At 34.6% G+C, this 57,671-nt stretch carries 51 protein-coding genes and 7 tRNA genes (1 of these 58 running past the window's edge); 19 read left to right on the top strand and 39 right to left on the bottom strand.

Features of this window, described 5'->3' with window-relative positions:
* Nucleotides 1–248, bottom strand: partial view of an ATP-dependent Clp protease ATP-binding subunit ClpA gene (gene clpA / locus IE155_RS04275; protein WP_189376872.1) — the start only. 2,008 nt of this gene lie to the left of the window's left edge; the window shows 248 of its 2,256 coding nt (coding positions 1–248); it begins with the start codon at nucleotides 246–248; its stop codon lies beyond the left edge, outside the window.
* 29 nt (nucleotides 249–277) lie between these two features.
* On the bottom strand, nucleotides 278–598 hold the full coding sequence (gene clpS / locus IE155_RS04270) for an ATP-dependent Clp protease adapter ClpS (RefSeq protein WP_189376871.1): 321 nt from the start codon (nucleotides 596–598) through the stop codon (nucleotides 278–280).
* A gap of 225 nt (nucleotides 599–823) precedes the next feature.
* On the opposite strand from clpS, the gene cspD reads away from it, so the two are divergent.
* Nucleotides 824–1,039, top strand: a complete 216-nt coding sequence (gene cspD / locus IE155_RS04265; RefSeq protein WP_189376870.1) for a cold shock domain-containing protein CspD — start codon at nucleotides 824–826, stop codon at nucleotides 1,037–1,039.
* Between the two features lie 112 nt (nucleotides 1,040–1,151).
* Here the strand turns inward: cspD and icd are convergent, their stop codons facing one another.
* The 8 genes from icd to IE155_RS04225 all read right to left on the bottom strand — a co-directional run bounded on the left by icd (nucleotide 1,152) and on the right by IE155_RS04225 (nucleotide 8,973).
* On the bottom strand, nucleotides 1,152–2,402 hold the full coding sequence (icd, locus tag IE155_RS04260) for an NADP-dependent isocitrate dehydrogenase (RefSeq protein WP_229817025.1): 1,251 nt from the start codon (nucleotides 2,400–2,402) through the stop codon (nucleotides 1,152–1,154).
* Between the two features lie 253 nt (nucleotides 2,403–2,655).
* Entirely contained in the window at nucleotides 2,656–3,093 is a 438-nt protein-coding gene (locus IE155_RS04255; protein WP_189376869.1) for a universal stress protein, read from the bottom strand.
* A 156-nt stretch (nucleotides 3,094–3,249) separates the two neighbouring features.
* Entirely contained in the window at nucleotides 3,250–3,480 is a 231-nt protein-coding gene (locus tag IE155_RS04250) for a hypothetical protein (protein ID WP_189376868.1), read from the bottom strand.
* Nucleotides 3,481–3,589: 109 nt separating this feature from the next.
* The gene (locus IE155_RS04245) at nucleotides 3,590–4,804 is read right to left on the bottom strand and encodes an EAL and HDOD domain-containing protein (RefSeq protein ID WP_189376867.1); all 1,215 of its coding nucleotides are present in this window, start codon (nucleotides 4,802–4,804) and stop codon (nucleotides 3,590–3,592) included.
* 102 nt (nucleotides 4,805–4,906) lie between these two features.
* Entirely contained in the window at nucleotides 4,907–6,124 is a 1,218-nt protein-coding gene (locus tag IE155_RS04240) for an alkaline phosphatase family protein (RefSeq protein ID WP_189376866.1), read from the bottom strand.
* Between the two features lie 86 nt (nucleotides 6,125–6,210).
* Entirely contained in the window at nucleotides 6,211–6,768 is a 558-nt protein-coding gene (locus IE155_RS04235) for a phosphoribosyltransferase (RefSeq protein WP_189376865.1), read from the bottom strand.
* A 74-nt stretch (nucleotides 6,769–6,842) separates the two neighbouring features.
* Complete coding sequence (locus IE155_RS04230; protein ID WP_189376864.1) at nucleotides 6,843–7,790, bottom strand: M28 family peptidase; 948 nt, start codon at nucleotides 7,788–7,790, stop codon at nucleotides 6,843–6,845.
* Nucleotides 7,783–8,973, bottom strand: a complete 1,191-nt coding sequence (locus IE155_RS04225; protein ID WP_189376863.1) for a tetratricopeptide repeat protein — start codon at nucleotides 8,971–8,973, stop codon at nucleotides 7,783–7,785. Before IE155_RS04225 ends, IE155_RS04230 begins: the two co-directional genes overlap by 8 nt.
* Nucleotides 8,974–9,443: 470 nt before the next feature.
* Here IE155_RS04225 and IE155_RS04220 point away from each other — a divergent pair, with 470 nt between their 5' ends.
* Nucleotides 9,444–10,388, top strand: a complete 945-nt coding sequence (locus IE155_RS04220) for a LysR substrate-binding domain-containing protein (RefSeq protein ID WP_189376862.1) — start codon at nucleotides 9,444–9,446, stop codon at nucleotides 10,386–10,388.
* A 63-nt stretch (nucleotides 10,389–10,451) separates the two neighbouring features.
* Here IE155_RS04220 and IE155_RS04215 read toward each other — a convergent pair whose 3' ends face one another.
* The 6 genes from IE155_RS04215 to IE155_RS04190 all read right to left on the bottom strand — a co-directional run bounded on the left by IE155_RS04215 (nucleotide 10,452) and on the right by IE155_RS04190 (nucleotide 18,317).
* On the bottom strand, nucleotides 10,452–11,915 hold the full coding sequence (locus IE155_RS04215) for an NAD-dependent succinate-semialdehyde dehydrogenase (RefSeq protein WP_189376861.1): 1,464 nt from the start codon (nucleotides 11,913–11,915) through the stop codon (nucleotides 10,452–10,454).
* Between the two features lie 83 nt (nucleotides 11,916–11,998).
* The gene (locus IE155_RS04210) at nucleotides 11,999–13,333 is read right to left on the bottom strand and encodes a spinster family MFS transporter (RefSeq protein ID WP_189376860.1); all 1,335 of its coding nucleotides are present in this window, start codon (nucleotides 13,331–13,333) and stop codon (nucleotides 11,999–12,001) included.
* A 28-nt stretch (nucleotides 13,334–13,361) separates the two neighbouring features.
* Nucleotides 13,362–14,519, bottom strand: coding sequence for an iron-containing alcohol dehydrogenase (locus IE155_RS04205; protein ID WP_189376859.1), 1,158 nt, complete (start codon nucleotides 14,517–14,519; stop codon nucleotides 13,362–13,364).
* Nucleotides 14,520–14,581: 62 nt separating this feature from the next.
* Complete coding sequence (locus IE155_RS04200; protein WP_189376858.1) at nucleotides 14,582–16,156, bottom strand: TonB-dependent receptor; 1,575 nt, start codon at nucleotides 16,154–16,156, stop codon at nucleotides 14,582–14,584.
* The gene (locus IE155_RS04195; protein WP_189376857.1) at nucleotides 16,116–17,216 is read right to left on the bottom strand and encodes a TonB-dependent receptor plug domain-containing protein; all 1,101 of its coding nucleotides are present in this window, start codon (nucleotides 17,214–17,216) and stop codon (nucleotides 16,116–16,118) included. The genes IE155_RS04200 and IE155_RS04195 overlap by 41 nt, the downstream gene beginning before the upstream one ends.
* Before the next feature lie 57 nt (nucleotides 17,217–17,273).
* Nucleotides 17,274–18,317 (bottom strand): alpha/beta hydrolase, encoded by a 1,044-nt coding sequence (locus IE155_RS04190; RefSeq protein ID WP_189376856.1) that lies wholly within the window; start codon nucleotides 18,315–18,317, stop codon nucleotides 17,274–17,276.
* Between the two features lie 333 nt (nucleotides 18,318–18,650).
* Between IE155_RS04190 and IE155_RS04185 the strand changes: the two genes are divergently transcribed.
* Entirely contained in the window at nucleotides 18,651–19,631 is a 981-nt protein-coding gene (locus IE155_RS04185) for an extracellular catalytic domain type 1 short-chain-length polyhydroxyalkanoate depolymerase (RefSeq protein WP_189376855.1), read from the top strand.
* A 113-nt stretch (nucleotides 19,632–19,744) separates the two neighbouring features.
* Here the strand turns inward: IE155_RS04185 and aroG are convergent, their stop codons facing one another.
* A complete protein-coding gene (aroG, locus tag IE155_RS04180; RefSeq protein ID WP_189376854.1) occupies nucleotides 19,745–20,797 on the bottom strand; it encodes a 3-deoxy-7-phosphoheptulonate synthase AroG in 1,053 nt (350 codons plus the stop codon).
* A 187-nt stretch (nucleotides 20,798–20,984) separates the two neighbouring features.
* Here aroG and add point away from each other — a divergent pair, with 187 nt between their 5' ends.
* Both add and deoD read left to right on the top strand, forming a co-directional pair.
* Complete coding sequence (add, locus tag IE155_RS04175; protein ID WP_189376853.1) at nucleotides 20,985–21,983, top strand: adenosine deaminase; 999 nt, start codon at nucleotides 20,985–20,987, stop codon at nucleotides 21,981–21,983.
* 210 nt (nucleotides 21,984–22,193) lie between these two features.
* Nucleotides 22,194–22,898 carry a purine-nucleoside phosphorylase gene (gene deoD, locus IE155_RS04170; protein ID WP_189376852.1) on the top strand — a complete coding sequence of 235 codons (705 nt, stop codon included), beginning with the start codon at nucleotides 22,194–22,196 and terminating at the stop codon, nucleotides 22,896–22,898.
* 112 nt (nucleotides 22,899–23,010) lie between these two features.
* Here the strand turns inward: deoD and IE155_RS04165 are convergent, their stop codons facing one another.
* Together IE155_RS04165 and IE155_RS04160 are read right to left on the bottom strand one after the other, a co-directional pair.
* The gene (locus IE155_RS04165) at nucleotides 23,011–25,236 is read right to left on the bottom strand and encodes a TonB-dependent receptor (RefSeq protein ID WP_189376851.1); all 2,226 of its coding nucleotides are present in this window, start codon (nucleotides 25,234–25,236) and stop codon (nucleotides 23,011–23,013) included.
* A gap of 133 nt (nucleotides 25,237–25,369) precedes the next feature.
* The gene (locus IE155_RS04160) at nucleotides 25,370–26,593 is read right to left on the bottom strand and encodes a phosphopentomutase (protein WP_189376850.1); all 1,224 of its coding nucleotides are present in this window, start codon (nucleotides 26,591–26,593) and stop codon (nucleotides 25,370–25,372) included.
* A 240-nt stretch (nucleotides 26,594–26,833) separates the two neighbouring features.
* On the opposite strand from IE155_RS04160, the gene udk reads away from it, so the two are divergent.
* The 5 genes from udk to upp are packed head-to-tail and all read left to right on the top strand — an operon-like array spanning nucleotide 26,834 to nucleotide 30,839.
* Nucleotides 26,834–27,478: a uridine kinase gene (gene udk / locus IE155_RS04155; protein ID WP_189376849.1), complete on the top strand. Its 645-nt coding sequence runs from the start codon at nucleotides 26,834–26,836 to the stop codon at nucleotides 27,476–27,478.
* A 52-nt stretch (nucleotides 27,479–27,530) separates the two neighbouring features.
* Entirely contained in the window at nucleotides 27,531–28,772 is a 1,242-nt protein-coding gene (locus IE155_RS04150) for a NupC/NupG family nucleoside CNT transporter (RefSeq protein ID WP_189376848.1), read from the top strand.
* An 18-nt stretch (nucleotides 28,773–28,790) separates the two neighbouring features.
* Nucleotides 28,791–29,591 (top strand): deoxyribose-phosphate aldolase, encoded by an 801-nt coding sequence (gene deoC, locus IE155_RS04145; RefSeq protein ID WP_189376847.1) that lies wholly within the window; start codon nucleotides 28,791–28,793, stop codon nucleotides 29,589–29,591.
* Between the two features lie 7 nt (nucleotides 29,592–29,598).
* Complete coding sequence (locus IE155_RS04140; RefSeq protein WP_189376846.1) at nucleotides 29,599–30,177, top strand: thymidine kinase; 579 nt, start codon at nucleotides 29,599–29,601, stop codon at nucleotides 30,175–30,177.
* 35 nt (nucleotides 30,178–30,212) lie between these two features.
* Nucleotides 30,213–30,839 carry a uracil phosphoribosyltransferase gene (gene upp / locus IE155_RS04135; RefSeq protein ID WP_189376845.1) on the top strand — a complete coding sequence of 209 codons (627 nt, stop codon included), beginning with the start codon at nucleotides 30,213–30,215 and terminating at the stop codon, nucleotides 30,837–30,839.
* Between the two features lie 25 nt (nucleotides 30,840–30,864).
* On the opposite strand, the gene deoA is transcribed toward upp, so the two are convergent.
* From deoA to IE155_RS04120, 3 genes are all read right to left on the bottom strand, one after another.
* Entirely contained in the window at nucleotides 30,865–32,178 is a 1,314-nt protein-coding gene (gene deoA / locus IE155_RS04130; protein ID WP_189376844.1) for a thymidine phosphorylase, read from the bottom strand.
* Between the two features lie 9 nt (nucleotides 32,179–32,187).
* A complete protein-coding gene (locus tag IE155_RS04125; protein ID WP_189376843.1) occupies nucleotides 32,188–32,595 on the bottom strand; it encodes a cytidine deaminase in 408 nt (135 codons plus the stop codon).
* Nucleotides 32,596–32,740: 145 nt separating this feature from the next.
* The gene (locus IE155_RS04120) at nucleotides 32,741–35,908 is read right to left on the bottom strand and encodes a TonB-dependent receptor (RefSeq protein ID WP_189376842.1); all 3,168 of its coding nucleotides are present in this window, start codon (nucleotides 35,906–35,908) and stop codon (nucleotides 32,741–32,743) included.
* A gap of 702 nt (nucleotides 35,909–36,610) precedes the next feature.
* On the opposite strand from IE155_RS04120, the gene IE155_RS04115 reads away from it, so the two are divergent.
* The 3 genes from IE155_RS04115 to IE155_RS04105 all read left to right on the top strand — a co-directional run bounded on the left by IE155_RS04115 (nucleotide 36,611) and on the right by IE155_RS04105 (nucleotide 39,812).
* Nucleotides 36,611–37,252, top strand: coding sequence for a TetR/AcrR family transcriptional regulator (locus tag IE155_RS04115; protein ID WP_229817023.1), 642 nt, complete (start codon nucleotides 36,611–36,613; stop codon nucleotides 37,250–37,252).
* A gap of 88 nt (nucleotides 37,253–37,340) precedes the next feature.
* Nucleotides 37,341–38,459, top strand: a complete 1,119-nt coding sequence (locus IE155_RS04110) for an endonuclease/exonuclease/phosphatase family protein (protein ID WP_189376841.1) — start codon at nucleotides 37,341–37,343, stop codon at nucleotides 38,457–38,459.
* A 21-nt stretch (nucleotides 38,460–38,480) separates the two neighbouring features.
* A complete protein-coding gene (locus IE155_RS04105; protein WP_189376840.1) occupies nucleotides 38,481–39,812 on the top strand; it encodes an alkaline phosphatase in 1,332 nt (443 codons plus the stop codon).
* A gap of 67 nt (nucleotides 39,813–39,879) precedes the next feature.
* Here IE155_RS04105 and IE155_RS04100 read toward each other — a convergent pair whose 3' ends face one another.
* Together IE155_RS04100 and IE155_RS04095 are read right to left on the bottom strand one after the other, a co-directional pair.
* Nucleotides 39,880–40,383 carry an MgtC/SapB family protein gene (locus tag IE155_RS04100; protein WP_189377123.1) on the bottom strand — a complete coding sequence of 168 codons (504 nt, stop codon included), beginning with the start codon at nucleotides 40,381–40,383 and terminating at the stop codon, nucleotides 39,880–39,882.
* Between the two features lie 44 nt (nucleotides 40,384–40,427).
* Nucleotides 40,428–40,616 carry a hypothetical protein gene (locus tag IE155_RS04095; RefSeq protein WP_189376839.1) on the bottom strand — a complete coding sequence of 63 codons (189 nt, stop codon included), beginning with the start codon at nucleotides 40,614–40,616 and terminating at the stop codon, nucleotides 40,428–40,430.
* 206 nt (nucleotides 40,617–40,822) lie between these two features.
* On the opposite strand from IE155_RS04095, the gene IE155_RS04090 reads away from it, so the two are divergent.
* The 4 genes from IE155_RS04090 (at nucleotide 40,823) to IE155_RS04075 (ending at nucleotide 44,949) form a co-directional block, all read left to right on the top strand.
* Nucleotides 40,823–41,617 (top strand): RMD1 family protein, encoded by a 795-nt coding sequence (locus IE155_RS04090; protein WP_444545870.1) that lies wholly within the window; start codon nucleotides 40,823–40,825, stop codon nucleotides 41,615–41,617.
* 191 nt (nucleotides 41,618–41,808) lie between these two features.
* Entirely contained in the window at nucleotides 41,809–44,406 is a 2,598-nt protein-coding gene (locus IE155_RS04085; protein ID WP_189376837.1) for an intermembrane phospholipid transport YdbH family protein, read from the top strand.
* A 9-nt stretch (nucleotides 44,407–44,415) separates the two neighbouring features.
* Nucleotides 44,416–44,598, top strand: a complete 183-nt coding sequence (locus IE155_RS04080) for a YnbE family lipoprotein (protein WP_189376836.1) — start codon at nucleotides 44,416–44,418, stop codon at nucleotides 44,596–44,598.
* A gap of 9 nt (nucleotides 44,599–44,607) precedes the next feature.
* On the top strand, nucleotides 44,608–44,949 hold the full coding sequence (locus IE155_RS04075; RefSeq protein WP_189376835.1) for a YdbL family probable chaperone protein: 342 nt from the start codon (nucleotides 44,608–44,610) through the stop codon (nucleotides 44,947–44,949).
* 95 nt (nucleotides 44,950–45,044) lie between these two features.
* Here the strand turns inward: IE155_RS04075 and IE155_RS04070 are convergent, their stop codons facing one another.
* From IE155_RS04070 to IE155_RS04020, 11 genes are all read right to left on the bottom strand, one after another.
* A complete protein-coding gene (locus IE155_RS04070; RefSeq protein ID WP_189376834.1) occupies nucleotides 45,045–45,623 on the bottom strand; it encodes a hypothetical protein in 579 nt (192 codons plus the stop codon).
* 190 nt (nucleotides 45,624–45,813) lie between these two features.
* Nucleotides 45,814–45,900: transfer RNA gene (locus tag IE155_RS04065), tRNA-Leu, on the bottom strand.
* Nucleotides 45,901–45,963: 63 nt separating this feature from the next.
* A tRNA-Gly gene (locus tag IE155_RS04060) sits at nucleotides 45,964–46,039 on the bottom strand.
* 62 nt (nucleotides 46,040–46,101) lie between these two features.
* Nucleotides 46,102–46,177 (bottom strand) — tRNA-Gly (locus tag IE155_RS04055).
* An 82-nt stretch (nucleotides 46,178–46,259) separates the two neighbouring features.
* Nucleotides 46,260–46,346, bottom strand: a tRNA-Leu gene (locus tag IE155_RS04050).
* A gap of 4 nt (nucleotides 46,347–46,350) precedes the next feature.
* Nucleotides 46,351–46,424, bottom strand: a tRNA-Cys gene (locus IE155_RS04045).
* A 55-nt stretch (nucleotides 46,425–46,479) separates the two neighbouring features.
* Nucleotides 46,480–46,555: transfer RNA gene (locus IE155_RS04040), tRNA-Gly, on the bottom strand.
* Nucleotides 46,556–46,724: 169 nt separating this feature from the next.
* Complete coding sequence (pgsA, locus tag IE155_RS04035; protein WP_189376833.1) at nucleotides 46,725–47,303, bottom strand: CDP-diacylglycerol--glycerol-3-phosphate 3-phosphatidyltransferase; 579 nt, start codon at nucleotides 47,301–47,303, stop codon at nucleotides 46,725–46,727.
* 122 nt (nucleotides 47,304–47,425) lie between these two features.
* Nucleotides 47,426–49,255, bottom strand: coding sequence for an excinuclease ABC subunit UvrC (gene uvrC, locus IE155_RS04030; protein ID WP_373295354.1), 1,830 nt, complete (start codon nucleotides 49,253–49,255; stop codon nucleotides 47,426–47,428).
* 8 nt (nucleotides 49,256–49,263) lie between these two features.
* Nucleotides 49,264–49,908: a UvrY/SirA/GacA family response regulator transcription factor gene (uvrY, locus tag IE155_RS04025; RefSeq protein WP_189376831.1), complete on the bottom strand. Its 645-nt coding sequence runs from the start codon at nucleotides 49,906–49,908 to the stop codon at nucleotides 49,264–49,266.
* Nucleotides 49,909–50,042: 134 nt separating this feature from the next.
* Nucleotides 50,043–50,315, bottom strand: coding sequence for a RepB family protein (locus IE155_RS04020; protein WP_189376830.1), 273 nt, complete (start codon nucleotides 50,313–50,315; stop codon nucleotides 50,043–50,045).
* 169 nt (nucleotides 50,316–50,484) lie between these two features.
* Between IE155_RS04020 and fabA the strand changes: the two genes are divergently transcribed.
* Nucleotides 50,485–51,000: a bifunctional 3-hydroxydecanoyl-ACP dehydratase/trans-2-decenoyl-ACP isomerase gene (gene fabA / locus IE155_RS04015; RefSeq protein WP_189376829.1), complete on the top strand. Its 516-nt coding sequence runs from the start codon at nucleotides 50,485–50,487 to the stop codon at nucleotides 50,998–51,000.
* A gap of 115 nt (nucleotides 51,001–51,115) precedes the next feature.
* Here fabA and IE155_RS04010 read toward each other — a convergent pair whose 3' ends face one another.
* The 4 genes from IE155_RS04010 to rlmKL are packed head-to-tail and all read right to left on the bottom strand — an operon-like array spanning nucleotide 51,116 to nucleotide 57,171.
* Nucleotides 51,116–52,873, bottom strand: coding sequence for a DUF3466 family protein (locus IE155_RS04010; RefSeq protein WP_189376828.1), 1,758 nt, complete (start codon nucleotides 52,871–52,873; stop codon nucleotides 51,116–51,118).
* 26 nt (nucleotides 52,874–52,899) lie between these two features.
* The gene (uup, locus tag IE155_RS04005) at nucleotides 52,900–54,804 is read right to left on the bottom strand and encodes an ATP-binding cassette ATPase Uup (RefSeq protein WP_189376827.1); all 1,905 of its coding nucleotides are present in this window, start codon (nucleotides 54,802–54,804) and stop codon (nucleotides 52,900–52,902) included.
* Nucleotides 54,804–55,037 (bottom strand): glutaredoxin family protein, encoded by a 234-nt coding sequence (locus IE155_RS04000; RefSeq protein WP_189376826.1) that lies wholly within the window; start codon nucleotides 55,035–55,037, stop codon nucleotides 54,804–54,806. The genes uup and IE155_RS04000 overlap by 1 nt, the downstream gene beginning before the upstream one ends.
* A gap of 1 nt (nucleotide 55,038) precedes the next feature.
* On the bottom strand, nucleotides 55,039–57,171 hold the full coding sequence (rlmKL, locus tag IE155_RS03995) for a bifunctional 23S rRNA (guanine(2069)-N(7))-methyltransferase RlmK/23S rRNA (guanine(2445)-N(2))-methyltransferase RlmL (protein WP_229817021.1): 2,133 nt from the start codon (nucleotides 57,169–57,171) through the stop codon (nucleotides 55,039–55,041).
* Between the two features lie 319 nt (nucleotides 57,172–57,490).
* On the opposite strand from rlmKL, the gene IE155_RS03990 reads away from it, so the two are divergent.
* A tRNA-Met gene (locus IE155_RS03990) sits at nucleotides 57,491–57,567 on the top strand.
* Nucleotides 57,568–57,671: the final 104 nt, after the last annotated feature.

The raw sequence follows: 57,671 nt of genomic DNA, 5'->3' as shown, positions 1-57,671 counted from the left end.
CCTAATGTCGGTTGTGTTTCTCTTTCTGCTTCACCTTCAGGTATAACAGGCGTTGTTTCACTTATAAAACCAAGTAATTCTTTTCTAATTTTAGCCATATCAGCGCCACATGCTTTCAGCGCATCAATAGATGATGGGTTATCGAGTAAAGCAAGTAATAAGTGCTCTACAGTCATAAACTCATGACGTGACTCTTTAGCCTGACGAAATGCCATATTAAGTGAAACTTCTAAATCTTTGTTCAACATAGGCTACTCCAACTATAAACCTTTTGAAATTACGCTTTTTCCATCATACACTTTAACGGGTGCTGATTCTCTAGGGCGAAATTACTAACTTGACTAACTTTTGTTTCTGCAACTTCTGCAGTATATGTGCCACAACGAGCTTTACCTTTATAATGAATGTCTAGCATAACATCTGTTGCTTGTTCTTCACTCATACCAAAAAATTTACGTAAAACCTCAATGACAAAATCCATTGGTGTATAATCATCATTAAGTAACATAACAATATACATTGGGGGCTTTTGATATTTTTCAATCGTCTCTTCATCAAGAGTTACTTGATTATCGACCAGTTCTTTCCATTTACTCATAATTATATATTAGTATTTACCTGATAATTTTGCTTCATTAAATTTTAAATATATTTTTATTAATTTATTAAAAATATGGTGATTATACTTGACTATTTCAAATATTTATCTACGATTTAGATTGGTGACTAAATTTTAAACACTAAATTTAACTACCAAAAAATAGTTTAATGCTTTTTGGGGAAGCATACCTAAATACCGAGAAATAGAGAAGGAAGTTGAAGTATGGCTCACGGTACAGTGAAGTGGTTTAATAATGCAAAAGGTTTTGGTTTTATTTGTCCTGAAGATGGTGGTGAAGATATCTTTGCTCATTATTCTACCATTCAAATGGATGGCTATCGCACATTAAAAGCCGGACAAGATGTTAATTACGAATTAAACGCAGGTCCTAAAGGACACCATGCGGCAAGTATAACACCTTCTGATATAGATGATTAAGAATAGTTTATTTGCAAATAATAATTCGTTTAAAAATAAATATTCATAAACAAATAACCATGAAAAAAACACAGCAATTGCTGTGTTTTTTATTTCTTATTCTTTAAAAATCTTACATATGTTCAATAATACAATCACCAAACTCAGAACAAGTGACTAAAGTAGCACCTTCCATCAAGCGTTCAAAGTCATAAGTAACTGTTTTTGCTTTAATTGCCCCAGACATACCTTTTAATAATAAATCCGCTGCTTCATACCACCCCATATGACGTAGCATCATTTCAGCTGATAATATTACAGAGCCGGGATTAACTTTATTTAAGCCAGCATATTTTGGTGCAGTTCCATGAGTTGCTTCAAAAATTGCAATTTCTTCGCTAATGTTTGCCCCTGGTGCAATTCCTATTCCCCCGACTTGCGCTGCTAATGCATCCGATAAATAATCACCATTAAGGTTCAATGTTGCAATAACACTATACTCCGCAGGACGAAGCAATACCTGTTGTAACATAGCGTCAGCAATAACATCTTTGATAATAATATCTTTACCCGTTTTAGGATTTGTTATTTTACACCAAGGACCACTGTCCAGAGTAACAGCACCAAATTCTTCTTTGGCAATCTCATACCCCCACTCTTTAAAAGCCCCTTCGGTAAATTTCATGATGTTGCCTTTATGAACCAAAGTCACTGAACTTCTATCATTATCAATTGCATATTGAATAGCTTTTTTAACTAAACGCTGTGTACCTTCCTTTGAAACAGGCTTGATACCTATACCACAATTTTCTTTAAATCGAATATTATTAACCCCCATTTCAGTGATCAAAAACTCTATCAATTTATCCGCTTGTTCAGATCCTGCTTTGTACTCAATACCAGCGTATATATCTTCAGAGTTTTCTCTAAATATCACCATATCAACTTCTTGTGGTTTTTTAACAGGGCTCGGTACGCCAGTAAACCATTGTACTGGACGCTGGCAAACAAATAGATCAAGTACTTGTCGTAAAGCAACATTTAAAGAGCGCATTCCTCCTCCAACAGGAGTCGTTAATGGCCCTTTAATGCCTACTTTGTATTCTTTAAATGCTGTTAAAGTTTCATCCGGAAGCCAAGTCTCACTGTCATAAATTTGTGTAGCTTTTTCTCCTGCAAAAACCTCCATCCATTTAATATTACGCTCTTGTTTATATGCTTTTTCAACGGCAGCATTTACTACAGTTATCATCGTCGGAGTAACGTCAATACCTATTCCGTCACCTTCTATATAGGGAATTATAGGGTTGTTAGGAACAATTAATTTTCCGTTATCTAATTGAATAGCTTTACCATTTGAAGGTATTTTTATGTGCTTATACATAATAGCGGCCTCTTTTATTACGACAATACATAGAACTGGGAGCTCTTATAATGGCGTGTTGAAAAATAGTTTATTTAAGACTAAAGCTAATAGATTAAGTCTAGTAAGACTAATACAGTATTAGTGATAGTCGGCATAAATTCCATGAATAATTAAAACATGCGTTTTAATTGAAATACTAAATCTCTTTTTAAAAAAGACAAAAGGTGACACGAATGATTCACCTACTTTGCTATTTTATTCATTTACCTTTTTAAGGAACTAAGACAATAGGTACACTACTGTAGTGCGCAAGTTTATTAGCAACACTTCCTAAAATTAAATCGACAACGCGAGAGCGACCACGTCGTCCAACAAAAATCATAGTCGCTTTTTGCGCTTTAACATACTGATGAAGCTTTTCAACAGGCTCCCCCCATAAGACCACGCTATGTGTGTTAACGCTTGGTAATGAAGTGCTTTTAATAATTGGCTCAAGTATATTTTTAATAATGTTTTTTTCTTCTTTTTGGTGATTTATACCATCTTGAAATACGCCTCTAGTTGCTAAAGGATTACTATTAAAATCTTCAGAAATATAGACTAGACTGACATCTGCCCCCGTTTTCTCTGCTAATTTTATGGCCCGCTCAACGGCCCTTTTACTCCATTCACTTCCATCTACACCAACAACATATAATTGCTTTGCCATGTACATCTCCAAACTACTATATCTTAATGTGATAAATAGGAAGACTCATCACACTATTCATCTTACCTATAACTTATTTTATTAAATTATTGATAATCTCCTGTTGTGCTAAATCAATAAATAAACTAAAACCGCTATGTATTACTAGCGATATCATCATTTAGTTTTAAATCGTTTCTTACGGCATTGAGTGTCTTTTTTATAGAGCTTTCGTAGTTTTTCTCGGTAGGATTCGCCTTGTTTTACACTATATTTATTGCGCATTTTTTTATTAATGCTTTCAATTTTAGAGGTTATTTTTGCGCAGCTTTTCTTAGTGACTTTAGTTTGTGCGATTGTATTGAAAGAGCAAATACTGAACAGTATGGCTAAAAGTAAATATTTCATATTCATCCTTGAATAATATAAGTATAAATCTTACGTCTTAATTGTTGATTAAAAAGACGTAAGCATAAAGGTTATAACATTATAGTAAAAATATAATATGTAGCTAATTTTAAAAAATGCCTAAATCCTGACACCAGCGACTAGCTGCGACAAACTCACTATGAATAAAGTTAGCATCTATCCCATAGATTTCTGTTAATTTAGTCAGGCTATCACCTTCACCAACAATATAATTAGAAGTTAATACGAGTAACTCCCCTAGTAACCCTTCATGGCTAACTAGCGCTTTAACAATAGGATCAGCAAGCGGCATTGTCTTAACAATATCAGCGATTGGCATACACAAAATAACTTCTATAGCACTCAAAAGCCCAGTAATAAAGGCATAATCACTAACATCACTAAATGCCCCTTGCTTAGCGATCATTGACATTAAACGTGCAGTGATTAGTGCTTGTTTTGAAAGTTCATCTGTTTTTTCAGAAGTTAATTTTGATAACGCTAAAATAGTTACAAACTGTTTTAACTTTTCTTCCCCTAAATATGCAGCAGCTTGTTTTAAAGATGTAATTTCTACACGAGTACTGGTAGCAACATTATTAACCATTTTCAATAAACCAACAGTTAAATTAACATCATGACTTACAATATCAGCAATTGCTGTATAGTTTAACGGCACATTAAATGTTTCACTGATCAAATTCAGCATTTGTGTTTTCATTGGGGCAAGAGTCTGACCTTCGACCATTTCAGGTTCATGGTAAAAATAACCTTGATAATAGTTAAATCCTACTTCTGCCAATGCCTGTAATTGAAAATTGGTTTCAACTTTTTCAGCGGCAAGTTTAATATTGAAAGGCTTTATGCGGCTTACAACAGACAAAACTCTTTTAGGGTTTATTTCTTCAATATTTACTTTAATAATAGATAAATAAGGGAAAAGAACGTCCCATACAGGATCAAGATTGTATTCACTTAATGCTATTTTATAGCCTTGTTCGTAATAAAAACTAATAATTTTTATTAACTTATCTGTCGGTTTTGAATGACCAACTAGCTCGATAACAATTGATTTTTTATCAAACATTAATGGGTACTTATTTACCAAACATTTTTCAGTAAAATTAATAAATGCTAATTTACCCAGACATACTGATTGAATATCACCTTGAAGATGATTTTGAATAATTAATTTTGAGCTTGCGACATCTGGGTCTATTTCTGGGAATTGATTTTTAGGACTATCTCTAAATAATAATTCGTAACCGATTGTATTAGAGTTCCTATCTAAAATAGCTTGCCTTGCAATATAAGTATTATACATCTTATCTAAATTTTTTATTTAAGTCAGAGATAGGTAAAACATAACCATTTATTCAGCAAAAAGATAGACTTTAGCTTAATAACAACGAAATAAATGAGGTTATTATTTTATTTTAAGTATTTTTTGATGAGCTTCAATTCGACTTTTCTCATTATCAGGAAGATTTAATGAAAATATTTTAGCTAATATTGGAAATACTTCCATATTACTCATAGGTTCTAATTGGATTTTCTTATTAAAATCAGGACCTGTAGCGATAAATATACCGTTTAGATCCGTACTATATTTAGTTTCAAAACCATGTGTTTCTACATGTACTTGATTAAAGTCACTAGTAAAAGTAGTTGGAGGAATTGCTGAAATTATGATATCTGGTACAAAACTACTATCTAATGTCACTTTCCAATTAGCTGGATATGTATTTGAATTAAACACTTCATATCTTTTAATTTTATTTTTTTCATTTGCTGATAATAATGATTGATAAGCTTGGTTTATTAATTGTTTATCATTATTTGTATTGTACATAAAAATTTGAGTGCCATTTTGAATAACTACAAACTCATTATTGACCCACTTAGGAATAATAGTTGACTCTAATAGCGCATTTTCTTTACCCGTTTTTACCATACCATGGTCTGAAACAATAATAATATTTACAGGTTCTATAATCGATGTTTGTATATCATCAACAAACGCCCCAATTTGCTGATCTAGTAGATGTATCGCTTTCTCTAATTTTGGGGATTGTCGACCATAATGATGCCCTACACTATCAATAGTAGAGAAATAACTCACAATCAATTTAGGTTTGTTTTCATCACGTATTTTTAACCAAGCAAGCATTTGTTCAAAGCGCTCTTCATTTGGCACTTTGCCATCATAATTTTTATAATACGTTGGAAGTATATTTTGATAACTTTTTTCAGATTCAGGCCAAAAGTAAATAGCTGTAGGTACACTATTTTGCTCGAGTAACGTCCAAATAGGTGGATATTTTAACCATTGATTTTTACTCTTACCTCTTCCATAAGAGTAAAAATCATCCGCTCCTTTATCATAAAACTTATTAAGTACAATACCGTGTTCAAATGGTGCTTTACCAGTAACTAACGTTAGATGATTAGGGAATGTTTTAGTTGGATACGAAGGAATTAAACCCTTTGTTGTTATTCCTTGGTTCGCTAAAGCAAGTAAATTCTTAGGTTTATATTGTTTCAAGTAATGCGCAGCAAAGCCGTCAATTGAAATTAAAATAGTGGTCGTTTGTGATTTACATTGAAAAGCGAATAAACAAAATATAAACACAAAATATTTCATTAATACTTCCTAAAACATAGTGTTGCTGAATTTAATTTCTCATTACCATCAATATTTACTTAACACTGATGGTAATGAGTTACAATTTACTTAAATAACTCAAGAATGTTGACAAGGTCGCCTTTTCCTTGTGCTATTTCTTCATGAGATAAGCCTGATATTTCATGAGGAAACACTAACCATTCATCAGATTCATGAATAAAATAATCAGGAACAATCTCTACCTTATTATTTTGAGGTTTGAACCAAGGACAAGCTATTCTGACATCATTTGGCATATTATTTCGTGACAGTTTTTTTAATCTTTTAATTAAAGCATCTATACTTCTACCCGAATCAAACACATCATCAACAATCAACAAGCTATCGCCAGCATTAGCATTCTCAATAATATAATGAAGACCATGAACTTTAATTTCTTTACTTTGCTTATTAATACCGTAATAAGAAGAGGTACGTACCGCTATATGATCAGTTTCTACTTTTTTAAAATCAAAGTATTCCTGTACAGCAATACCAATTGGTGCACCGCCACGCCAAATGCCTATAATGTAATCAGGGCGAAAGCCACTTTCATATACTTTAGCAGCAAGACGAAAAGAATCTTCTAATAATTCTTGTGCGGTTATAAATTTTTTTTGCATAGTAAGTCTGTATCCGAATTCAAAAGATTAAACAATTATACCCTGATTTTTTTAATTAGACATTAAACCTAATCTTACTTATATGAAAATCTATCTATATAAACAAGTTGCTTGTATATATTTTGAACATTTTTAACAAATAATGTGACATTAGCATTTTCAAAGTCATCATCAACGGTATGATAATTTTTATGCGTCCCCACGCCAAAATAAATATAAGGAATGGCATATTCATTAAACGCAGCATGATCACTGGCTTTTGACCATTTAACTCTATTATTAATGTGGCTTCCCTTTCCTCGTCTAAAGTTTGATACTACTCTTGGTTGTAGGGATCGTTGTAATAATGTTAAACCATCATTATTTATCGGGTTTAATAGTTTATCCAAGTTTCTATGAATAAAAAATAACTGCCGTTCGCTAGTACTACCAGCCAACATATCTAAATTGATATTTATAATAATGCGTTCTTTTAACAAACCAATATCGTTTAAAAAAGCTTTAGTGCCTAATAAGTTAAGTTCTTCTGCATCAGAAAACAAAAAAACAACATCATGCTTTAAAGGGTTTTTAACAATATGTTTAGCAATAGTTAATACGGCAGCGGTACCAGAAGCATTATCATCAGCACCATTAAAAATGCTATGGCCACTTTTCCCTAAATGATCATAATGAGCAGATACAACTATAATTTTTCCGGTATCTTCATAACCTTTTTTTATCGCTACTATATTAGTGCCAGTTATTGACTCTTTGGGAATTGAAAATTGATGTTGATAATGGGCTCTAAATGGAAGTATTTGGTGTTGTTGTAATTGTTCGATTAAGTATTGTTGAGCAAGCTGACTCCCCAAGGTTCCTGACTTTCTACCTTGGAATTTATCTGATGATAATACCTTAAAATCAGTCAATAAATATTGAGTATCAATTGTTTCTATAATGAAAGGTGTTGACTGTAATGATTTTTTATATGTACAGCTAGCAATAAAAAAACACATTAATATCAATAATGGTTTACTCATTTAGTTCTGTCGATCTAATCAAATTAAGTTTAGCAACATATTGCATATCAGTTGTGCTTGATTTGTTGAGCTTTATGGCTTTTTTCAAAGTGTCCTCTGCTAAAATATATTCATCCAACTGATAATATACTTTAGCTAAACCATAATAAAACTCGTGAATATTATTATTGATTTTAATCGCATTTTTAAAGTGAATTTTAGCCTGTTTTATTTGACCGTTATATAGAGCCTCGTCGCCTAGAAGCGCATGGTAATATGGATTTTTCAATCGTTTTTCATGTATTTGTTTTTCTAACATCCTAGCTTTATCAATTGCCCCTTGTTTTTCCAATAACATAGCTAAATTACTAACTGTTGTTAAATTATCAGGCGCTATTGTTAATGTATAATGGTAAACCTTTTCAGCAAGCGTATAATTATTAATCATTCGATACAATATAGCTAAATTGTTCCAACTAGATGCAAACTTTGGTGCAGCTAAAGTCGCTCTCTTAAAATAAGAATAAGCCTTAAGGTAGTCTTCATCAACCATCGCTTGTGCCCCCTTATTAGTATAAAACATCGCTAAAACAGTTGATTTATCAATATCTTCTTTAGGAAAAGAGCGTTTTAATATGGAAGGATCGAAGTCTATCTCCAAACCTCGACTTCTTTCCCAAAAAAACGCTACTCTATGATCAGAAGGTCGTTTAATTAATAAATTAACATGACCTGTTAACATACTATATTGACCATTCCTTACCCAATACTCTGGTATTTTAACCTCTTGAAAAACTACATTTAACCCAGCGGCTTCTGCCAAGGCATAAGACATAATTGTTAACGACATACAATTAGCCGTTTGAGAATGATACGTTTGTGTTGCCGTTAAATTAGCTGAATTTTGATAAGCAATATCTAAGTGTTCTCGAGAAAAAATATGCGTTAATAATTTTTTTGAACGTTGATAAGGATCATTTTCACCTAAAAGTTGTGTCTGCACCATTTCTTTCATTTCATCATCAAGACTAAATACATCGTCTTCAGATTCTATGTCGATTGAACTATAACCAGGAAAATAGTCATCTAAATACAATGTCTGAATGTTAGAAACATTTTTGACATTAAAAATTGGTGCAGATGCACAAGAGCTTAAAATTAAGCAAAGAAAAAATAAATGGCTAAACAACGTAGTTATTTTCATTATTTCCTCCAAAATCAACAATTGATTATATATTAAGCATATACCAGAACCATCGTAGATGCGTGATAAAGAGAAAAACTAATTGTATCCACTTATTTCGCTATGTTTAGCAAAAATTTAAGAGCCCCTTAATAAAATGAGGGAAACAATGATTTTAAAGGTTAAAACTACACGAGACATTTTTACAATCAGTTTACGAAAAATAGCTACACTTAGTCGGACAGTTACCTATTACTTAGAAAAAATATTTTGCCTCTACCTCTTATTAAAAAGCTTTTTATTGAAATTAAAATTAAAGAATTTTAATGAGTTATATTAAGTTGTTTCTGTGAACAGATATTTTTAACTATTAGTACCTTTTTGATTTATTAATGTTAATATATGTCATTATTTTGTAATCTATCTTTCATTTCATTAATTGATTAACGCCTATTTCAGATAGATTAAATTTATAACTGGTAGGTAATTTTATGCCCAATCGTTTACCACCTCTTAACACACTTAGAGTTTTTCTTGTTGCTTCACGCTTATTGAGTTTTACTAAAGCAGCGGAAGAATTATTTATCACACGCTCTGCGGTTAGTCGACAAATCAAAAATTTGGAAGAGCATTTTGGCTTTAAACTATTTGAACGTCATAAAGTCAGTTTAGAACTAACTCAAAAAGGCGTAACCTATGCAAACGCGATCTCAAATATCTTTGCAGATTTAAAAGTAGCAACGAATGCTTTACAGCATGATAGCAAAGAGCTAAAACTCAAGTTAGGTATTTCAGCCACACTCAATTCAACGTGGTTAATGAGTCGTCTTTGTAAATTAGAGAAACTTCACCCAGATCTAACACTTTCATTCTTCACTAATACATTTGATACAGGTAAAGACTCTGTTGACTTTTTAAGCGGAGAAATGGATGCAGCAATACGCTTAGGTACAGGTAATTGGCCTGATTGCCAAAGTGATAAACTACTCGATATTTATGTACAACCTGTTTGCTCTCCCTCTTTGGTGGAAAAAGCACATGATACCGGTAATATAAATGATTTAGCGAACTATAATTGGCTGCATTACAATCATTTATCTGATTTGTGGTCGCAGTGGCTGTCACATACTAGTGCTCCACAATTAAAAACGACAAAAAGAGATATAGTCTTGGATAATGTTGCAGTAGCAACCCAAGCTGCGGTTGACGGGTTAGGCATTATTCCAATGTACCGACCATTAGCAGATCCTTTAATAAAAGAAGGTAAACTTATAATCGCTCATGACTATATGATGTTAAAAAAAGAAGCATACTACTTTGTTTGTCCACAAAATTTTAACGATAATCAATCTATCATGTTATTTAGAGAGTGGATTGTTAAAGAGTCATATAACTCTCAGCTTCAATGGAATAATGAAAACTTACAAGAAAAATAAAACTCTTGTTATATAACTTTATAACAAGAGTCATAGTAAGGCATTTATTAATATTTTATTGAATTAGCTTTCAATTCCGCCCATGCACATATATTTAATTTCTATATAGTCTTCAATACCATATTTAGAACCTTCTCGGCCATTTCCTGATTCTTTTATCCCACCAAATGGTGCAACTTCTGTTGAAATAATACCCTCGTTAATTCCAACAATGCCATTTTCTAATCCTTCCGAAAATCGCCAAATTCTGGAGTAATTTTGAGTATACAAGTAAGAGGCTAAACCAGCCTCAGTTGAGTTTGCTAATTCTAAAGCTTGCTCTTCTGTGTCAAACGCAATAATAGGAGCAACAGGACCGAATATTTCTTCTTTAAACACACGCATGTCTGTTGTTACGTTTATTAAAATAGTTGGAGGGAAAAAACATTCTCCTAAATTTTTATCTGTTCCACCAATTAAGATCTTTGCACCTTTGGTGGTCGCTTCATTAACCATTTCATCAATATTTTTAACGGCAGTGGTATTGATTAATGGTCCTATGGAAACATCTTTATCAGCACCATTGCCTATCACTAACTTTTTAGTTTGTGCAACAAATTGTTCAGCAAATTCTTGATAAATACTACGATGAACTAGAAAGCGGTTTGCACATACACAAGTTTGTCCTGCATTGCGAAACTTAGAAGCAATGGCACCTTGAACTGCCTGCTCTATATCCGCATCTTCAAAAACGATAAAAGGCGCATTACCTCCTAATTCCATCGAAGTTTTTTTAACCGTATCTGCGCATTGCTTAATTAATAACTTCCCAACGTTAGTTGACCCAGTAAATGAAAGCTTTTTAACTATATTGTTAGTTGTTAATTCTTCGCCTATCTCTTTAGAACTAACACCTACAACAATTGATAATATCCCTTTGGGAACACCTGCTCGCTCGGCTAACACAGCTAATGCTAATGCACTTAACGGGGTAGCTTCTGCGGGTTTGACAATAACAGCACAACCAGCGGCTAAAGCGGGTGCAACTTTACGCGTTATCATAGCATTAGGAAAATTCCACGGAGTAATTGCAGCCACAACTCCAACAGCTTGTTTTATTGTTATCAAACGCTGCGAGGGATTGTTACTTGGAATTACATCGCCATATATTCGCTTTGCTTCTTCAGCAAACCATTCAATATAGGAAGCCCCATAAAGTATTTCCCCTTTTGCTTCTTCTAATGGTTTGCCTTGTTCAGCAGTTAGAATGTTTGCTAAATCATCCAAGTTTTCATTTATAAGCGCATACCAGCGCTTTAAAATAACTGAGCGTGCTTTTGCTGTTAACGATTGCCAATTTTGCATTGCATTTTTAGCACATGTAATAGCGTAACGTGTTTCATTTTTACCAGCACTTGATACCTGACAAATTTCAGAGCCATCGGCAGGGTTAGTTATCGTTATCTTTTCACCTGAGTCACCATCGACCCATTCTCCATTAATAAAAAGTTGATTTTTTAATAATGAAGGATCTTTTAAAGTAAGCATGTAATCTCCATTTGAATTTGAGAATTAAACGTGCGCTATAAATATATATGAAATTTATAGCGCAAGAAGTTAAACACGTTAAACTAATGTTTTTCTTCTAATGAATTCATTGTCTTACGATAATGAGGTAAACATTTTCCTAGACATAATGCCGAACCTGCCATTGCCAAACTAGTCACAAACAATAATGAATAGCCAACAAATTCAGGTGAACCAAAAACATAATCGGTAGATAAGGCAACCAGCGTAGGTCCAAGTCCAAGACCTATTAAATTAACAATAAATAAATAAAGTGCACTAAATTGTCCGCGCATTGAGCTAGGTACAACTTCTTGAATTGCAGCAGGTCCCAATCCCATCATAAAGTTAGCAAAGAATGTTGAAATAGCTAAAAATATTAAAACGAGAGTTAAATCCGAAAGAATTGGATATATAAGTGTTGGTATTATACCTATAATCAAAGACCACATAGCGACACGCAGTTTTGCATCCATTTGACCTTTTTTAAATAGTCTATCGGCAAAAGTTCCACCAACAATAACTCCACCAGCACCACAAAACAGTACAATCAAACCAAAGGCTAAGCCTACTTCCCCACCTGTCATTTCGTGAACACGAATAAGATAACTCGGCGCCCAAGCTAACGTGCCATAACCTGCTACAGAGGCAAGCGCAGCACCAAAATTGTGGAACATAATTGTTTTTTTATTATTCTTGAAGTAGTTAACTACTTCGGATACTGGTACGGCTTTAGTTTGAACTACCGAACGCTTAGGTTCTTTTAAAGTGAATAAAAGCGGCACTAATAAAATTCCAGGAAGACCAACTGCAATAAATACGGCTTGCCAAGGATAAACTTCCCCCACAATTGGTAAGTTAATAGTTGAAAATTCGGCTGCCCATTCGATAACCATGCCGCCGACAATAAGAGCCATACCACCACCAAGATAAATTCCCATGGTATAAACACCTATAGCCTTAGCTAAATGTTTCTTTTCAACACTATCAGCTATTAATGAGTATGCCGCCGGTGAAAGACCTGCTTCGCCAACACCTACACCCATTCGAGCGAAAAATAAGTGCCAATAATTTTTTGCTAAGCCACACGCTATGGTCATAAAACTCCAAATAAAAATAGAACCAGCGATTAACCCTCTTCTACTATTACTATCGGCTAATCTACCTAATGGTAACCCCATAATGGTATAAAATAACGCGAAAGAAAGGCCTTGTAGCAAACTCATTTCTGTATCTGTAATATCAAGATCCCTTTTCATAGGTTCGACTAATAAGCTTATGATTTGCCTGTCTATAAAAGAAAAGGTATAAGCAAGTAATAAGATGGTAATTAGATAAATCGCATAAAGGTTTTTCTTATTAAAACCTGTTGAATTGTGTTTTACTGTATTGTCAAACATGTTGTTCTCTCTTAATTCACAGGCTCTATTAATAGGCAGTTTGATAGATGGTTAGAATGTCTAATTCACTCATGGGTTTTGGATTATTAACCAATAAACGCTCTTGTTTTATCGCATCTTTTGCTAATATTTCTAAACGACTTTTATCAATGCCAACATCTTTTAACGTTTTCGGTAAGCCTATATCATCAATCAAATATTCTAAGTATTGAACAAACGCTTCTGCTTTTTCTTCATCAGTGCCGAGTAATGTGCATTTTTCAGGAATAATAATCTCTGCTAATTGTGAATAAAGCTTTGCAGCATTCGGAATATTAAACCTTAGAACATGAGGTAAAACTAACGAATTACTCAGACCGTGAGGAATGTGGTAATGCCCCCCAAGTGGGTATGCAAGCGCATGAACAGCAGCAACAGGCGCATTGGCAAAAGCCTGTCCCGCTAGAGTAGCTCCTAGCATCATATTACTGCGCGCTTCTATATCATCACCATGATGTACAGCTTTTTGAATGTTTTGTGACATTAACTTTAACGCTTGAATAGCCAGCATATCAGAGTAAATGTTTTTCTTAATGAGGCTTGTATAAGCTTCAATAGCATGTACCATTGCATCTATACCTGTTGCAGCGGTAATATGAGCAGGTAGTTTTTGTGTTAATGTTGCATCTAATAAAGCAATATCAGGTAATAACACACTAGAAACAATCCCCATTTTCATTGCTTCTCCTGTCGTTACTATTGATATAGGGGTAACTTCAGACCCTGTACCTGCTGTCGTTGGTATTTGAATCAAAGGTAGTCGTGAATTAGCAAGCTTTTCAACACCAAAGGCATCATGAATAGTTTGGCTGGAAAAAGTCAAAGCGGCTATTAATTTAGCTGTATCAAGGGAACTTCCCCCGCCTAAGCCAACAACCCCATCAATTTCATTCTTTTTTGCAAATGTTAATGCATTCTCAATAACCGAAATTGGAGGATCAACTTCTACTTCACTAAAAATAACATAATTTATTTCAAATTTTTGAAAGCTTGCTATCATTTTTTGATGTAGCTTTAATTTGATAATGCCTGGATCTGTGACCAACATCACTTTTTTAATATTAAGATCTTTACAGTAATAACCTAAATCTGAAGTAGAATCAGAGGCATTAATAATAGTTTTGGTAGTACTAAAAATAAAGGACATAGTTAATTCTTATAGTTAAAGAGGGGGAGCCCCCCTCTTAATTTTATTGATACAAACTTAGTTTAAAATGCAACTTTGACTTTAGCGTAAAGAACACGCCCTAAAGGATTATGTTGTTTAGGATCATAACTTAAGCTACCTGCTGCAATGTATGTGCGTGGCGGCATTTCATCGAGTAAATTTTTAATACCGAGGGTTAAAACAGCTTCAGCTTCTTCTGTTAAACCAAAGTTAGCTGAATACTGAGTGTCTACAGTAGTAAAAGAGTCTACATGTGAACTTTCATTAGGGATAGCAGAAACATCAACACCTGTTTCATAACTAGAGACATAATTAATATTTAAAGAGGCCCTTTGACTTTCTCCAACCCAATTTAAATTAAATGAACCTTTTGTCTCTGGCATTGAGCGAGCAAAGTTATCTACATTAAATGAGCCTGCAGCTTCTACTACTTCACCGTTATCTTTAGTTAATTCATACGAAATAAAATGTGAAGCATTAAACGATAGGTTAAATTGATCTGATAGTTTCCATGTTGATTCAAAATCAATACCTTCAACATTTACAGATGATGAATTAAAATAATTAACTTTCACTGAAGATAAAAAACCAGCATCTGAACGAATAATGTCAACACCATTTGGATCATCGATAAGCTTACCCTGAGCATTTTCAACAGTGATTAAGTCAGTATAATCAACACGCCAGTAATCAATTTTAAAATCTAAATCCTCTGTTGGATTATAAATAAATCCTATATTGTAGTTTTTAGACTCTTCTGGTTTAAGATCTTCATTACCTGTTGCAATAACGCCAACAAACGCAGGAGACTTTGGTGTTCCATCTAATTCATAATCGGTAATACTCGTTATAACAGCAGAAGAAGCATGTTGTTGAGATAATGACGCTTCTCTAAAAGCCGTACTTGCTGAGGCTCTCATAATAAATTGATCTGAAATTTGCCAGCGAACTGCTAATTTGGGATCTATACTTGAGTCGTTTTCTAATTTTTCATAACGTAAAGCTGCTTTTAATTCAATATCTTCAGAAACAGGAATGATACTTTCAGCAAACATCGCAAAAGATGTTTTATCAACATCAACTTCTGACAAACCTTGCAAAAAGATTAAATCAACAGGAATTGGATCTCCCGCTTCATCAAACTTAATTTCGAAAACATCGTCAGTTTCTACTTTAAAACTTTCTTTTCTAACCTGTATACCAGTTGCAAACCCGACTGTTCCTGCCGGTAATTCATATAATTCTCCGTCTACTACCGCATCTAAAACTAACAAATCAGTCGTTTTTTCAGATCTTGTCATATGAGTAAAATCATCAATAACAGATTGACTCAAATTGGAACGGTCGAAAGGACTAAAAAGTTCATCATTATTTGGGCCGCCAACACCTCCTAAAGCAGCTAACAACCTTGACTTCAATTGATCCTGTTGATACTGAGTATAATTATTTTTACTATAGGTAAGTGCTGTATCCCATCCCCAACCATTATCGAATGTTCCAACTAAATTAAATGATGTTCTAAAAGTATCATTTTCTCTCGGTGATAATGCAGGTTCATAAGATGCACCTAATGGTCTACCTAACCAAACAACACCAACACCAAAGGGATTTCCCAATATAAGGAAAAGTTAAATCAGGGTAACTAGGGGATTGGGGATTGTCTTTTACTTCGTTAGAGCTCCAACTAATATCAACAAGTAATTCATTACCATTATCAAAGTAATGATTTACATTTGAATATAATTGCGCACGAGTTTCCGTATTTACAAGGTTATAAAGTGGCCCAAAATTAAAACCACAACTTGCACCATTAGCTTCAGGAATTAACATTCCTAAACTATCATCTAAGCATCGCGGATCAGGTACTTTCTCGAAGGGTGCATATGTACCAGCATATAAACCATCAACAACTTCTATAGGCGTTGTATTAAGAAGCAAAAATGAGTTACCTAAACCACTATATGCAATATCTCCTAACTCTGGACGATCGGCTATTGTTAAAGGTGTTCTATCTAAATAATGACCCGAAATGTTAACAAAAGTGTTCTCGAACTCTGCACCCCATAAAAAGCCTATATCCGTGTCCTTTTGGCTACTATTAGCTGCTTTGCTGATACTCGCGTTAAATTCTAAGCCTTCAAAATCTTTACGTAAGATAAAATTAACAACACCCGCGATAGCATCTGAACCATAGGTAGATGCTGCACCTTCTTTCAATACCTCTACTTGCTCGATGGCATCAATAGGAATGTGACTGGTATCAACAAATACACTGCCGTCATTCGTTAAAGCACCTGAAATAGTTTGCCGTCTACCATTTATTAATACAAGTGTTGAACTTAAGCCTAATCCGCGTAAATTTACATTGCCCGTACCCTGTGTTGCAGCTTGAGAAAAAGAATCAGCTTGGTTTTCAGCTCCAGAACTAATCGCTAATTTACCGATTAGTTCTGATATTGTAGTGGCACCTGTAGATTGAATATAGTTATGATCTAATACTTGAACAGGTTCAGCCGCATCGGCTGCAACTCTTTTAATATAAGATCCTGTTACTTGAATTTGTTCTACTTTTTCTTCTTTAATATTTGCTTCTTCAGCGTGTGTAACCGTGCTTAAAGCTATTGAAATAGAAATCGCAAGTAGTTTACGTGTTGTTGAAAATGGAATTGCTTTCATTTTATTCCCCGATTGTATAGTTATAATTATATTTTATTTACTTTAGTTTTTAATTCTTTATTTTAGGTTCATCACCCCCTTTAAAATCATCGCACATTCAAATACCGCATCTTTAGCTTGTTGAAGTACGCCAAAATTGATAAAGCCATGAAACATATCGCTGTAACAAGAATGTTTAACCACCACACCATTTGCTTTAAGTCTATTCACGTACATTTGACCTTCATCACAAAGAGGATCATAACCACACGTTAAAACAAATGCTGGCGGCAAATCAGTAAAATCCTTAAAATTCAGTACATTGAACCTAGGGTCGTTTTCTTGTTCTTTGCTAATATAAGAGTGGTGAAACCATTTAAGTAATTCTTTAGTCAATAGTAAGTTTTCAGAAAATAGTTCTCGACTTTTTGTATTGTCGTTACCAATAATTGATGGGTAAATAAGAAGCTGAAAGAAAGGTTTAAAGTCAGCTCTTGATTTATTCAGATGACAATAAACTGTTGCTAAATTTGCTCCAGCACTATCCCCTCCAACTGCAATGCGTTTCGGATCTATTAAAAGAGATTGGTTATTTTTAGCGATCCAATCAGTCGTTTCTTGAGTGTCATCAACAGCACCAGGAAACATAGTCTCAGGAGCTAATCGATAGGCAATAGAAATGATAGAAATTTGTGATTGACTACATAGTTGGGCAAGCATTTTATCGTAGCTTTCAATATCACCTAATACAAAACCACCGCCATGGAAATAAATTAAAGCAGGAATAATGTCGTTATCTTTATTTGAAGGCCGATATACTCGGGCACAAATCGATCTATTTTGACAAGGAATGGTAATATCACGGCTGCTAACGTCATGAGTAATATTATGCCCATAAGGTTTTTTTCTATTTTTTCTAACCGTTTCTAAATCTAATTCATATGCTGGTGGTAACGAATGTATATAATTAAGAACCTCTGTTGCTTTTTCATCAAGACCTGAAATAGAGGTAGACGCTTGATTTAATACTTTCGCATTAGTTTTAATTTGACCATTGTTAAAAAACGTATCTATTTGCTTTTTCAGATCATTGTTTACAGTTATTACGGTTTGTTCATCCATTACTAAAAGTCATTATTATAATTAGAATGGATAATTTTTAACGTTTTACAATTAAGTGCTCAAGTAACTTATAAACAACAAGCTGTTCAGTTTAAATCAACATAACGAAAGCACCTGTAAACAATAGACTTTAGAGGTATTTGTAAAAAACAACTTTACAATTAAATATCTTAAATAGTTTGTTTAATGAATCATTATGATTAATTCCCCTCCTTCTAATTAAAATCATAATGCTGTTGATAAAAATTCAACACGTCAAGCTAAATAAATCACTTGATTGTTATGAGAGAACACCTTAAAAGATTAAACAAATTACTAGAAACGAGTTTATAAATGAAAACATCAAATAAAAGTTTTACTGTAAAATCATATCTAGCCCTTTTATTTATTTCATCATTTGTTGTCAGCTTTCAATCATTTTCTGGCAACTGGACGACTGAGAATAATCTTTCAGGAATGGATACGGTACATATATATCTTCCTTCGACACCCCCTAAGATTAACAATAAAAGAGCGTTAATGATAAACCTACACGGTTGCCTTATGAGTAATACTGATATGAAAAAACATGCTGGGTGGGTAGACACTGCTGATTTATTTGGCATGGTTGTTGCGATTCCTGACGTTCCCGGTAAGGGCGCATTTTCAATGGCTTGTTGGGATTATTATGGTAAAGAACATACTCGTAAAAATAAGCATAATGATGAAATAATCAAGCTGGCCTTGGAATTAACTAGCCGTGCAAATCTGAATATAGATCCTAAGCAAGTTTATATCACAGGTTTTTCATCAGGCGGCGGACAGGCAAATGTTATCGCTTGTTTAGCACCTGATATATTTTCTGGTGTGGGTTCATTAGCAGGACCTGGTCTCGGCACTACAGCATCTGAATTCAAAAAAGTGCCTTCAAATTACTCTGCTGATAATCAAGCCGCACTTTGTAAAAAAATGGCGGGCACTAAAGCAATTAATTTAAATTCTCAAATATATTCTACGATCCATGGAGCAGCAGATCCTATTGTAAGCAGTGATTTTAATGAATATGCTGCCAATATAATGGCAAATGTTTATAATTCTCTTAATGTAAGTAAAGTTAAAACGATTGATACTGATGGAGTATTAAGCATATATTCTGATGAGCAGGGGCCACGTATTTCGAAAATTACAATCAATAATATGGAGCATAAATGGGCTTCAAATGGTGCTAATTTAGGGTATTTTACCAATACAAAAGTAGATTATCCTAAATATATAACGCAGTGGTTTTTTGATAATAACCGTAGAATTAATATGATCGGTAAGAAAAATAACTAAAGTTTCTTAAGGTGCAGAATCAACTGTTATCTATAAGTAAATAAATATGACACACAATTCAGTGAAACATGTCACTGGATTGTGTGTCAATCCATGAACAACACGAAGTATGATTATCCTCGTCTTTTAGCTACTGCTTCGTTTAACTGCGCTAATAACTTTTCTGTGTCAGGCCAACCAATACAAGCGTCGGTCACACTTTGTCCATAGGTTAACGGTTGTCCTTCAACCAAATCTTGTCGCCCTTCAACTAAATGACTTTCAACCATAACACCGGAAATATTGTTATCTCCTCCTGCTATTTGTTGACAAACATCTGTACAAACTAACATTTGATTTTCAAATTTCTTGTTAGAGTTTGCATGACTAAAGTCAATCATAATTTTTGTATTTAATTTGGACTTGGCCAACTGTTCGGTAACAGTTTTCACACTAGCCGCATCAAAATTTGTGGTTTTTCCACCACGTAAAATAATATGACAATCTTTATTACCTGTCGTTTGTACAATAGCAGAATGTCCAAATTTAGTGACCGATAAAAAATGATGTGAAGCACTAGCAGCACCAATAGCATCAATAGCGACTTTAATCGTTCCGTCTGTGCCATTTTTAAAACCAACTGGACAAGAAAGTCCTGATGCGAGTTCACGATGCACTTGGCTTTCGGTCGTACGCGCACCAATAGCCCCCCAACACATGAAATCTGCCATATATTGGGGAGTAATCATATCTAAAAATTCACCTGCGGTAGGTAATCCCAGTGAGTTTAAATTAAGAAGTAGCTCTCGACCAATACGTAAGCCATCATTTAACTGAAAACTATTATCCATATAAGGGTCATTAATAAGTCCTTTCCAACCTACCGTTGTACGTGGTTTTTCAAAGTAAACACGCATCACTATTTCAAGGTTGTCTTTATACTTGTCGCGTAAAATATTCAATTTTTTGCCATATTCGAGCGCTGCTTTTGGATCATGTATTGAGCAAGGGCCAATAATGACAAGAAGACGGTCATCTTTGTTATTTAAAATATTACTAATTGCGGTTCTACCCGAAAAAACCGTTTTCGACGCCGTTTCAGTTGCAGGAAATCGCTCTAGCAATGCAACTGGTGGTAATAATTCTTTAATTTTTTCAATACGAACGTCGTCAGTTTGATAGAACATAGTCATTTCTCTTTATACTTCTTTAATATTAATTTACGTCTAGACACCTAGATGAATAATCCCGCTGCTAATTTATCAGTGTTAAAACACTAATACCAATATAAAATACTAAAATATGCGTATAATTAACGGGAATAATTAAAATATCGTTAACCTATTATTTAAATAATTCAAAAGAGGAACAATAATGAGTCAATCCGCGACACTGCCACTAATAGATTTACATCGTCATTTAGACGGAAACATTCGTCCTCTTTCAATTTGGGAGCTTGCCCAAGAAAATAATATCCAACTTCCTGTAAGCCAATTTCAACAGTTTATACCGCTAGTGCAGATACAAAATAGCGAAGCAAACTTAATCGATTTTCTAAAAAAGCTAGATTGGGGTGTCAACGTTTTATCAAGTTTAGATAACTGTAAACGTATTGCATTTGAAAATGTTGAAGATGTATTTAATGCAGGAATTAATTATGCAGAACTACGTTTTTCACCTTTTTATATGGCTCAAGCCCATAATTTGCCCATTAGTGATGTAGTTGCTGCCGTTATTGATGGCATTAAACAAGGCGTTGCTAAATATCCTGTAAAAATTAACTTAATTGGTATTTTGAGCCGTACTTTTGGTGTGGAAAATTGTCAAATAGAGTTGAATGCCCTACTCGATCATAAACAGCATTTAGTGGCTGTAGATCTTGCTGGCGATGAATATAACTTTCCTGGGAATTTATTCGTTGATCATTTTAAACAAGTAGACAATGCTGGTTTACAAGTAACAGTTCATGCAGGAGAAGCTGCGGGCAGTAGTAGTATTTGGCAAGCCATAAACGAGTTAAAAGCCACCCGTATTGGCCATGGTGTCGCTTGTGTCAGTGATCAAAATTTAATGGATTATATGGCAACTAATCAAATAGCTATTGAGTCTTGCTTAACCTCTAATTTTCAAACAGGCACTATTGCTAATTTAGCTGAACACCCTATTCAAACATTTTTAGCTAACGATATACTTGTTTGCTTAAATACCGATGACCCTGCAGTTGAAAATACCGAACTACAAGCCGAATTCGATATAGCCAGAGATATAGTGAAACTTAGTGAGCCACAAATTCAACAATTAAAATTAAATGCATTGGCTGCGAGTTTTTTATCAACCAATGAAAAAAAGGCATTACTAGAAAGTGTAAAGTAAAACCTTTACCCCTTAAGTGAAAATAAGCTTAAAACTGGATCATCTACTACATTTTCAGTTAAAATGAATGTACTTAACAGGCTTAAACTACAAAGCATTAGGTAAATTAAATAACTTCAGTAAAACACCCTTGATAGCAGAACAACCAACTTAATCTGGCTAGAAACTTACTGAGAAATAAAAATATAAGTAATTATAAGGTTATCTCTCATGGCAACACCCCATATAGAAGCACAAGCAAACGAATTCGCAAAAACTGTCCTTATGCCTGGCGATCCACTTCGCGCTAAGTTTATTGCAGAAAACTTTTTAGACGATGCTAAATGTATAACTCGTGTACGGAATATGTTTGGTTATACCGGTACATATAAAGGTAAACCTATCTCAGTAATGGGCTCTGGCATGGGCATTCCTTCTATTTCTATTTATGCGACTGAATTATATAAAGACTACGGTGTTGAGAATATCATTCGTATTGGCTCATGTGGTGCGGTACGCGACGATGTTAAAATAAGAGACGTTATAATTGGAATGGCAGCAAGTACCGACTCCAATGTAAATAGACAACGCTTTAATAATTGTGATTTTGCCGCATGTGCTGATTTTAGTTTATTAAAACAAGTGGTGGATACAGCAGAGCGTTTAAATAAACCTGTTCATGTGGGCAATGTTTTTACCGCTGATTTATTTTATACGCCACAGCCTGAAATGTTTAAGAAAATGGAACAACACGGTATTTTAGCAGTAGAAATGGAAGCCGCAGGTTTATATGGTGTCGCTGCTGAGCTCGGTAAAAAAGCATTGGCTGTGTTTACAGTGAGTGATCATATAAAAACGGGTGAGCAAACTACTGCTGATGAACGCGAAAACACCTTTAAAGACATGATGGAATTAACATTAGAAAGTATTTTATAACAGTAGAATAAAAAGAAAAGCTTCGCTAAATAATAAAAGCCGCTGAATCTATATAGTATAAAGATTCAGCGGCTTTTTAATGCTTTATAACTAGCTTTAGCAGGCTGAACGACTAAAACTCAAAATGAGCTTCTACGCCCCAATAACTTGGTTCATTAACAAAAGCAGCTAAGTTTAAAAAGTCGATCGCGCCATCTACTACTATTTCATTAGTCACGTTACGACCAACAACAGCTAATGAGAAACCACCATCATTTTGATATTCTAAACGTACTCCACCAATCCAGCGTGCTTCTGCAACAAATTCGGTTGATTCATATAAAAATATATTTGAATCACTACGGTAGTTCCAATCTGTCTGTAACTTAACTAAACCTGTTTCAACGGGGAACTCATAATTAACATTAATATTGGCTAACCATTCAGGCGCTCTTGGTAACGGGTTACCATTAATGTAAACAGTAGTTACATCGCCAAATGGTCCTGGCACTGTATTAGCAATAGGATCTGACACTGTACAAATAGGTGTCGCTGAACAACGTTCTGTTTTTAAGTTTTTATCTTGAATTTCAGTTTTGTTATAACTTAAATTAGCATTAACTCTTAAATTATCTGTGATAATAGCTTCTAAAGAAGTTTCTATACCAGCACCGTAAGTGTTATCAGCGTTAAGAAGTGAATTAGTATTGGCTTCACCACCTGTTGCCGTTAACTGATGATCTTTAATATCATAAGTGTAAGCGGTGATATTCCAGCGCGCATTGCCATCAAGTAAATCACTTTTCAAACCAATTTCGTATGATGTAAGTGTTTCAGTGTCAGCTTCGCTAGGAAAACCAAAGCGCCCAATGGTCACAGGACCTCTAGATGCATTACCTACACGCGCAAACCCAGTCCATTGTTCATTAAAAATATAACGAGCTGATAAATCCCAATTAACATAGCTGTCGTCTTTATCTATTTCGAATAAAATTGAATCAGTCCCGCCAGCGCGTATATCTAACTCTTTATCATCTTGGGTATAGCGAAGACCTGCGGTAATAGCCAATTGCTTCGATGTTTTATATTCAATTTGACCAAAAATAGCACTTGAAGTTGTTACTTGATCAATTTGGTAGAAGTTTGTTGTTGCACCTTCAACATCTAAATCTTTATTATCAACGGTGTAATCTTCTTTAAAGAAGTACAAGCCGGTTTGATAGAATAAGTTATCTGCCTCACCAGAAATACGTAGCTCTTGAGTAAACTGATAATGATCTGAAAGCCCGTCACCTGATGCAACATTAAACCAAAGTTGTTTTCCTAATTGATTTGGCACACCTGAAAAATCTGTATTTGCACCGTCAATATCAGCAAAACTCCAACTTTCAACTTCGTCGTAACCTGTAACAGAGGTAAAAGTTATGTCATCAAAATCATGCTCAAATTTAAAGCTTGCGCCTGTATGTTCCATATTGAAACCACCAGGACTATCATGATAAATAACCGTTTCATCAAACTCAGGGCGAACACCTTCTGAGCCAAGAGCAAGTGCATTACCATAAAATATTTGTGGCATATCGCCGTCTTGTTCAAAGCCGTGAAGTTTGAATAAAGCTCTTGTACCACTGTCATTATCAAACAAAAACTGTATACGGTAAGCTAACTCTTCGTAACCACCTACTTTTTCTTCACGAACAGGATTACTTACCCAAGCATCACGTTCTTGGTGTTTTACTGATACCCGAGCAGCAATGGTATCGGTTAATGCTGCATTAATAGCACCTTCAGCAAATAATGTACCGCGATTACCAAAACCAAAACGGGTATATCCTTCATTGTTAAAATCAGGTGCCACTGAATCAACTTTTACAATACCTGCGGGAGTGTTACGACCAAAAAGCGTGCCTTGTGGACCATTAAGCACTTCAACACGTTCCACATCAAAAAGCGGAATACCCTTTAATACAGAGTTTTCCAGCGCAATATCATCTAATACTAAAGAAACTGGTTGGTTTGCATTAACATCGAAATCAGTATTACCTAAACCACGAATATAAAAGCGTGGCGATTGACGTCCATTTGAAGACTCTATTTGTAAACTAGGTACACGACCAGCTAAAGCACGAATGTTTTCACCTGCACCTAGGTAATCTTTAATGTTATTACTCGATATTGCAGTTACTGTAGCAGGCACTTCTTTAACGGTTTGTATACGTTTTTGAGCCGTAACCGTAATAGTTTCTAAACCTTTTTCTTCTTTTTCAACAGATTCTTCAGCATAGGCAAATGTACTTATGCTTGTGAATAATGCTGTTTGCACGCCAAGTGCTAACAAACTTTTGCCAAACAATTTCATTAGTGTTCTCCCGAGACTAATTATTTTTAATAAACCGATACAGTGATAATTATTTAAAGAACTTCTGCTGTTAATATTTTTGTTTTAATAGAAGTTTTATAAATCTGTACAATTATAACCAAGTATTAGATGTTTAAGTGTTTTTTTTGAAATTTATTGCAGATAAGAAACTTTCCCCGTATTCCATCGGTTCAAGGTTGAAAATATCTGCAATTGTTTGGCCTAGATCAGCAAACGTTTGTCGTTCACCTAAATCTACAGAAGCAATATTATGATGATAAGCTAATAGAGGTACATATTCTCTGGTATGGTCACTGCCAGGCCAAGTAGGATCACAACCATGATCGGCTGTCATTAACAAAAGGTCATCATCGTTCATCGCTTGGTATATATCAGGTAAACGCTTATCAAATTCTTCCAAGGCTTGTGCATAACCAATAGGATCTCTACGGTGACCAAAATCCTGATCAAAATTAACCAGATTGGTAAATATCACACTATTGTTTTGAGCTGTTTCTAAGTGTTTAATACTCGCATCTACCAAGGCCTCTATCCCTGTCGCTTTAGTTTTTTCGCTAATACCTTGATGGGCAAAGATATCTGCAATTTTACCTACGCTGATCACATGCCCGCCTGAACCAGTGAATTTATCCAAGACAGTTGGCGAGGGAGGTAATAAAGAATAATCTCTTCTATTTCCTGTACGAGCAAAGTCATTGCTATCAGTACCTATAAATGGACGAGCAATTACTCGGCCGATATTATAGTCTTCCAGCAGTGCTCTAACAGTTTCACAATAACGATATAAATTATCTAAACCAAAATGTTCTTCATGAGCCGCAATTTGAAATACACTATCGGCAGATGTATAACAAATAGGTAACCCTGTTTTAATATGCTCTTCACCTAGCTCGGCAATAATTTCAGTACCCGACGCGTGTCGATTTCCTAAAATACCTTTGAAACCTGTAGCTAAATTAATGTTTTCAATTAACTCATTAGGAAAACAATTTGTTTTTGATTCGAAATAGCCCCAATCAAATAATACAGGAACTCCCGCCATTTCCCAGTGTCCGCTTGGTGTGTCTTTACCTGAACTAATTTCTTTAGCGTAACCAAATGCCCCTTTTGTTGCTTTTGTATATGCCGTTGGAAACGTTTCTTTACCTGCAAATAAACTAGCCTGAACTAGCCCTAATTCAGTTAAATGAGGTAAAGATATTTCCTTTTTTTGCTGTTCAAAATAACGTTGTGCTATATGTGCAAAAGTATTTGCTCCTACATCACCAAATTTTTCAGCGTCAGGACTAGCACCAATACCAAAACTATCAAGTACTAAAATAATTACTCTTGCCATTTTTTTACCTTTTTTCTGAAAATATTTATGACCAGATGGTCAACTTGTGATAATTTAACAGTATTAAAAAAAACAACAATAATTAATTCTGTATTTATGGGTATTATAGACCTTTATCAGCATTATTATGCTTATATCGCAAAATTATCATGCTAAAATAGCACTTTAAAGACATACTGAATGTTTAACATAAATATTATAATTTAATATAAAGTAGCCACACAAAATAGGTAGCACCTTTTGCCAAATAGCAAACCAACAATTATCGCAATAACAGGCGCTTCTGCGTCTGGAAAATCATTATTTGCACATACAATATATGAAGAATTAGTACCCGAAATAGGCGAACATGGCATTTCCATCATTAAAGAGGATGCTTATTATCGTGAACAATCTCATTTAAGTATGGAACAGCGTGTTCTAACAAATTACGATCATCCTGATGCATTCGAACATACGTTATTGACTGAACACCTCAAACAGCTTGTTAATAAGCAACCAATTAAATGTCCTGTCTATTGCTACAAAACTCATACAAGAACCGATGAATTTATTGAAATACAACCTACTCCAATCGTGCTAGTGGAAGGTATTCTTTTATTTTCAAACCCTGAACTAAGAAGTCAATTTGATATTAAGGTTTATATGGACACGCCTTTAGATATTTGTCTCATAAGACGAATACAAAGAGATACTATTGAACGTGAAAGAACTATAGAGTCAATTACTCAACAATATTTAACTATGGTGCGCCCTATGTATTATCAGCATATTGAACCTGCAAAAGCCTATGCAGATGTGGTTATTACTAAAGGTGGTAAAAATAGAATGGCTATTGAACTACTTAAAGCAAAAATACGCCAATTAATTTCAAAAAAACAATAACTATTAAAATAATAATTTAAAAACAAAAATTAAAATAATAACAGAGGAATTTATGGAATTAACAGCACTTCGAGGAATATTAGGTATAGTTGCATTGATTGCCGTTGCCATTGCGTTTTCCCAACACAGAAAATCCATTAATTGGCGAACAATATCATTTGCATTTGCTATTCAATTATTACTCGGTGCGTTTGTTTTATATATTCCTTTTGGAAAAGATGTTTTAGCCTCAGTATCAAATGGTGTACAACAGGTAATTGATAGTGCTCAAGTCGGTATCGCTTTTTTATTTGGTGGTCTTGGAACAGATGCTATGTTTAGTAATGGCGTGGGATTTGTATTCGCCATAAGAGTATTACCTGTCATCATTTTCTTTTCTTCTTTAATTGCTGTCTTATACTATTTAAACATTATGCAATGGGTCGTAAAAATAATTGGTGGCGCATTACAAAAGCTTTTGCAAACATCTAAACCTGAATCATTATCGGCTACAGCTAATATTTTTGTTGGGCAAACCGAAGCCCCATTGGTGATAAAACCTTATATTTCTCGTATGACGCAATCTGAGCTATTTGCCATAATGGTTGGGGGGTTAGCCTCTGTTGCAGGTAGTGTATTAGTTGGTTATGCCGGATTAGGTGTCGAATTGAAATATTTGATCGCGGCTTCTTTTATGGCAGCGCCAGGTGGCTTGTTAATGGCTAAAATTATGGTTCCCGAGACTGAAAAGCCAAATTTCGATGAGCACGACATAAAAGAGGAAGATCATGAAAAACCCGCAAACGTTATAGATGCTGCGGCTATTGGTGCTGCATCAGGCCTAAAACTAGCAGTAAATGTTGGTGCCATGTTATTAGCGTTCATTGCCTTAATTGCTTTATTAAACATTTTAGTTGGTGGAACGGCCTCTTTACTAGGTTTTGAAAATATTACTATCGAGTTCTTACTAGGATATTTATTTGCCCCCGTAGCATTCATCATAGGTGTTCCAGTAAGTGAAATGTTACATGCAGGTAGCTTTATTGGACAAAAAATAGTGGTGAATGAGTTTTTTGCCTACGTAAATTATATGGAAGTTAAAGACACCTTATCTGCAAGCACTCAAGCGATTATAACCTTTGCATTATGTGGTTTTGCTAACCTATCTTCTATCGCAATTTTATTAGGTGGCATCGGTTCTATGGCACCGAATCGCCGTAAAGATATAGCAAGATTAGGCATGAAAGCTATGCTTGCTGCAACGTTAGCTAATTTAATGAGTGCTGCAATTGCTGGCATATTTGTTAGCTTATAAATATCAAAAGGACCAAAAATGAATTTAGCACAACAAAACGCAAAGCTTGCCATATCATTAATGGACTTGACCAGCTTAACCAACAATGAATCTGAACAAGATATCATTAACTTATGTATACAAGCGGCTTCTCCTGCTGGCAATACGGCAGCTATCTGCATCTATCCAAAATATATTCCCATTGCAAAAAAACAATTAACACTACAAGGGACCCCTAACATAAAAGTTGCTACTGTGACTAACTTTCCTCATGGCGGCGCAAACATTAACCTAGCTGTAGAAGAAACCAAAACGGCTATTTTATTAGGTGCCGATGAGGTTGATGTGGTCTTTCCTTATCAAGCCCTTATTAATGGTGATGAAGAAACAGGCTACAATCTAGTAAAAGCATGTAAGGCTGAATGTGGTAAAGAAGTTTTACTGAAAGTTATTATTGAGTCAGGCGTCTTAACTACCCCAACACTAATTAAAAAGGCAAGTGAATTAGCGATTAATGCTGGTGCTGACTTTATTAAAACATCAACTGGAAAGGTTGATATTAATGCGACACCTGAAGCTGCAAAAATAATGTTAGAGACGATCAATAAGCTTAATCCTAACGTTGGTTTTAAAGCCGCTGGAGGTGTAAAAAATGTCAACGAAGCTGAGGTTTATTTAACTTTAGCATTAGATACACTAGGATCTGCTTGGTTAAATTCAAGTCATTTTAGATTTGGCGCTAGTAGTTTGTTAGCAAACTTGTTAACTACGTTAAATGTCGCTGAATCTGACATTTCTTTAGACAATATAGTTTCGTCTTCAACTCAATCGAATTACTAGCATTAACATGGCACAACTTTATTTTTATTACTCTACAATGAATGCAGGTAAGTCTACTCATTTATTACAATCATCTTATAATTATCAAGAACGAGGCTTAACCACCCTACTCTATACCGCAAAAATTGATGACCGTTTTGCAAAAGGTAAAGTTAGTTCACGTATAGGCTTACAACAAGAGGCGCAATTATTTGATAAAGACAGCCCGTTATTTGAGCAAATTAGCCATGCACACACTAACAAAAAAGTTGACTGTGTATTAATTGATGAAGCACAGTTTTTAACTAAACAACAGGTTAAACAACTAACTGACGTTGTAGATACCTTAAACATCCCCGTACTTGCTTATGGTATACGCACTGACTTTTTAGGTGAAACCTTCGAAGGAAGTGCGACGCTATTAGCGTGGGCAGACAAACTTGTTGAACTAAAAACTATTTGCCATTGTGGGCGTAAAGCCAACTTTGTGATCAGAAGAGATGCTGATGGCGTAGCGGTTAAACACGGCGAGCAAATTGAAGTTGGTGGTAATGAACGTTATGAATCATTATGTAGAGAACATTTTAAAGCACTTATTTGGGTTTAAAAGTTTAAATATACAGACTTGAAAAGGAAAAAATCATGACCATTTACGTTAGTGATCATCCATTAGTAAAACATAAAACCACTTTACTTCGCGAAAAACATATTTCAATTAAAAGTTTTCGAGAGTTAACCAATGAACTAACTCAACTATTAATGGTAGATGCCACTAAATCATTAAGTCTTGTGGAAAAACCTATTAATTGTTGGTCAGGTACAATTTCAGCACCTTTACTTGAACATAATCAACCCACTTTAGTACCTATTTTACGTGCTGGCTTGGGTATGCTTGACGGCGCTTTATCAATACTACCATGCGCTAAAGTTAGTATTGTTGGTTTTAAGCGTAATGAAGAAACCTTAGCCGCTGATTATTATTATCAAAATATTGTAAATGACATCAATCAACGCGTCGCTATTATAATTGATCCCATGTTAGCTACAGGTGGCACTGCTATAGCAACAATTGATTTACTTAAAGAAACTGGTTGTACTGAAATTAAAGCATTGTTCTTAGTTGCAGCGCCTGAAGGCATTGATGCGTTAGTAAAAGCACACCCTGATGTTGAACTCTTTATCGGTGCAAAAGATGAATGTTTAAATGAAAAAGGTTATATCTTGCCGGGTTTAGGTGATGCGGGCGACAAAATATTTGGCACCCTTTAATCACTCTCACCTTTAAAAATAGACCCTAGGAAATAGTTTGATAAATAACTGGTGTAGGTTCAGGTTCACTTTCTGAGATTGTTAATGAATCTAAATAGGTTTTACTCGCCAGTTTTGCTTCACTTTCACTACTAGCATGGACTCTGGCGACGATATCACCACGATTTAATAAAGTACCAACAGGTAAAATCCGATCAAAACCAACACTATGATCAATCGGTTGGCCATTAGCTAAGCGACCACCTTTCATTGCAACTATTGCCATGCCAATATCACGAGTTTGCATTGCTGAAATATAGCCATGTTCTGGCGCTAATATTTCAACTATATGATTCGCTTTTTGCATTGCTCCCCAAGGATTGTCCAATAAATCAATTGGCCCTCCTAAAGTATAAATCATGGTCTCAAAGAGTTCAGCTGCACTACCTGAGTCAAGCACATTATTAATTCTTTCTAATGCATCTTTTTCATCAGTTGCTATTTGGGCATTAATTAACATGGCCTTTGCCAATGACAAAACAACAGCGTGTAAACGTGGCTCGCGTTGTTTACCCGTTAAGTACTTAACCGTTTCATAAATCTCTAAAGCATTACCTGCTGTTGTACCTAGCACTTGATTCATATCAGTAATAATAGCTTGTGTGTTAACACCTGCGCCATTAGCAACATTAACAATGCTTTGTGCAAGCGCGCTGGCATCATCCATTGATGACATCATAGCACCATTCCCATACTTCACATCCATCACTAAAGCATCTAATCCTGCTGATAACTTTTTAGACAGTATCGATGCCGTAATTAATGGAATAGACTCTACAGTAGCCGTAACATCTCGAATCGAATATAAACGCTTATCTGCAGGCGCTAAATTATCGGTTTGGGATATGATTGCAATCCTTAGCTCTTTAACCGTTTTCTTGAAGAGTTCAATACTTGGTTGAACATTAAAGCCCGCAATACTTTCGAGTTTATCTGATGTTCCACCTGTATGTCCTAATCCTCTGCCTGAAATCATCGGTACATAAGCACCACAAGCGCCTACAATTGCAGCTAACATAAAGCTAACTTTATCTCCAACACCACCGGTAGAATGCTTATCAATGACGGGACCATCTAACTCGTCCCACGTAAGTACATCACCTGAATTTTTCATGGCCATGGTAAGATTGACAATTTCATCAGTACTCATCCCTTGTTGATAAATAGCCATGGCCATCGAACCAACTTGAGCATCGTTAAATTCACCAGTGACTAAGCCACTCACAAAGTCTTGTATTTGTGCTAATGATAAATTTCCGCCATTGCGTTTTGTTCTAATAATCTCTTGAGGCAAAAACATAAGTATTCCTTACTTGTTAAGAAATTTAGGTGTGAAAGCATCGGGTAATAATTCAGCTACAGTCCAATGCACTTGCTTCCCTAAATGGTTAATAGCAGTGATTTGAGCGTCTTGTTCAAAAAATTCTGCAATTACTTGTCTACATGCGCCGCATGGGGGCACAAGTTTTTCTTGCTCTGTATATATAACTAATGTTTTAAACGAAGTTTCACCCGCGATAACAGCTTGAGCAATACAATTACGTTCTGCACAAACCGTTAAGCCGTATGATGCATTTTCAACATTACATCCACATACAATTGTATTACTTTCAGTTAATGCCGCGGCACCTACATGAAAATTACTGTAAGGCGCATAAGCATTATCAAATGCTTTTTTGGCATTAATAATAAGTTCATCAGTTAACTGGAATTTCACAAACACACTTCCTGACCAATTGGTTAAGTTATATTAACGAGTTATCGTTAAAAGTAAAGTAACTATGCATTTAAAAAGAATTTAAGCACTAAAAATAAAAAACCGCGCATATAGCGCGGTTTTAATATTAAAAACTAGTAACTTATTAGAAAGTGTATCTAACACCTACTTTAATATACCAAACTGATTCTTCACCTTCGATTTTATATGTACTTACATCGTCACCGATAGGTCCAAGCTTTGTACGACTGTTTGAGCTATAAACTATTTGACCAGCATCGTTCCAAGTCGCATTAGCAAACTCTTTATTAAAGTCATTTTCAGTAGGGCTATATACATGTCCCCAGTCACTATTAATTAAGTTAGCTAAGTTTTTTACTGTAAATGTTAACGTTCCTTTATGACCTTCCATTAAGCCAGGAATTTCTTGTTGAATCGATAAGTCCATCGTTGTTACCCAAGGGCGAGTTGAGGCATTTTTACCAACAAACCCACCGGCATAACCTTCTAATCCAGCAGGAGTAACATATTCAGCCATTAATTGTTCGTATGTCATACCATAAGCGTAAGCAACATTTGGATCATCAGCGCCTGATGGAATATAAGGAGTATAAGCATTATATCCTGACATATAATATTGATCACCCAAACCGCCATTGCGATAAGTCCCCATAACCCAACCATAACGTTGGCCTGAACGACGTTCAAAAAACAAGTTCATCTTAGTCGCATAACCTTCAAATAATTCGGTTGAATAGCCTAACGCAATTTTTAAACTATGCTCAATCTCATAACTACCGGCGCCCATATAATCAACGTTACGGCCTGAACTTACTACATTGTATTTATAGTTAGAAGCAGCTTGAGAACTTGTACCTGTATTACCATCTGTAACATCTTGATTAGTATAAGAAGCAGTCATGTTAAAACCACTATCCCAAAACTTACTTAGGCTAGTAGTAAAAACATTAGAATAACCATCTTTATCGGCATTAGTTAATAAAATATCGTAATGATCAGGACTAGAAACATCTACTGGTTCATAAATAATACGGCCGTCAGCAGTTGTTACACCGCTTGGTGTACGATTTAGATCACGCCATGCAAGGGAATCTTGTTTATCAACATAAATATATTCGGCTGACCATTTCCAATCATCACCTAAAGAAGGAATATCAAAGTTGTAATCAAACCCTACACTATAGCGCCATTCAGATGGTGTTTTAAAGTTTGAATCAATAATATCTGTTTCACCATCAGCAGTTACATTAGCTAATGAATCTTTCATATCTTGCGGTACATCAAGAGAAGTTAATCCTTCGTAATCTCGACGATTAGTAACATAATTAATACCACTTTTACTGTAAGAGTTAGAAATCCATACATTAGGCTTACCACCACTGAATAAACCGACACCACCACGCACAGTTAAATCATCACTTGCGTACCACGTAATACCTACGCGAGGTAACCAAATATCTGTACCATCTAAGTTTTCTTGGTTGTCATATCCGTAGCGTTCGACAAATTTGGGATTATATTGTGGTTTATCTTCAGAAAAGATTCTTTCATAGCGTAAGCCATAGCTTAAGTCTATATTATCACTTAATGCCCAGTCATCTTGAACATAAAATGAATACGTCCCCATCACTAATGATGCGGCTGTATCTGCTTGAATATTTGAAGGAGCATTACCATAATAAAGCTCGCCATTACCAGCAGCAAAATCTTCTATACTGTCAAAGGTCCAAGTTCCTAATGTAGCTTCGGCGAACATGTTAAATATGTCATTTTTTTCATATTGAACACCAAAAGCAAGTTTATGATCACCAATTAAATATTCGCCATCTACATTAAGGCGCCATGTTTTAGTTTCTAACTCGTTAGCATGACGGTAGTTGTCTGGTCCAAAATTGATACCATCTCCACGATCACTACCAGGTGCATTATCAACACTTACTTTACCAAAATCTCGGGTTGCAACACCTGAAATTGATTCGACATGTTTATATGAAGCAGCAATTTCTGTAGTAAAGTCTGAATTCCAATCAGAATATAAATGCATCGCATATGAATTCATATTTTGTTGGTAGTCATACCAGTTAGTTGAGGTATTTAATGCGTAACTTGAGTTAGTTACATTTCGTATGCTATTACTTTCATCACGGTTATAAGTGAAAGATGAACGGTGATCATCATTTATATTCCAATCTAATTTAATTAGAATTTTTTCATCTTCTTCTTTTGGATTACCTACCCAGCTACCAATATCACTAATACCGTAACGCTCTTTAGCAATTGCAGCAACTTCATTATATTGATCTAGTGTAAAGCCCGTTGCAAGTGGCTTATCTGTACCTTCTGGTCCATAATTTGAGGCCGTAGGTTTTTCAAAATTTTCATAGTTAGCAAAGAAGAATAATTTATCTTCAATAAGAGCACCACCTACATGAACACCATAAGTATCACTTTTAACACCTTCTATTTCATTGCCCTTTGAATAGCTAGTATCATAGTCACCAGCCCAACTGTCGGATGTTTTTTCATAAAAAACACCACCATGCAATTCATTAGTACCTGATTTAGTTACTGCGTTTATACGCGCACCACTAAAGCCACCAAATTTTGCATTATAAGGATTTGTATCAATGGAAATTTGATCAATTGCATCAAGCGAAATAGGAGAACGTTGAGTTGGATAACCGTTACCATTTAAACCAAAGTCATCATTAAGACCAACACCATCTACATTAAGACTATTAAAGCGTGGGTTAGAACCTGCTACAGAAAACTCATTACTATCGCCACCTAAAGAAGAAGCAAGTGGGTTCTGTCTTAAAACATCCTTTAAATCTCGATTAAAAGACGGAGCATTTTCAATTGATTCAGATCCAAAGTAACTTGAACTACCTGCATTAGAAGAAAAAGCGACAGAATTGCCTGTTACAACAATTCTTTCTAAATTCTGTTCTTCAGACAGTTGCTCATTAAAACGTAATGTTTGTCCTAATTGAAGAAAAATATTCCCTTTTGATGAATCTTGGAATTTATCTGAATCTATTAAAATCTCATATGGGCCACCAACGCGTAAACCAGATGCACTAAATGAACCAGTTTCGTTTGTAACAACTTCAGTGACTGTCCCAGAAGGTTGATGGATCAGCATGATTTTAGTATTGGGAGCTGCTTGACCATTTGGCCCTACAATAGTTCCTCTAACTGAGGAAGTTGTATCAGCAGCCATAGCTGAGGTAGTTAAACCAAGTGCAAGAACAACAGCACTAGTTAGTTGAGAGAGGCGATGGGTTTTCATCTTTTGTTTTCCCTTGTGTAAGTATTATATATTTTTGTATTTTAGCGTTCGAGCACTGAAAGTTTATCGTTGCTTAACCACTAATAAATATTTATTAACAGCTAAATTAAAACAAACTTATCTTACATTTTTATTACAATATTTTAGAACAGCAATAAATACAAGTTAACTAAATTTACTTATAAATAATAAAAAACCAAAATAAAAACAAAAAACCTTATATATCAGTTAAATAACAATTCAATCCACAAAAATATTTTTTTGAAAAAAATTGAACTTTTTTTACAATTAGCTTTACAGCAGATGAAAAATATATTTTTTAACCATTAGGTCAAGTAAATATATAGTAAGAATGAAAAGCAGTATAAATAGGCATCACATCACACAAATAACATAACCTTATGAACAGAATAATTTAATAACTTTAAGAAATATTCGAAATCATAAAAATAAATTTAACAAAAGTATAATATTGTACGATTAAACTGGTTAAACAGTTATAAATACGACTTTATCTATTTATGTTTATGATTATAAGTAATATGCTATGGTCAATATCTTCAGTTCATTACGCTTAAAATTCAAGCAATACTGACCTTTTGGTTACATAGCTGTTTACATGGATAATGTTCAATGAAATAACATTTTAATGACAAACAAGCTTTAGCCTGTTAAAAAGCAATGATTAAAAGAACGAATAAAATGACAATAATGTTTGATAAAAAAGTGGATAAAAAACAAGGTTCCATCAGAATCAAAAGTGAAATGAAAATTTTAGCTGCAGCATCTGATGAGTTTATTTTACAGGGATATAAAGGAGCGACTGTTCAATCAATAGCTGATCGTGCTGAACTACCTAAAGCTAATGTACTTTATTATTTTAAAAATAAAGAGAACATTTATCATGCAGTATTAGAAAAAACACTCGATATGTGGGATCAAGGTATTGGCGACATCGTTTATGAAGACGGTCCTCGCCTTGCTATAGAAAAATTTATCGCTGCTAAAGTAAAAATGTCATTCCAGCATCCTAATGCATCAAAAATTTATGCCATGGAAATTATCCAAGGGGCTTTACATTTAAAAGAATTTTCACGAACTTACTTAAGAAAATGGGTGAAAGAGAAAGCCAAAATTTTTCAGCAATGGATTGATGAAGGAAAAATGGAAGACATAGACCCCGTTAAGCTTATATTTTTAATTTGGTCAACAACACAACATTATGCAGATTTTGAAACACAAATATTATCAGTAATGAATAGAGCAGATTATGAAGAAGAAGATCAAGAACAAGTTACACAATTTTTAACTGAATTTGTTTTACGTGGTACTGGCATAAAATAGGACATAAATTTTGCTAAAATACTTCACACCCCCATCAATTGTTTTTTATTCGTTAGTTGTTTTATTTACTACTTATAAGGTTCATGCTATGGAAAAAGATACCATTAGGGTCGCTACATTTAATGTGAGTATGGACGCTTCCAATTATGTAAATTCTCATAAAAACAAAAAGTTGTCTAGTGATGCCCTTAACCAAGCACTTGATGCCCATCATTCACAAATTAAAAATATTGCCGAAATTATTCAACAAATAAATCCTGATATTATTTTACTTAATGAATTTGATTACCAAGGTCAACAAGACAAAGCGCTCATAAAGTTTATGACACTATATTTAGAGAAATCACAAAATAATCAATCACCAATTAAGTTCCCTTATTATTATCAAGCTGATGTAAATACTGGTGTTAAAACAAAATTTGATCTTAATAATGATGCTAAAATAACGACTCCAGCAGATACATATGGCTTCGGAAGTTTCCCAGGGCAATATGGCATGGCAATATTATCAAAATATCCTATTGATAAAACGGCTATCCGAACATTTCAATATTTCAAATGGAAAGATATGCCAGGAGCTTTAAAGCCTGTTGACCCTAAAACAAATAATTCTTGGTACAGCGAACAAGCTTGGGCTGATTTTCGCTTATCTTCAAAATCTCATTGGGATATACCTATTTCTATAAATAACAAAAAAATTCATGTCCTTGCGAGTCACCCGACGCCACCTGTTTTTGATGGACCAGAAGATAGAAACGGTAAACGAAACCACGATGAAATAAGGTTCTGGGTTGACTATGTAGATCCTTTAAAATCTTCTTATATTTATGACGATAACAACAAATACGGCGGGTTATCTAAAGATAGTCGTTTTGTGATTTTAGGGGATTTAAACGCATCGAACCTCGATGGAGATGCAATATATAACGGTATCAATTCACTTCTTACAAGCCCTTTTATTCAAGATCCAAAACCTGAAAGTTTAGGTGGTGCATCTCACAACAGTAATAATAGTAATGCAAAATATCATACTGCCTTTTGGGGCATGCGTGCCGATTACGTTTTACCATCCGTTTCTGGTTGGGTGATAAAAAAATCTGGCATATTCTGGCCAAACAAAGAAGATACTGCATATCAACTAATTAAAGATAGGAATGCCTCTTCAGATCACCGCTTAGTATGGGTTGATTTAACATTAACTAAATAATTTAATCACAGAGTTTAAAATATGAAAAAATTACTTTCCCTTTGCTTATGTACTAGCTTAAGTCTTTCATTCGCCTTACAAGCCGATGAAAAACTTATGACTGCAAGTAAAAAACCAATTAAAAATGTCATTATGATCGTTGGTGATGGAATGGGACCAGCCTTTACAACGGCTTATCGATATTATAATGACGATCCCAATACGCCAGAAATTGAAGAGACTGTATTTGATCGCCATTTAGTAGGGTTAAACTCTACCTACCCCGCACCTATTTCTGGTTATGTAACAGATTCTGCCGCAGGTGCAACAGCTTTGGCCACAGGGATAAAAAGTTATAATGGTGCGATCAGTGTTGATGTAGATAAAAAACCATTAAAGACGGTATTACAGCATGCTAAAACTCTAGGTAAAAAAACCGGAGTCGTTGTAACTTCACAAGTAAACCATGCTACACCTGCTTCATATATTACCCATAATGAAAGCAGAAGAAATTATGATGCCATTGCTGATAGTTATATCGATAATGGTATTAATATTGATTTATTACTCGGTGGTGGCACAAAATACTTTATTCGTGAAGACAGAAATTTAGTTGAAGAATTTAAAGAAAAAGGATTTCAATATGTTGATAATTATGAACAGCTTACTTCGATAAAAAAAGAAGAACCTTTACTAGGTTTATTTGCGCCGGTAGGTTTGCCGTGGTCTTTAGATGACAGTAATAAACATAGATTATCTGAAATGACTAAAATTGCCACTGAGCAATTAGAAAATAAAAATGGTTATTTTATGTTAATTGAAGCAAGCCAAGTAGATTGGGCTGGCCATAGTAATGATATTGCTTCGGCAATGGCCGAAATGGACGATTTAGCCAAGACGCTTATCTACTTAGAGCAATATGTTGAACAAAACCCTGATACTCTAGTCGTTTTAACTGCAGACCATAGCACAGGTGGACTTACTCTAGGCTCTGATGGCGAATATAAGTGGCAACCATCAGTATTTAAGGGCATGACGCAATCAATTAGCGCTATAGCACAGTTCATTGCTGAGAAAGAATTTACCGCTGAACAATTGGCTACAATGTTAACCTTTGCACTTACCGATGAACAATTATCACAATTGCACAGCATTAAACAAGATGAATCAGAAAAAATTACAAAACCACAATTAACTCGTCAGCTTTATAAAAAGCTTAATCAATTCGTAAGTGCTAAAAGTTTTACAGGTTGGACGACTGGGGGGCATACAGGAATTGATGTACCCGTATTTGCTTTTGGTAAAGGCTTCGAAAAATTTCAGAATAAAACAGATAATACCGATATTGCTAAAATCATTTTTACTATCCTTTAACTAAATATTGATCGTGATAATTTAAAATAGCACTCTCAATGTTAATAGTGAGTGCTATTTTTTAATTTTATTTACTTATTTTATCCTTAAAACGACTAGGTTTTGCCTTCCATTTCTGATATTTACTATGCACCCCACGTGTAAACATTTGTGAGTATTCCTCGAGCAAATCAACACCAAAAAGTATTGATACAACCAACCCCGAAAAAATAATTGCAGCATAGAAGTTACCATGTGAAATACTAATGCCTATAGCAGATAATACCCATATAGTAGCTGCAGAAGTTACACCAACAACTGCGCCGTCTTTGGCTAACATTACCCCTGCCCCTAAAAAACCAACGCCTGTAATTACCTGTCCAATAATTCTCGATGGATCAGTTATTTCAGTGCTAACACTAGTGGCTGTTGCCATAAAAATGTAGGTACCTAACACGATTAGAGATGAAGTTCTTATTCCTACAGGCTTTCCTCTATATTGTCGTTCTAAACCAATAATAGAACCACAAAAAACAGAGGTTAAAATAGCAGTCCAATCATACGGACTAATATCTAGATAATAAAAAATAATGAATTCCTTAAAGAATTAAACCATTGGACATAATCTAATGACTATTAATCCCATTCATCATAATATTCATCAGACTCTTCATCTATAAACGAACGTGATTTTTTTCGATCCTTCTTCTCTACATTTTTTTTAGAAATGTTACCTTTATTTCTATCTCTAAATCTTTTTGAATTAGCATGTTCATTCATTTTAGCTAATTCAAATTCAATATCATCATTTGGGTTGGATGGCATGCTGGCATTCATCTTTATTCTCGTCAGTTAAACCAATGCAATTTTTTGCATAGTGCCACTTTTGTAATGAAAGGAAAGCGAATTATTTTTATCGATATGATTAAAAAAATGATATGGCGTTTATTTTTTTAAGCCTCACAATGCACTATTAAGCATTTAATCAACAAATTTGAAATGTAATGAATAACATTAAAATATCAAACAGTATTGCATTTAGTCATGATCGGTTATCAATATATAATTTTGGAGATGATTTCCTTTCAGAAAAATCAAGTATTGACAAAAAATTATTAGAACGTGGAATAAGATACAGAGATGCTGTACAAGTAATTGTTCCTACGGGAGAATATTGGCTATTTGACTACGGAGTTGTAGTATTTTGGGGCGTTGATGAAGATGAGCGTCAGGCGCTTATCCATAGAATTATCCATGAAAACACTTTACCTATTGAAAGAATAGAGGAACATTTACGTTTTTCATTTTCAAATGACGTTAAAATAAACAAAGATACAATTACATTAAATAATCATGACCCTCTTACTCGATTAGCGGTAAGTCATGCCTTAGCACAATCGAGTAAACTTGCTGAATTTGAGCTACAAGCACAGAATACAATTATGGATTATTCCCATATACCTGAAGCGTTAGCCAATTATGGTAAAATTTCGATCACAAGAAAAGAAGTAGCTAAAATTAGAGGCACATTATTTAGTACTAAAAGTGCTATTATTTTACATTACGGTTTACTTGATACGCCTGATTTTTTTTGGGAATACCCTGAATATGAAAGTGCCTACAATCAAGTTGCACGTTATATGGAAATACACCAACGGGTCGATCTGTTATCTAAAAAGCTGGCAACGATTCATGAGCTTTTTGAAATGTTAGCTGATGAGCAAAAACACCAACATTCCTCATTTTTAGAGTGGATTATTATTGTGTTGATCGCTATAGAAATAGTGATATTTTTTGCCGAAAAGTTAGAAGAACTCTTGCTTTAAATTTTTATTACATGGCTGTTATTATATAAAATACAGCCATGTATTCACATAAGCCTTCCCTTTATACCGTACTTTCATCTGTCAATATTTGAATTTACAAATTTATTAAATAAATTGTTATTAAAGGTTAAATAAATATTGCTAGGCCTTTATACTTCATACATAAAATAGTGTGATACAAGGAAGCTAAAGTGCGCTTTGTTAAAATTTTAACCTTAACTCTTTTAATAAGTTTTATCGCACTAATTACGCTATTAATGATTAGTCATAATCAACGTTTGGCTATCATTAATCAATTTGCGAAAACACAACTAGCCGATCACCAAGTGGAGATAACTTGTTTTAACTTTCACTTTCAAAGCGATATGTCTGTGATAATTGACAATTTATGTCTAACACATGCTAAGGCTCATTTTGAAATAAAGAACGCAAACATCCAATGGTCAGCGTCATCAACACCGAAAGTAACCTCCTTAGATATTGACACAATAAAAATAACGGGCGTTAGTCCATTATTTCAAGGCTCACCTACTACAGTTAAACAAAATGAAAAGCAAAATTTTAATCAAGTATTATCATCAGCATTAACGTCTTATATTGAAAACGTTAAACAATTACCACTATCTACAAATATTAATATCAAACATATTAATTACTCACCGTTTCTAAGTAAAAGTAATATATTTAATAACGACAAACAAACAACATCTAATGCAGTCGAAAGTATTAAATATCAAGGGAGCGTTAAACTCTTAAACAATAGTTTAAATGTATCCCTAGGCGACGAAAGAGATAAGAAGTTTTTAACTGCCCAATTAAATATTGATAAAGGGCATTTAATCATAGAAGCATCAAGTGCTCTCACGCCATTACTACGTATTGTAGAAACTCATCAGTTTCCTCTATCAAGTGAACTATATAAGACATTAAATTCGAGTGAATTGTCAGGGAAAGTTAATATACTTATTGAAAGTAAAGACAGTAAAGTTATTATCAAAAACAGCTTAACCGACTTAAAGGCAAGTATCAGCAGCAGCTTTACTCAAAAATTTAATGTTAACTTTTCTGGTTCACTAAATTTTCATACCAAGCTAGATTTAACTCCCTCTAGTAACGACGCAATTAACATAACACTTTTTAATGAGAATAATTTAACATTAGAAAGCGACCCTGTTTTATTATTAAGTTTATTGAATGACTATAATGTTTCTCAAGAAATAATATCAATCATTAAAGATAACCCTCTATCTAAGTTCACTTTAAACACTGAACCCAATACCACACTAAAAATAAGCAATGTTAAAACAAATTTAAGCTCTCTAGAGATAAGTGCTAAAGATGGTTCACGTGATCATTATATCAAGATGAAAGATATAACCTTAAATAAAGCTGTCAGTAACGCTGAAGCGGATTATCAATTACAAGTGAATAGTTTTAATTTTAATAGCCAATTAACAGCTCCAAAACTTAAAACATTTAGTAAAGATTACGTCAGTATTCAACTTATTGGTTCATTAACCCAAACAACACAACAAACACTTATTAAAATAGCAGATGAATCATTCGTTTCGCTAAAAAATATTGTATTCCCTATTGAGCAAAAAAATTCTGTCCCTCGCACTTTGGCGTCGATTAAAGAGAATAAAGTGACACTTAAAGGCACTATAGTGATTGAAGAAAATAATCAGCTTTCAATAAACTTAGCTGTTAATAATAATGCCTCTCAAATAGTTGTCCCCAAAAAAATGGAGCTTAAAAATTTTACTATTGATGCAGATATTAAAGGGAGTTTAAACGCTATAAATATTAATGCCATTTTAAGTGCTAACAATGTAGAACTAAGTAATATGAATATTACTGGGTCGATAGAGTCCCCTCAATTTCAATTTTCAGGCAGTAAATTACAACTTACCGATTTATTAACATTTAATATGAAGTTACCAACAGAGATATCACTTATCGATGGTGTTTTAGATTATAACATTGAAGGAAAAATTTCAGATTTTATTACCCCGTTAAATAACGCGTTAACGGGTAATATCTCCGTAAGCTCTCTTAGTGGTGAAATCGATGGAATTTGGTTACAAGAGCTTAATTGGCAACAAGAAGTAGCGTTAACCAATGGTGTGTTGAGCACAATAAAGAACAATAATAACAATTTAACTATAGCATTAATCGAAACCGGCTCGCCAATTACCAATGTTACAACAGGTATTGATTTTTCATATAACAAGACTTTCGAGATGACAGCTAAGTTACTAAGTGCAGATGTATTAGGAGGGAGTTTTTCAATTCCACAAGTAAAATGGCCACTAACTAAAGGCCATTCAGTTGATGTTCAGCTAACAGGTATAGACTTAGAGCAAGTGTTAGCTTTAGATTCAAAAGAAGGTATTGTAGTGACTGGACATATATCAGGACAACTGCCTATTTTATACGATGGCAAACAGTTTACTGTTGAAGATGGTAAACTTTACAATATTAACAATGGAATAATACAAGTTATTAATAATCCAGCCGTAGCTGAGTTAAAAAATAATAACTCACAATTACAACTGGCATTTGATGCGTTAGAAAACTTACACTATCATCAATTGTCATCTACAGTCTCTATGGCAGACGATGGTTATATGCTGTTACAAACTGAAATAAAAGGCCGAAATCCTGATATTGATAACGATGTAAATTTAAATCTAAATTTAACATACGACCTGCCAGGATTACTTGAGTCGTTATCAATAACAGATCGATTTGAACAAAATATTATCGACGGTTTACAAAACAATTAAGGAGTACTTATGAATAAAATACTAACCCTAGTGTTAGCAATTTTTATGATAACAGGATGCACTCACAAGGTAGAAGTAAGTGCCAAAGAGCCTATTACCATTAACTTAAATTTAAAAATTGATCATGAAATAAAAGTCAAAGTAGATAAAGAATTAGATAGTATATTTAGTAAAGACAGCGATGTATTCTAGGGAGATATGATGAATAATATAATCAACAATTTTATTAAGCACTTAACCACTGTTTTATTTATTTCAGTAATTAGCTTTTCTGCTTGGGCCATATCACTTGATGATGCTAAACAAAAAGGACTAGTTGGTGAAATGCCCGATGGCTATATAGGTGTCGTCGTTAATAATTCTGAGACACGAGCTTTGGTAGAAAGCATAAATAAAAAGCGTAAAAATATATATATTGAGTTAGCACGTGAGAATAAGATTACAATGCAACAAGTAACCGCTTTAGCAGGAGCAAAAGCAATCCAAAAGACGCAATCAGGCCATTATATTATGAACGCTGCCGGAAACTGGGTTAAAAAATAAGACAGCAAATATCGAGACATGGTTCGCTCTATTAAAATGGGTTAATTTTAAAATTAACCCATTTTTTATAAAGTCTAGAATTGTGATAAAAGAGGTTAGTCCGAATACCCCCAAGGAGCTGAAGGATTAGCAATCTTTTTAGTTAAGTCAAAATCCACTCTAAACTCGCGACCTTCTCGCGTTAGCCGATAAGTAAACTTCTCAGGATAAATATACATTTGCCACGTATTACCAATAGATTGAGGTATACCTTGTTCAATAAATAATTCTTTTGAATATTGATCAGCCGGGAAAGATTGTACTTGTGGCCAGCCAGCATCAACCGTATGTCCACCATACATGGTAGAAGCATCATTACTACCGTCTTCATGACGATGATCATGCTTTAAACTTAAGCCACTGCCTGTCTTCGTTATGATCCAAGTACGAGACGCATTGTCACCTACATGAAAAGGGATCTGTAACTCTCTATCTGTACACTTTCTAACATGCATCACCAATTTACTAGTATTAAAACTACTAGGAGGGGCATTATCAACAATAACTTGGCCTTGAAAAGACTTCCCGCAAAGCGCTTTTAAGTTATTAAAAAAGGCATCATGGCTAGGAATTGAAACAAGAGGTGCTGGTGAAACTTGCGCAAATAGTTTTGTAGACAGAATCATTGAACTCATTACTGTCAACTTTAATATGCTTTGAATTTTATTCATAATTATTTTATTAACTTCCACTAAGTTTATTAAAGATCATATCATCTTATAATCATAAACCATAAGTGGAAAAGCTTATTAGGTCAAGCATTGTAGATATCAGGTATCTAGATAATCTAGAATAAACAATTGATAAATAAAGACATTAAAAACATGGTACCCGGGGCCGGACTTGAACCGGCACGCTCTTACAAGCGAGGGATTTTAAATCCCTTGTGTCTACCAATTCCACCACCCGGGCATAAGGGAAGTACTTTTTATAGTAGAGATTGGTTCCCTACTTCCACTTCAATTAAGAAATGATTGGAGCGGCTAACGAGACTCGAACTCGTGACATTCACGTTGGCAACGTGATGCTCTACCAGCTGAGCTACAGCCGCTTCGCATGCTTATTTTCATAAGACTTTCTGGTTTACTTTCCTTTAAATCAATAAAGAAAAGTTGGAGCGGCTAACGAGACTCGAACTCGTGACATTCACGTTGGCAACGTGATGCTCTACCAGCTGAGCTACAGCCGCTCATTTTCTCACTCTTTCGTGAGACTTTCATCCCAATGTGTTTGCCACACACATTCTATACACCCAACCTGCAATAATGAAATGGTACCCGGGGCCGGACTTGAACCGGCACGCTCTTACAAGCGAGGGATTTTAAATCCCTTGTGTCTACCAATTCCACCACCCGGGCATTATGGAGGCGGGTCCCGGAGTCGAACCGAGGTCCACGGATTTGCAATCCGCTGCATAGCCACTCTGCCAACCCGCCTTTTCAAAACTACGAGTTGAGTAGTATTCCCTTGGAATTTCTAATTAAAGAAAATTGGAGCGGCTAACGAGACTCGAACTCGTGACATTCACGTTGGCAACGTGATGCTCTACCAGCTGAGCTACAGCCGCTTCATCTGTTGACTCCCTGTCAACTGGAAACGCATTTTACATTGATATATTCATGAGTCAACCATTTAATTTCAATTTTATTTCAAGTGGTTAAAAAGCGTCTAAAACGGTGTTTTTTTAACTAAATCATCAGTAAATCTTGACAATTTTTAATCAAACACAAATGTTTTCATCCTCTTAATTCAGGCCAAGCCGCTTTAAAATAAGCTAGCATTGTCCAAAAACTTAAAAATGTTGCAATAAAATAAAACCCAAAAGCCGCAAACATAAGAATTTCATGTGGAAAATCAAAAATAATCAATGGTATGTCATAGGATGGTTGCCAAATTAACCCCATAATAGCAAGCATCTGTGCTGCAGTTTTATATTTTCCTAGAGTAGATACTGCCACCACATCTCTTTTGCCACGTGACGACATAAACTCTCGTAAGGCACTAATAAAGATTTCACGTGAAATCATAATCATTGCAGGGACTGCAATCCACCATGATTGATAATCTTCTACAATCATAATTAGTGCAGCTGCAACCATTAATTTATCAGCAACAGGATCAATAAAAGCACCAAATGAAGAAGATTGGTTTAGCCTACGAGCTAAATATCCATCTAATGCATCGCTAACAGAAGCGACCCAAAACACGGCAAAAGCGCCAAAATGGCTCCAAGATATTGGCAGATAAAATACAATGATAAAAACGGGTATTAATATAATACGAAATAAAGTAATTTGATTTGGAATAGTCCACATAGTTTTCACATTTAGCTTTTTATTAAAATTGTTAATATAGATTGATTAAATATTTGCCAATTAAGGGTAATAAACAAACAATAGGACATGCTGACTCAGGCTTATTGTACACAACTCGCGGGTTACTTGTCATGTAACGCATCATAAATAGTTTTAGCTAATATATCACTAACACCAGGAACTTTACTTAAGGTTGCGATATCTGCAGCTAAAACTTCTTGGAACCCTCCTAAATATTTTAATAGTGCTTGCCTTTTTTTTACTCCAATACCAGGTATATCCTCTAAAACAGATTTTTTACTTGCCTTTTGACGTTTTGCTCGATGTCCCGCAATGGCAAAACGATGCGATTCATCACGTATGTGTTGAATCAAATGCAATGCAGGGGAAGTACTAGGCAACGATAATAACTGATGACTACCTGCTAATATTAACGTTTCTAAGCCAGGTTTTCTCGACTCACCTTTTGCTACACCAACAAGTAATGGAACCGGCTCTACATCGAGTTGACTAAACACTTGCTCTGCTCTTCCTAACTGCCCTTTTCCACCATCAATAAAGATAATATCAGGCATATTTTCAGGACTAGCATTTCTGTAGCGCTTATTTAAGGCAAAATCCATCGCAGCATAGTCATCGCCAGGAGTAATTCCTGTCACATTATAACGTCGATAATCACTTTTAAGCGGCCCTTCTGTATTAAATACGACATTAGAAGCTACTGTTTGCTGTCCCATTGTGTGGCTAATATCAAAACATTCAATTCGATTAATACCTTGGGGAAGTTCAAACACTTCATTAAGCTCGCGAAAGCGTGCTTGCATTGATTCTTTATGACTATTTTTAGTCAATAATGCATTTTGAGCATTCGTTTCAGCTAACTTCAAATATTGAGCACGTTCCACCCGAACATTCGTGGAGATTTTAACATCGTGTTCAGCTTGCTTTTTTAACAATTCAATTAATTCTTCTTTATTATTAATTGCATGCTTAATCACTAATTCTTTTGGAATTTTAGCTGTATTAACATCACTTCCAAGGTAATGTTGACAAATAAAAGCTTCGGCAATTTCATTTTCATTCGTATTACTAGGTACTGATGGGAAGTAACTTTTACTTCCAAGTACTTTTTGATCTCTAATAAATAGAACGTGCACACACGCTTGATTTTTATGGCTATAAATTCCAACAACATCCATATCAGAAGCTAAACCGCTCACAAACTGTTGTTGCTGAACTTTTCTTAAGGTGGTAATTTGATCACGTAGTTTAGCCGCTTTTTCAAACGCTAGCTCCATACTAGCTGCCTCCATTTGAGTCACTAACGTTTCGATCACTTGTGAGCTCTTTCCGCGTAAAAACAATTTGGCTAAGTGAACTTGTTGTTGGTAATCATCTATCGAGATTTTATCAACACATGGTGCTGAACATCGCTTTAACTGATACTGCAAGCATGGTCTACTTCTCGCTCGATAATAACTATCTTCGCATTGTCTTAACGGAAAGAGCTTTTGCATCAAACGCAAACTTTCCCATACAGCACCTACTGTAGGGTATGGACCAAAATACTCACCTTTTACTTTTTTCCCACCACGGTGCAAACCCAATTTAGGGTGACGATGTTCTGTAATTAAAAGGTAAGGATACGATTTATCATCTCTTAATAAGATATTGTACTTAGGTTGATATTTCTTAATGAAGTTATTTTCGAGTAATAAGGCTTCCCCCTCGGTATGGGTAACCGTTACATCAATAGCAGTAATTTGTTTGACCAAGACACGCGTTTTATTACTTCCAACATCCTTTCTGAAGTAACTTGATAGTCGTTTCTTTAATTGTTTTGCCTTACCCACGTAAATAACAGTTTGCTCGCTGTTATACATACGGTAAACGCCAGGTTGATTGGTAACAGAGGCTAAAAAGGCAACATAATCAAAAGAGGTTGGTTCGATAGACAAGGTTATAACTTTTCAGTTTTTAACATTCCGTGACGAATAGCTAAATGAGTTAATTCAACATCATTACTCACATTAAGCTTTTCAAACATTCTATAACGGTAACTATTAATAGTTTTTGTACTTAATACAAGTTGTTCAGAAATATCAGGCACCCTTTCTCCACGGGTAATCATTAGCATGATTTGTAATTCACGCTCAGATAAACTATTAAAAGGATTTTCATCGGCAGATTTAAACTGACTTAACGCCATTTGTTGTGCTATTTCAGGTGTTATATAACGTTGACCGCTATTTACGGCACGAATAGCATTAACCATCTCATCAGAGCCAGCACCTTTGGTTAGATAGCCTGCTGCACCAATTTGCATCACTTTCGTTGGAATTGGATCTTCGCAATAAACAGTTAATACGATCACTTTGATATCTGGTGAATATCTAATAATTTTTTTAGTCGCTTCTAAACCACCAATACCAGGCATATTCATATCCATCAAAACAACATCAGGTTCTGATTTACGACAAAATTGTACGGCTTCCTCGCCGGTTTTAGCTTCACCAATAACCTTAAGACCTTTAACTTCATCAAGTATTTTTTTTATACCTGTACGAACCAGCTCATGATCATCAACTAACAAGACATTTATCAACGAAAGACACCTTAATACTTATTATAATTTATATTAAAACTACAGGACTATCGTAGCGTAGAATATAGTGAAAAATATTTTAACACAATCATAATTATCAGTGTTATTTTATTAACGTGTTAAGTTAAAACACATTATAATTCATTTTTAGTTAACCAATTATTTAACAAGCCAATTTGACCATTTTTATATGCTGCATAAGTTAATCTTACCGCATTACTTAATATAATTGAGTCAGACCAACCCGTTTGTTCGGAGATTAATTGATAACACTCACGCGCTTCTGGCGTTAAATATCCTCTTAATTCTTGCTTACCTTTTGATTTTTGTCGTTCTCTATACCTTTTTTGCTTTTCAGCATTAGTTAATGCTGTTTTTTTCTCTTTCTTATTGTTTTTATTATCCATTTTTTGTTAATCCTGAAAACAAATACAAGTTACGCGTAACGTAATTATAAAGAGTTAACATAATAAGTGAAATAAATTTTGATATATTTAACTGTTCGGAGTTGTTTAGTGTACATCTGTTCGCTAAAGTAGCGCTTTAAATTTATAAATTAGTGGAACAACACTTACTATGTCACAACAAAATTCCTTCTCTAAAGAAGAGTTAATACTTGCTGGAACAACTGATTTTTTTGGTGAAGGCAACAGCAAACTACCAGCCGATAATATGTTAATGATGGATCGTATTATAAAAATTAATGACGATGGTGGTGAATATGGTAAAGGTGAAATTATTGCCGAATTAGATATTAACCCTGATCTATGGTTTTTTGATTGTCATTTTAAAGGTGATCCTGTAATGCCTGGTTGTTTAGGATTAGATGCAATGTGGCAATTAGTAGGCTTCTTTTTAGCTTGGTCAGGTGGCCCAGGCCATGGAAGAGCCTTAGGTGTTGGAGAAGTTAAGTTTACCGGACAAATTTTACCTACAGCTAAAAAGGTTACCTATAACATCACCTTAAAACGTGTAATAAAACGTAAGTTATTTATGGGTATTGCTGACGGTACTGTATCTGTTGATGGTCGTGTTATATATACAGCAACAGATTTAAAAGTAGGTTTATTCGCCGATACAACAAAATTTTAAGATAATGTCTTGTTAATGTTTGGCTATTTAAATTTGGCAAAATAAAAAGCACTCATTGAGTGCTTTTTTGTAATAACTATCGCTAGATATAACTTGTATAACTTGATTAAGGTAATTAGCTGTCTTTTCTAATAAATAATCTTCGGCTAATACCAGCAATAAATAACGCGAACAATCCGTAAAGCCCTGTACTTGCGCCTTGGCGTTCAACCTTTTCCTCTGTTACTGTGCAATCTTCAACTTGACCACCAGCAATAGGAGCTAATTTAACCGCGCGTAATACATCTTCAAATACTTGTTCACCATTTTCATTATAATAGAGCTCGCCTTTTGCATCTCTTAACGGTGCTTTCACTACAGCTGTCGCCGAAATTTCATTATTTTCGTTAATAGAACGCGCTTCAATAATAGTATATTCAGAATCACAAGGTAAAAAATCATTTAAATCAGAGAATATATCATTAGTAATATCATAGAGGTAGCCATGACGACGTCTTGGGTTATTACTGGTATCGTTATGTGTTTCAACTTCACCACTCCCTACCACTAAATTGTTTTCATTAATGGAATAAGCTGTACTTGAAGATCCGGTAAAGAAATCTGTAGGTAAAACCATTTCCATCTGTTCAACGGTTGTATCAACGTAGTAAAACTTTTGTCTCAAAGAACCGTTGATATAAGTTTCTACATGTCCAACTGCCATACCATTATTATTAATGTCATTAGTACGTGAATTAAAATACTTACTATGATCATCAGTAAAATCTATAACTTCACCATTTTTAAACACAACAGCATAGATACTACGAGCTTCAGTAGCTGAAGGCGCTGTTTCATTTTCATCCCACCAACCATGAGCATAACCAACAGCTACACCATGAATATTAACAGCCTGAGCATAACTAATGTATTCACGAACATCATCAGCATGTGGTGTTACCAATTGCCCTAATGCTTCAGAGCTAACAATACCGTTTTGGTCCAATACCCATTTAAAAGCTTCTGCGTTATACATGTTTTCAGATACTTGCTGAATACATACTTCTATAGGACTAACCAGAAGCCTTTCAGGATCCGCACAACCACCATCTTCATCGGCAATAAATTCTAATGCCTCCTCTGCTACACTAGTACTGGCATAGCCAACAGCAATACCATTATCACTAATATCAAAAATTGCAGATTCACCACCGTAAGTCGATTCTGGGGGAATTAATGGAATTATCGTTTGTCCACTATCAGGAGAGTAATAACCTCTGTTACTAAAGTCTCTAACCCAATGGGTTACCTCATCGCCATCTTCTTCTGTAAAAGGAATAGGTAAAAAAGGTGCTGAAGCATTACCATAAACCCAACCTTGTTCCGTAATTCCATTTACATAATCAGTAGTGGATCGTGAATAGGTTTGAGTTCCTGTGACAAATTCATCGAAAACAACAATTTCTTTAGTTTCAGTTCCGTCGTTGATCATTGCAACGACATTACCCACTTTTTGAAACAAAGTGCTGCTAGCATTATTTTGTAAATACAAAACTGTCCATGCCAAATCGTTTGCCGTTGGTTGACCTGCTCTTAATGACGCCTCATTCTCAATATCTGACAAATCAAATACAAGCTCATGATTAACATTGGCATAAGTGATTATATTATCTATATTTGTTTCAGTGAGATATTGAAATTGAACAGGAAAGTTATAAATGGTTGTTCCTGCTATAACCATTTGTCCTGAATTATTCTCTTGCTTCCCATAGGTATATTCTAAAGAAGACGCTGCTCCTTTATCAATAACTTGATATGTTGACGCATGTGCCAAAGATAAACTAAACGCACTAGTCAAACTAAGTGCTAATAACGATGTTGCAAATTTTTTCATGTAACTACAGTACTCTCATATACGTATTATATTTCGTCTAATTCTTGCCATCTTGCATAACAAGCTTCGAGCTTGGACTCTAAATCTTGTAGCTGGTTCAATATTTTTGAACTGGCACTTTCATCTTGATTAAAAAAATCGGGCTGATTAATTTGCTCTTGTATTGCGGCTATATCACTTTCTAGTGCATCGATTTCATTTGGTAAACTTTCAAGTTCTCGTGTTTCTTTATAAGACAGTTTACGTTTTATTGTTTTAGGCTGACTAACACTGTTTATTTTTTCATTTTTCTTTTCTAAAACAATATCTTTGGTTACTTTACGTTGCTCTTCTTTGAGTGCTAAATACGCATCGACATCATCGTAACCACCGAATATTTGATTAATATGCCCACTACCATCAAAATATAAGCATGAATTAACACAATTATTGACAAAATCTCGATCGTGGCTCACTAAAATAACGGTTCCTGAGTAATTTGCAACGACTTCTTCCAATAACTCTAAAGTTTCTATGTCCAAATCATTAGTTGGTTCATCAAGAATCAATAAATTACTGGGGCGTAAAAATAATCTAGCTAGTAACAATCGATTTTTTTCACCGCCAGAGAGCGCTCTAACAGGTGTTCTTGCTCTTTTAGGACTAAATAAAAAATCTTGTAAATACCCAAGTACATGTCGAGTTTTACCATTAACCGTAATATCTTGTTTACCATCAGCAACAGTGTCTTGTACTGTCTTCTTAGGATCTAATTGATCTCTATGTTGATCGAAGTAGGCAATATCTAGATTCACACCAACTCGTAAAGTTCCCGTGGTGGGCTGTAATTGCTCCATGATTAATTTAATTAATGTTGATTTTCCCGTGCCGTTTGCACCAATTAAAGCTAAACGATCTCCTCGGGTTATTAATAAATCAAGGTTTTTAATAACACGTTTATCATCAAATGATACACCTAGCTTTTCACATTCAAAGACTAACTTACCTGAACGATCGCCCGTAGATATATTAATATCCCCTTGATGTTTAACTTCTCTTCGTTGTTGACGTTCAAGCCTTAATTTTTCAAGAGATCTTACACGGCCTTCATTACGAGTACGGCGAGCTTTAATGCCTTGTCTGATCCAAACTTCTTCTTCAGCAAGTCGTTTATCAAACAGCGCATTCTGAGTAGCCTCTACTTGTAAGTCATGTTGTTTTTGTTCGACGTATTCATCGTAATTACCAGGGTAGCTAGTTAATTTACCTCGATCTAAATCAACAATACGTGTTGCTAATCCTCGAATAAATGCCCTGTCATGACTTATAAAAACGATAGTCCCGCTAAAGTCTTTTAAAAATTGCTCTAACCATAAAACACTTTTAATATCTAGATGGTTAGTAGGCTCATCAAGTAACAATACATCAGGGTTTGATACCAACGCTTTTGCTAACGCAAGCTTTCTTAACCAGCCCCCTGATAATTCATTTACTTTTTTATCTGCAACTAACGCCAATATTGATAGCACTTTCTCAATACGTTGCTCATCTTGCCATGCATTAGCTTGATCAAGCTGATGCTGAACTTGTGCTAATTTATCTAAATTAGCTTCACTTGGGTCTTCACTAATAATAGTAATAAGTTCATGATATCGTTTGATAAGGACCGCATTTTCTTTTACCCCTTGAGCAACATAATCAAATATTGACAAATCACAAGATTCAGGGGGATCTTGTTGTAACATAGCCAGTTGCACATTATTTGAGATAACTAGCTGCCCATCATCTAGGTTTTGCTGACCAGTTAACACTTTCAACAATGATGATTTTCCAGCGCCATTACGACCAACTAAACAAACACGCTCACCTTGTTTAACACGAAGTTCTGCGCCATCTAATATTTTATCTTCACCGAAAGCAAGCTCGCCATCAGTAATTCGAATTAATTCCATTATTTCACTAATTTCTCTATATCTTGCTGACTAAATGGCCAAAATAATTTTGTATTGTCAGACATTCTCTCTAATACAGGTATATGAACTCCATAAAGCTCAACTAAACCTTCGTCATTAACAATATCAATAATATCAAGTTGCTGTATATTAAGTACGACCATACACAATTTAAGCGCTTGCTCACATAGGTGACAACCTTCACTACTGTATAAATGATATTTAACCGACATGTTAATTAGCTCCTTTACGAGTAATTAACCAGCTATTATGAATATGTTTATTACGTTGAAAATCTTTATCTCGGGTTAATTCAGTAATTGATTTGGCGTTAACACCAAGTTTTTCCATAGCTTCTTTATCCATTTTAAAATTACGTTTATTATTAGTAAAAATAAGCTCACCATTTTCGGCTAAGCATTTTAATGCATCAGCAATAAGTGATACATGATCTCTTTGAACATCAAAGCTATCTTCCATTCGTTTTGAATTTGAAAACGTAGGAGGATCAACAAAAACAACATCAAACTTTTGCTTACATTCTTTCAACCAGGTTAAGCAGTCAGCCTGAATAAAAGAATATTTATGTCCAGATAAATTATTTAAAGCAAAGTTGTCTTGTCCCCAACTTAAATAAGTATTAGACATATCAACCGTAGTTACTGTACTTGCACCATGTAAAGCTGCTTGAAGAGATACTGAACCAGTATAAGCAAATAAATTAAGTAATGACTTTCCTTTTGCCTTTTGAGCAACAATTTGTCGTGTTTTACGATGATCTAAAAATAAACCGGTATCTAAATAATCCCACAAGTTGATTTTAAACTTGGCGCCATACTCTTGCAAAATTATAGATTGTTGACTTTTATTAACCTTTTCATATTGATTATTACCCTTTTGTTTTGAGCGTGTTTTTAAAACCACTCTATCAGTGGGTATTTCTAAAACTTTAGGAGCAAAATAAAGTACTTCTTGTAAACGTTTTGCTACTTTATTAGGGTCGATATTGGCAGGTGCTAAATACTCTTGAATAACCAAATATTCACCATAAATGTCTATTGCTACATTATATTCGGGAATATCCGCATCATATAAGCGATAACATTCAATTTGTTCTTTTTTAAGCCAGTTTTTTAAATTTTTCTTATTTTTTAATAAACGATTAGCAAAGTCAGAGTCTTTTTGATCAAACTGTGGAGTATCTTTATCTTTGGCCGCTTGTTTATCGTCAATATTATAAAGCGCAAGTTGACAGTCTAACGGACCATTTTTAAATTTATAACGCTTAAAACTTGCTAGTTTTAACATTGATAACAATTCAATATTGCCAGTTAAAATAGCAATACGCCATTGCTGAAACTCAAGTTTTAGTTTTTGACCAAGTAATACAAAGTTTTCAACTAATTCAGGTAACTCACCAATACGCTCTCCATAAGGCGGGTTAAATAACATAGTACCATTTTCACCAAAAGTATTACTTAACTCGTTAATATCTGACTGCTCAAAAGTAATATGCTGTTCAACCCCTGCATTCTTAGCATTTTGTTTAGCCGTTTTTAAAACGTGTTCATCAATGTCTTTACCAAAGGTTGTTAATGCCAGAGATGACATACCTTTAGTCGAAGCGACGGAAGCTTTAGCCAGTTCTTCTTTAAAAGTAGCGTCGTTATGCTTTAACCAAAATTCAAAGCCCCAATGCTGACGATCTATTCCAGGCGCATAATTACCCGCCATAAAACACGCTTCAATTAATACAGTACCTGAACCACACATAGGATCTAACAAAGGTTTTGATGTATCTTCTAACCAACCTGAACGTTTGATAATTGCGGCCGCTAAATGCTCTTTTAACGGTGCAGCACCTGTATGTTCACGATAACCACGTTGAAACAAACTACGCCCTGAAAAGTCAACGTAAAATACAGTTTGTTGTCTAAGTAACCTTGCTTGGAAACGAATATGTGGGTTAGTTTTATCTACAGATGGGCGTTCAACCCCTTGATTTCTAAAATGATCGACCACAGCATCTTTCACCGTTAACCCACCAAATTGGCTATTTCTAATCTCTTCACTTTTACCAACAAAGTCTATTGAAAATGTATTGTTAGCATCAAAGTGTTCACTCCAATTTATTGTACAAGCACTTTTATATAACTCATCTTTATTGTTAGTTTCACCCTCACCTATTTGTAATAAAATACGAGTAGCAAGACGAGTATATAAACATATTTTATATCCTAACGTTAACGAAGCCGAAAAATAAACACCTTCTGGCTTTTGAACAACATGTTCACCACCTAAAGAGGTTATTTCTTCGGCAAGTAAAATTTCTATACCGGGCGACGTTAACGCTAAATATTGCTGCACTATAACTTCCAACTATAATTTCAAATAAAGGGATTAAATAATATTGGCGACGATTATAAACAAATAGCGCTTTGGTCGATAGCCATTTGTACAATTAACTATTTTAAAATTGCGTTTATTTTAAAGCTAAAGCCCTTTATTGTTCGGAATAACAGCAGTTAGTGCAATTATTCTACCAATATGAAAAAAATCATGAAAACAGGTTGCAATTATTTGGAACAATCCTTAATATACGCCTCGCTTTCACTAGGAAGCACTTCTTAAGTTTGAATTAAAACAACTTGGCTTTCTTCTTAAGTTAATTAAGAAGTCATTCGGACGCGGGATGGAGCAGCCTGGTAGCTCGTCGGGCTCATAACCCGAAGGTCGTCAGTTCAAATCTGGCTCCCGCAACCAATTCTTTATTAAGTTTAGAATTAAAATAAAACTTATATGGGATGTACGACCTTAGGTCGTCAGTTCGCTCACGTTTAAATAGTGGCTCCCGCAACCAATTCTTT

This window comes from Thalassotalea profundi, assembly GCF_014653195.1.
In the GTDB taxonomy this organism is placed as follows: domain Bacteria; phylum Pseudomonadota; class Gammaproteobacteria; order Enterobacterales; family Alteromonadaceae; genus Thalassotalea_B; species Thalassotalea_B profundi.
The sequence above is the reverse complement of the archived record's forward strand: the minus strand, read 5'-3'. Positions and strand labels throughout refer to the sequence as shown.

Bases quoted from the DNA above. Each gene is read 5' to 3' on its own strand.
- clpS (WP_189376871.1), bottom strand. From the start codon at position 598: ATGAGTAAATGGAAAGAACTGGTCGATAATCAAGTAACTCTTGATGAA.
- cspD (WP_189376870.1), top strand. From the start codon at position 824: ATGGCTCACGGTACAGTGAAGTGGTTTAATAATGCAAAAGGTTTTGGT.
- icd (WP_229817025.1), bottom strand. From the start codon at position 2,402: ATGTATAAGCACATAAAAATACCTTCAAATGGTAAAGCTATTCAATTA.
- IE155_RS04255 (WP_189376869.1), bottom strand. From the start codon at position 3,093: ATGGCAAAGCAATTATATGTTGTTGGTGTAGATGGAAGTGAATGGAGT.
- IE155_RS04250 (WP_189376868.1), bottom strand. From the start codon at position 3,480: ATGAAATATTTACTTTTAGCCATACTGTTCAGTATTTGCTCTTTCAAT.
- IE155_RS04245 (WP_189376867.1), bottom strand. From the start codon at position 4,804: ATGTATAATACTTATATTGCAAGGCAAGCTATTTTAGATAGGAACTCT.
- IE155_RS04240 (WP_189376866.1), bottom strand. From the start codon at position 6,124: ATGAAATATTTTGTGTTTATATTTTGTTTATTCGCTTTTCAATGTAAA.
- IE155_RS04235 (WP_189376865.1), bottom strand. From the start codon at position 6,768: ATGCAAAAAAAATTTATAACCGCACAAGAATTATTAGAAGATTCTTTT.
- IE155_RS04230 (WP_189376864.1), bottom strand. From the start codon at position 7,790: ATGAGTAAACCATTATTGATATTAATGTGTTTTTTTATTGCTAGCTGT.
- IE155_RS04225 (WP_189376863.1), bottom strand. From the start codon at position 8,973: ATGAAAATAACTACGTTGTTTAGCCATTTATTTTTTCTTTGCTTAATT.
- IE155_RS04220 (WP_189376862.1), top strand. From the start codon at position 9,444: ATGCCCAATCGTTTACCACCTCTTAACACACTTAGAGTTTTTCTTGTT.
- IE155_RS04215 (WP_189376861.1), bottom strand. From the start codon at position 11,915: ATGCTTACTTTAAAAGATCCTTCATTATTAAAAAATCAACTTTTTATT.
- IE155_RS04210 (WP_189376860.1), bottom strand. From the start codon at position 13,333: ATGTTTGACAATACAGTAAAACACAATTCAACAGGTTTTAATAAGAAA.
- IE155_RS04205 (WP_189376859.1), bottom strand. From the start codon at position 14,519: ATGTCCTTTATTTTTAGTACTACCAAAACTATTATTAATGCCTCTGAT.
- IE155_RS04195 (WP_189376857.1), bottom strand. From the start codon at position 17,216: ATGAAAGCAATTCCATTTTCAACAACACGTAAACTACTTGCGATTTCT.
- IE155_RS04190 (WP_189376856.1), bottom strand. From the start codon at position 18,317: ATGGATGAACAAACCGTAATAACTGTAAACAATGATCTGAAAAAGCAA.
- IE155_RS04185 (WP_189376855.1), top strand. From the start codon at position 18,651: ATGAAAACATCAAATAAAAGTTTTACTGTAAAATCATATCTAGCCCTT.
- aroG (WP_189376854.1), bottom strand. From the start codon at position 20,797: ATGTTCTATCAAACTGACGACGTTCGTATTGAAAAAATTAAAGAATTA.
- add (WP_189376853.1), top strand. From the start codon at position 20,985: ATGAGTCAATCCGCGACACTGCCACTAATAGATTTACATCGTCATTTA.
- deoD (WP_189376852.1), top strand. From the start codon at position 22,194: ATGGCAACACCCCATATAGAAGCACAAGCAAACGAATTCGCAAAAACT.
- IE155_RS04165 (WP_189376851.1), bottom strand. From the start codon at position 25,236: ATGAAATTGTTTGGCAAAAGTTTGTTAGCACTTGGCGTGCAAACAGCA.
- IE155_RS04160 (WP_189376850.1), bottom strand. From the start codon at position 26,593: ATGGCAAGAGTAATTATTTTAGTACTTGATAGTTTTGGTATTGGTGCT.
- IE155_RS04150 (WP_189376848.1), top strand. From the start codon at position 27,531: ATGGAATTAACAGCACTTCGAGGAATATTAGGTATAGTTGCATTGATT.
- deoC (WP_189376847.1), top strand. From the start codon at position 28,791: ATGAATTTAGCACAACAAAACGCAAAGCTTGCCATATCATTAATGGAC.
- IE155_RS04140 (WP_189376846.1), top strand. From the start codon at position 29,599: ATGGCACAACTTTATTTTTATTACTCTACAATGAATGCAGGTAAGTCT.
- upp (WP_189376845.1), top strand. From the start codon at position 30,213: ATGACCATTTACGTTAGTGATCATCCATTAGTAAAACATAAAACCACT.
- deoA (WP_189376844.1), bottom strand. From the start codon at position 32,178: ATGTTTTTGCCTCAAGAGATTATTAGAACAAAACGCAATGGCGGAAAT.
- IE155_RS04120 (WP_189376842.1), bottom strand. From the start codon at position 35,908: ATGAAAACCCATCGCCTCTCTCAACTAACTAGTGCTGTTGTTCTTGCA.
- IE155_RS04115 (WP_229817023.1), top strand. From the start codon at position 36,611: ATGACAATAATGTTTGATAAAAAAGTGGATAAAAAACAAGGTTCCATC.
- IE155_RS04110 (WP_189376841.1), top strand. From the start codon at position 37,341: ATGGAAAAAGATACCATTAGGGTCGCTACATTTAATGTGAGTATGGAC.
- IE155_RS04105 (WP_189376840.1), top strand. From the start codon at position 38,481: ATGAAAAAATTACTTTCCCTTTGCTTATGTACTAGCTTAAGTCTTTCA.
- IE155_RS04095 (WP_189376839.1), bottom strand. From the start codon at position 40,616: ATGCCATCCAACCCAAATGATGATATTGAATTTGAATTAGCTAAAATG.
- IE155_RS04080 (WP_189376836.1), top strand. From the start codon at position 44,416: ATGAATAAAATACTAACCCTAGTGTTAGCAATTTTTATGATAACAGGA.
- IE155_RS04075 (WP_189376835.1), top strand. From the start codon at position 44,608: ATGAATAATATAATCAACAATTTTATTAAGCACTTAACCACTGTTTTA.
- IE155_RS04070 (WP_189376834.1), bottom strand. From the start codon at position 45,623: ATGAGTTCAATGATTCTGTCTACAAAACTATTTGCGCAAGTTTCACCA.
- pgsA (WP_189376833.1), bottom strand. From the start codon at position 47,303: ATGTGGACTATTCCAAATCAAATTACTTTATTTCGTATTATATTAATA.
- IE155_RS04020 (WP_189376830.1), bottom strand. From the start codon at position 50,315: ATGGATAATAAAAACAATAAGAAAGAGAAAAAAACAGCATTAACTAAT.
- fabA (WP_189376829.1), top strand. From the start codon at position 50,485: ATGTCACAACAAAATTCCTTCTCTAAAGAAGAGTTAATACTTGCTGGA.
- IE155_RS04010 (WP_189376828.1), bottom strand. From the start codon at position 52,873: ATGAAAAAATTTGCAACATCGTTATTAGCACTTAGTTTGACTAGTGCG.
- uup (WP_189376827.1), bottom strand. From the start codon at position 54,804: ATGGAATTAATTCGAATTACTGATGGCGAGCTTGCTTTCGGTGAAGAT.
- IE155_RS04000 (WP_189376826.1), bottom strand. From the start codon at position 55,037: ATGTCGGTTAAATATCATTTATACAGTAGTGAAGGTTGTCACCTATGT.